General features: G+C 59.0%; 51 protein-coding genes (2 of these 51 cut by a window edge). 39 read left to right on the plus strand and 12 right to left on the minus strand.

Annotated elements, in window-relative coordinates; genetic code table 11:
• The 3 genes from glyS to AB4N47_RS22975 form a co-directional block, all read left to right on the plus strand.
• A protein-coding gene (gene glyS, locus AB4N47_RS22965; protein ID WP_341638244.1) for a glycine--tRNA ligase subunit beta crosses the window boundary here: on the plus strand, window positions 1-96 show its 3' portion. Its footprint begins 1,959 nt before the window's first position; only the last 96 of its 2,055 coding nucleotides appear in the window; its start codon lies beyond the left edge, outside the window; it ends in the stop codon at window positions 94-96.
• 4 nt (window positions 97-100) lie between these two features.
• Window positions 101-640 (plus strand): D-glycero-beta-D-manno-heptose 1,7-bisphosphate 7-phosphatase, encoded by a 540-nt coding sequence (gene gmhB / locus AB4N47_RS22970; RefSeq protein WP_164488352.1) that lies wholly within the window; start codon window positions 101-103, stop codon window positions 638-640.
• Between the two features lie 84 nt (window positions 641-724).
• Window positions 725-1,504, plus strand: coding sequence for a lysophospholipid acyltransferase family protein (locus AB4N47_RS22975; RefSeq protein ID WP_341638243.1), 780 nt, complete (start codon window positions 725-727; stop codon window positions 1,502-1,504).
• A gap of 167 nt (window positions 1,505-1,671) precedes the next feature.
• Here AB4N47_RS22975 and AB4N47_RS22980 read toward each other — a convergent pair whose 3' ends face one another.
• Window positions 1,672-3,207 carry a sensor histidine kinase gene (locus AB4N47_RS22980; protein WP_341638242.1) on the minus strand — a complete coding sequence of 512 codons (1,536 nt, stop codon included), beginning with the start codon at window positions 3,205-3,207 and terminating at the stop codon, window positions 1,672-1,674.
• Window positions 3,208-3,371: 164 nt separating this feature from the next.
• On the opposite strand from AB4N47_RS22980, the gene AB4N47_RS22985 reads away from it, so the two are divergent.
• Window positions 3,372-4,091 (plus strand): response regulator transcription factor, encoded by a 720-nt coding sequence (locus AB4N47_RS22985; RefSeq protein WP_024014949.1) that lies wholly within the window; start codon window positions 3,372-3,374, stop codon window positions 4,089-4,091.
• 55 nt (window positions 4,092-4,146) lie between these two features.
• On the opposite strand, the gene gyrB is transcribed toward AB4N47_RS22985, so the two are convergent.
• From gyrB to dnaA, 4 genes are read right to left on the minus strand one after another with little or no spacing between them, the layout of a single operon-like run.
• Window positions 4,147-6,564 (minus strand): DNA topoisomerase (ATP-hydrolyzing) subunit B, encoded by a 2,418-nt coding sequence (gene gyrB, locus AB4N47_RS22990; protein ID WP_024014948.1) that lies wholly within the window; start codon window positions 6,562-6,564, stop codon window positions 4,147-4,149.
• A 5-nt stretch (window positions 6,565-6,569) separates the two neighbouring features.
• Window positions 6,570-7,673: a DNA replication/repair protein RecF gene (gene recF, locus AB4N47_RS22995; protein WP_016772389.1), complete on the minus strand. Its 1,104-nt coding sequence runs from the start codon at window positions 7,671-7,673 to the stop codon at window positions 6,570-6,572.
• Window positions 7,674-7,687: 14 nt separating this feature from the next.
• A complete protein-coding gene (gene dnaN, locus AB4N47_RS23000) occupies window positions 7,688-8,791 on the minus strand; it encodes a DNA polymerase III subunit beta (protein WP_016772390.1) in 1,104 nt (367 codons plus the stop codon).
• Between the two features lie 39 nt (window positions 8,792-8,830).
• A complete protein-coding gene (dnaA, locus tag AB4N47_RS23005; protein ID WP_341638241.1) occupies window positions 8,831-10,354 on the minus strand; it encodes a chromosomal replication initiator protein DnaA in 1,524 nt (507 codons plus the stop codon).
• Window positions 10,355-10,920: 566 nt separating this feature from the next.
• Between dnaA and rpmH the strand changes: the two genes are divergently transcribed.
• From rpmH to mnmE, 5 genes are all read left to right on the plus strand, one after another.
• On the plus strand, window positions 10,921-11,055 hold the full coding sequence (gene rpmH, locus AB4N47_RS23010; protein ID WP_003213577.1) for a 50S ribosomal protein L34: 135 nt from the start codon (window positions 10,921-10,923) through the stop codon (window positions 11,053-11,055).
• A gap of 16 nt (window positions 11,056-11,071) precedes the next feature.
• A complete protein-coding gene (rnpA, locus tag AB4N47_RS23015; RefSeq protein WP_024014946.1) occupies window positions 11,072-11,473 on the plus strand; it encodes a ribonuclease P protein component in 402 nt (133 codons plus the stop codon).
• The gene (gene yidD, locus AB4N47_RS23020; RefSeq protein ID WP_027901580.1) at window positions 11,466-11,711 is read left to right on the plus strand and encodes a membrane protein insertion efficiency factor YidD; all 246 of its coding nucleotides are present in this window, start codon (window positions 11,466-11,468) and stop codon (window positions 11,709-11,711) included. The genes rnpA and yidD overlap by 8 nt, the downstream gene beginning before the upstream one ends.
• A 2-nt stretch (window positions 11,712-11,713) precedes the next feature.
• Window positions 11,714-13,393 carry a membrane protein insertase YidC gene (yidC, locus tag AB4N47_RS23025; protein ID WP_071173916.1) on the plus strand — a complete coding sequence of 560 codons (1,680 nt, stop codon included), beginning with the start codon at window positions 11,714-11,716 and terminating at the stop codon, window positions 13,391-13,393.
• Window positions 13,394-13,474: 81 nt separating this feature from the next.
• Window positions 13,475-14,842: a tRNA uridine-5-carboxymethylaminomethyl(34) synthesis GTPase MnmE gene (gene mnmE, locus AB4N47_RS23030; RefSeq protein WP_341638240.1), complete on the plus strand. Its 1,368-nt coding sequence runs from the start codon at window positions 13,475-13,477 to the stop codon at window positions 14,840-14,842.
• 41 nt (window positions 14,843-14,883) lie between these two features.
• Here mnmE and AB4N47_RS23035 read toward each other — a convergent pair whose 3' ends face one another.
• From AB4N47_RS23035 to AB4N47_RS23045, 3 genes are all read right to left on the minus strand, one after another.
• Window positions 14,884-17,319: a TonB-dependent siderophore receptor gene (locus AB4N47_RS23035; RefSeq protein WP_341638239.1), complete on the minus strand. Its 2,436-nt coding sequence runs from the start codon at window positions 17,317-17,319 to the stop codon at window positions 14,884-14,886.
• A gap of 118 nt (window positions 17,320-17,437) precedes the next feature.
• Window positions 17,438-18,385 (minus strand): FecR domain-containing protein, encoded by a 948-nt coding sequence (locus tag AB4N47_RS23040; protein ID WP_341638238.1) that lies wholly within the window; start codon window positions 18,383-18,385, stop codon window positions 17,438-17,440.
• Window positions 18,385-18,891: a sigma-70 family RNA polymerase sigma factor gene (locus tag AB4N47_RS23045; protein WP_341638237.1), complete on the minus strand. Its 507-nt coding sequence runs from the start codon at window positions 18,889-18,891 to the stop codon at window positions 18,385-18,387. The genes AB4N47_RS23040 and AB4N47_RS23045 overlap by 1 nt, the downstream gene beginning before the upstream one ends.
• Before the next feature lie 571 nt (window positions 18,892-19,462).
• Here AB4N47_RS23045 and mnmG point away from each other — a divergent pair.
• The 18 genes from mnmG to AB4N47_RS23135 all read left to right on the plus strand — a co-directional run bounded on the left by mnmG (window position 19,463) and on the right by AB4N47_RS23135 (window position 37,003).
• Window positions 19,463-21,361, plus strand: a complete 1,899-nt coding sequence (mnmG, locus tag AB4N47_RS23050) for a tRNA uridine-5-carboxymethylaminomethyl(34) synthesis enzyme MnmG (protein ID WP_341638236.1) — start codon at window positions 19,463-19,465, stop codon at window positions 21,359-21,361.
• Complete coding sequence (gene rsmG / locus AB4N47_RS23055; RefSeq protein ID WP_016772399.1) at window positions 21,358-22,002, plus strand: 16S rRNA (guanine(527)-N(7))-methyltransferase RsmG; 645 nt, start codon at window positions 21,358-21,360, stop codon at window positions 22,000-22,002. Before mnmG ends, rsmG begins: the two co-directional genes overlap by 4 nt.
• An 18-nt stretch (window positions 22,003-22,020) precedes the next feature.
• Window positions 22,021-22,818, plus strand: coding sequence for a ParA family protein (locus tag AB4N47_RS23060; protein ID WP_016772400.1), 798 nt, complete (start codon window positions 22,021-22,023; stop codon window positions 22,816-22,818).
• Between the two features lie 9 nt (window positions 22,819-22,827).
• Entirely contained in the window at window positions 22,828-23,700 is an 873-nt protein-coding gene (locus AB4N47_RS23065; protein ID WP_253149178.1) for a ParB/RepB/Spo0J family partition protein, read from the plus strand.
• A gap of 148 nt (window positions 23,701-23,848) precedes the next feature.
• Window positions 23,849-24,256 (plus strand): F0F1 ATP synthase subunit I, encoded by a 408-nt coding sequence (locus tag AB4N47_RS23070; protein WP_016772401.1) that lies wholly within the window; start codon window positions 23,849-23,851, stop codon window positions 24,254-24,256.
• Between the two features lie 16 nt (window positions 24,257-24,272).
• Window positions 24,273-25,142, plus strand: coding sequence for a F0F1 ATP synthase subunit A (atpB, locus tag AB4N47_RS23075; RefSeq protein ID WP_016772402.1), 870 nt, complete (start codon window positions 24,273-24,275; stop codon window positions 25,140-25,142).
• A gap of 133 nt (window positions 25,143-25,275) precedes the next feature.
• Window positions 25,276-25,533, plus strand: coding sequence for a F0F1 ATP synthase subunit C (gene atpE / locus AB4N47_RS23080; RefSeq protein WP_003097235.1), 258 nt, complete (start codon window positions 25,276-25,278; stop codon window positions 25,531-25,533).
• A gap of 58 nt (window positions 25,534-25,591) precedes the next feature.
• The gene (locus AB4N47_RS23085) at window positions 25,592-26,062 is read left to right on the plus strand and encodes a F0F1 ATP synthase subunit B (RefSeq protein WP_016772403.1); all 471 of its coding nucleotides are present in this window, start codon (window positions 25,592-25,594) and stop codon (window positions 26,060-26,062) included.
• A 12-nt stretch (window positions 26,063-26,074) separates the two neighbouring features.
• Window positions 26,075-26,611 carry a F0F1 ATP synthase subunit delta gene (locus tag AB4N47_RS23090; protein WP_016772404.1) on the plus strand — a complete coding sequence of 179 codons (537 nt, stop codon included), beginning with the start codon at window positions 26,075-26,077 and terminating at the stop codon, window positions 26,609-26,611.
• Between the two features lie 21 nt (window positions 26,612-26,632).
• Window positions 26,633-28,177, plus strand: coding sequence for a F0F1 ATP synthase subunit alpha (gene atpA / locus AB4N47_RS23095; RefSeq protein WP_016772405.1), 1,545 nt, complete (start codon window positions 26,633-26,635; stop codon window positions 28,175-28,177).
• 50 nt (window positions 28,178-28,227) lie between these two features.
• On the plus strand, window positions 28,228-29,088 hold the full coding sequence (atpG, locus tag AB4N47_RS23100) for a F0F1 ATP synthase subunit gamma (RefSeq protein WP_007911960.1): 861 nt from the start codon (window positions 28,228-28,230) through the stop codon (window positions 29,086-29,088).
• A 27-nt stretch (window positions 29,089-29,115) separates the two neighbouring features.
• Window positions 29,116-30,495, plus strand: a complete 1,380-nt coding sequence (gene atpD / locus AB4N47_RS23105) for a F0F1 ATP synthase subunit beta (RefSeq protein ID WP_016772406.1) — start codon at window positions 29,116-29,118, stop codon at window positions 30,493-30,495.
• A 45-nt stretch (window positions 30,496-30,540) separates the two neighbouring features.
• The gene (locus AB4N47_RS23110; RefSeq protein ID WP_016772407.1) at window positions 30,541-30,966 is read left to right on the plus strand and encodes a F0F1 ATP synthase subunit epsilon; all 426 of its coding nucleotides are present in this window, start codon (window positions 30,541-30,543) and stop codon (window positions 30,964-30,966) included.
• 118 nt (window positions 30,967-31,084) lie between these two features.
• On the plus strand, window positions 31,085-32,452 hold the full coding sequence (gene glmU / locus AB4N47_RS23115) for a bifunctional UDP-N-acetylglucosamine diphosphorylase/glucosamine-1-phosphate N-acetyltransferase GlmU (RefSeq protein ID WP_341638235.1): 1,368 nt from the start codon (window positions 31,085-31,087) through the stop codon (window positions 32,450-32,452).
• A gap of 206 nt (window positions 32,453-32,658) precedes the next feature.
• A complete protein-coding gene (locus AB4N47_RS23120; protein WP_041476528.1) occupies window positions 32,659-33,435 on the plus strand; it encodes a DeoR/GlpR family DNA-binding transcription regulator in 777 nt (258 codons plus the stop codon).
• Between the two features lie 2 nt (window positions 33,436-33,437).
• Window positions 33,438-35,270, plus strand: coding sequence for a glutamine--fructose-6-phosphate transaminase (isomerizing) (gene glmS, locus AB4N47_RS23125; protein WP_341638234.1), 1,833 nt, complete (start codon window positions 33,438-33,440; stop codon window positions 35,268-35,270).
• 75 nt (window positions 35,271-35,345) lie between these two features.
• Window positions 35,346-36,272 carry a LysR family transcriptional regulator gene (locus AB4N47_RS23130; protein ID WP_341638233.1) on the plus strand — a complete coding sequence of 309 codons (927 nt, stop codon included), beginning with the start codon at window positions 35,346-35,348 and terminating at the stop codon, window positions 36,270-36,272.
• A gap of 104 nt (window positions 36,273-36,376) precedes the next feature.
• Window positions 36,377-37,003, plus strand: coding sequence for a glutathione S-transferase family protein (locus tag AB4N47_RS23135; RefSeq protein ID WP_341638232.1), 627 nt, complete (start codon window positions 36,377-36,379; stop codon window positions 37,001-37,003).
• Here the strand turns inward: AB4N47_RS23135 and AB4N47_RS23140 are convergent.
• Window positions 36,986-38,422 (minus strand): glycosyltransferase family 4 protein, encoded by a 1,437-nt coding sequence (locus AB4N47_RS23140; protein ID WP_341638231.1) that lies wholly within the window; start codon window positions 38,420-38,422, stop codon window positions 36,986-36,988. The genes AB4N47_RS23135 and AB4N47_RS23140 overlap by 18 nt on opposite strands.
• 524 nt (window positions 38,423-38,946) lie before the next feature.
• On the opposite strand from AB4N47_RS23140, the gene AB4N47_RS23145 reads away from it, so the two are divergent.
• From AB4N47_RS23145 to AB4N47_RS23170, 6 genes are all read left to right on the plus strand, one after another.
• Window positions 38,947-40,524, plus strand: a complete 1,578-nt coding sequence (locus AB4N47_RS23145) for a glycosyltransferase (RefSeq protein ID WP_341638230.1) — start codon at window positions 38,947-38,949, stop codon at window positions 40,522-40,524.
• Window positions 40,518-41,819, plus strand: a complete 1,302-nt coding sequence (locus AB4N47_RS23150) for a glycosyltransferase (protein WP_341638229.1) — start codon at window positions 40,518-40,520, stop codon at window positions 41,817-41,819. Before AB4N47_RS23145 ends, AB4N47_RS23150 begins: the two co-directional genes overlap by 7 nt.
• Window positions 41,816-42,970, plus strand: coding sequence for an acyltransferase family protein (locus AB4N47_RS23155; RefSeq protein WP_341638228.1), 1,155 nt, complete (start codon window positions 41,816-41,818; stop codon window positions 42,968-42,970). Before AB4N47_RS23150 ends, AB4N47_RS23155 begins: the two co-directional genes overlap by 4 nt.
• Entirely contained in the window at window positions 42,964-43,782 is an 819-nt protein-coding gene (locus AB4N47_RS23160; protein WP_341638227.1) for a class I SAM-dependent methyltransferase, read from the plus strand. The genes AB4N47_RS23155 and AB4N47_RS23160 overlap by 7 nt, the downstream gene beginning before the upstream one ends.
• A 135-nt stretch (window positions 43,783-43,917) precedes the next feature.
• The gene (locus AB4N47_RS23165; protein WP_341638226.1) at window positions 43,918-45,102 is read left to right on the plus strand and encodes a DUF3142 domain-containing protein; all 1,185 of its coding nucleotides are present in this window, start codon (window positions 43,918-43,920) and stop codon (window positions 45,100-45,102) included.
• A complete protein-coding gene (locus AB4N47_RS23170) occupies window positions 45,089-47,224 on the plus strand; it encodes a hypothetical protein (protein WP_341638225.1) in 2,136 nt (711 codons plus the stop codon). Before AB4N47_RS23165 ends, AB4N47_RS23170 begins: the two co-directional genes overlap by 14 nt.
• On the opposite strand, the gene AB4N47_RS23175 is transcribed toward AB4N47_RS23170, so the two are convergent.
• The gene (locus AB4N47_RS23175; RefSeq protein ID WP_341638224.1) at window positions 47,221-47,850 is read right to left on the minus strand and encodes a LysE family translocator; all 630 of its coding nucleotides are present in this window, start codon (window positions 47,848-47,850) and stop codon (window positions 47,221-47,223) included. The genes AB4N47_RS23170 and AB4N47_RS23175 overlap by 4 nt on opposite strands.
• A 146-nt stretch (window positions 47,851-47,996) precedes the next feature.
• On the opposite strand from AB4N47_RS23175, the gene AB4N47_RS23180 reads away from it, so the two are divergent.
• A complete protein-coding gene (locus tag AB4N47_RS23180; protein WP_252875339.1) occupies window positions 47,997-48,470 on the plus strand; it encodes an Lrp/AsnC family transcriptional regulator in 474 nt (157 codons plus the stop codon).
• A gap of 100 nt (window positions 48,471-48,570) precedes the next feature.
• Here the strand turns inward: AB4N47_RS23180 and lpdA are convergent, their stop codons facing one another.
• Window positions 48,571-49,971 carry a dihydrolipoyl dehydrogenase gene (lpdA, locus tag AB4N47_RS23185; RefSeq protein ID WP_016772429.1) on the minus strand — a complete coding sequence of 467 codons (1,401 nt, stop codon included), beginning with the start codon at window positions 49,969-49,971 and terminating at the stop codon, window positions 48,571-48,573.
• Between the two features lie 210 nt (window positions 49,972-50,181).
• Here lpdA and hflK (AB4N47_RS23190) point away from each other — a divergent pair, with 210 nt between their 5' ends.
• From hflK (AB4N47_RS23190) to cfaB, 5 genes are all read left to right on the plus strand, one after another.
• Window positions 50,182-52,143, plus strand: a complete 1,962-nt coding sequence (hflK, locus tag AB4N47_RS23190; protein ID WP_341638223.1) for a protease modulator HflK — start codon at window positions 50,182-50,184, stop codon at window positions 52,141-52,143.
• Window positions 52,140-53,183 carry a protease modulator HflC gene (gene hflC / locus AB4N47_RS23195; protein WP_341638222.1) on the plus strand — a complete coding sequence of 348 codons (1,044 nt, stop codon included), beginning with the start codon at window positions 52,140-52,142 and terminating at the stop codon, window positions 53,181-53,183. Before hflK (AB4N47_RS23190) ends, hflC begins: the two co-directional genes overlap by 4 nt.
• The gene (gene hflK / locus AB4N47_RS23200; RefSeq protein WP_341638221.1) at window positions 53,180-54,229 is read left to right on the plus strand and encodes a protease modulator HflK; all 1,050 of its coding nucleotides are present in this window, start codon (window positions 53,180-53,182) and stop codon (window positions 54,227-54,229) included. The genes hflC and hflK (AB4N47_RS23200) overlap by 4 nt, the downstream gene beginning before the upstream one ends.
• On the plus strand, window positions 54,226-56,136 hold the full coding sequence (locus AB4N47_RS23205; RefSeq protein WP_460154354.1) for a cation-translocating P-type ATPase: 1,911 nt from the start codon (window positions 54,226-54,228) through the stop codon (window positions 56,134-56,136). Before hflK (AB4N47_RS23200) ends, AB4N47_RS23205 begins: the two co-directional genes overlap by 4 nt.
• Window positions 56,137-56,313: 177 nt before the next feature.
• On the plus strand, window positions 56,314-57,501 hold the full coding sequence (gene cfaB, locus AB4N47_RS23210; RefSeq protein WP_122612801.1) for a C17 cyclopropane fatty acid synthase CfaB: 1,188 nt from the start codon (window positions 56,314-56,316) through the stop codon (window positions 57,499-57,501).
• Between the two features lie 10 nt (window positions 57,502-57,511).
• Here cfaB and cls read toward each other — a convergent pair whose 3' ends face one another.
• Window positions 57,512-57,532 carry the final stretch of a cardiolipin synthase gene (gene cls / locus AB4N47_RS23215; RefSeq protein WP_460154355.1) on the minus strand. 1,419 nt of this gene lie beyond the right edge of the window, so the window shows 21 of its 1,440 coding nt (coding positions 1,420-1,440); the start codon falls outside the window, past its right edge — the gene reads right to left on this strand; it ends in the stop codon at window positions 57,512-57,514.

Consider the following 57,532-nt stretch of genomic DNA (forward strand, 5'->3'; position numbering starts at 1 on the left):
GCCGACGATGCCAATGTGCGGGCCAACCGTTACGCGCTGCTGGCGCGTCTGCGTGGGCTGTTCCTCGGTGTTGCCGACATTTCGCTGCTGGGTTGAGGGATTGCTGTTGAAACTGCTGATTCTCGATCGTGACGGCGTGATCAATTATGACTCCGATGCCTACATCAAGTCGGTGGAGGAGTGGATTCCGCTGCCCGGCTCGATCGAAGCGATTGCGCAGTTGAGCAAGGCCGGCTGGACGGTGGCGGTGGCCACCAACCAGTCGGGCATTGCTCGCGGCTATTACGACCTCGCCACCCTCGAGGCCATGCACGCGCGCCTGCGCGAGCTGGTCGCGGAGCAGGGCGGTGAAGTTGGCTTGATCGTGTATTGCCCGCATGGCCCGGATGAGGGTTGCGATTGCCGCAAACCGAAACCAGGAATGTTGAAAACCATTGCCGAGCATTACACGGTGCCGTTGACCAACGTCTGGTTCGTCGGCGACAGCCTTGGTGACCTGGAGGCCGCCAAAGCCGTCGATTCACAGCCAGTTTTGGTGAAGACCGGGAAAGGCGAGAAGACTCAGGGCAAAACCCTGCCGGTTGGCACTCTGATTTTTGACGATCTGGCGGCGATTGCCGCAGAACTTATCCACAACTAGAGTACTTCTGAATTTCCTGGCCAAGGATTGCTCGGGAGTGCGCTTGAACAGTCGGGGCATTGCCCCGTAACGGTAACCGTCGCCATGTCGATACTGCGGGCCTTCAGAATCTTTGTTTTTTATCTGCTGCTGGGCACAACAGCGTTGCTGTGGTGCAGCCTGAGCTTTTTCATCGCGCCGTTTCTGTCCTTCAAGGCGCGCTATCGTTTCATCAACGTGTACTGGTGCCGTTGCGCCCTGTGGCTGACCAAGGTTTTCCTCGGCATCCGCTACGAAATCAAAGGCGCGGAAAACGTGCCGGACCGGCCCTGCGTGATTCAATCGAACCACCAGAGCACATGGGAGACGTTCTTTCTCTCCGCTTATTTCTCGCCATTGAGCCAAGTGCTCAAGCGCGAACTGCTGTACGTGCCGTTCTTCGGCTGGGCCATGGCCATGCTGCGCCCGATCGCCATTGATCGCGACAACCCGAAAGCCGCGCTCAAACAGGTCGCGGCCAAAGGGGACGAGCTGCTCAAGGACAACGTCTGGGTGCTGATCTTTCCCGAAGGGACACGAGTCCCGTACGGCACCGTTGGGAAGTTCTCCCGCAGTGGCAGCGCGTTGGCTGTGAATGCGGCGCTTCCGGTGCTGCCGATTGCACACAATGCCGGCAAATTCTGGCCAAAAATCGGCTGGGGCAAACAGGCCGGAGTGATCACCGTGGTCATCGGCGAACCGATGTATGCCGAAGGCAGCGGGCCGCGCGCCATCGCTGATCTGAATGACCGTGTGCAGGCGTGGAACGAGAAAACCCAGCGCGATATGGGCTCGCTGCCACCGACGCCACCGGCACCGGCCGCGCGTGATCAACTTGCTGTCTGAATTTTGTGGATAACCTGTGTACGCTTTTGCTTCGAAAGTCCGTAATCGTTTTCTAACTTATTGATTTTAATAGATATTTATAAATCAATAAGTTGAACGAAATCCGTGCATAAGTTTTATTCGGATGTAAAAAAATCGGCTGTTATAGCCGGTTTTTTTGTGCCCGTTCATTCAGCAATCAGCGGCAACTCGATGCGGAATGTGGTTCCCGCATCGACCACGCTGCGACATTCGATCGTACCGCCATGATGATCAATCACGGCTTTGACCATCGACAGACCCAGGCCCACACCGTCGATGCCCTGGGCGGAGGAGAAACGCCGATACTGACTGAACAGGTCAGGCAGTTCATCGGCAGCAATCCCCTTGCCCTGATCCGTCAACTCGCAACGCAGCCACGGCCCGTGACAACTGACCTCCAGTTGCACAGTGGTGTCTGCCGGGCTGTACTTGATCGCGTTCTCCAGCAGGTTGAACAGGGCGCGCGTCAGCAATCCCTGATCGGCCAGAAGCAGCCGCTCCTGACATTCTTCATCGACTTGATTCAGCAGTTCGATATGTTTCTGCTGCGCGATAGGCAAGGCCTGATCCAGCACGTCCAAAACCAGCATCGCGAATAACGTCGGGCGGAACTGGTACGTCTCGGACTCAGCTCGCGCCAACAGGACGAAACCATCGGTCAGATCCAGCGCGCGGCGCACTTGACGCTCGATCTGCTCGAACAATGGCGCATCAGCGCCCGCCTGATGGCGATGCACATCGAGCAAGGCGAGGATGGCCGAATGTGGCGCGCGCAGATCATGGGAGAGAAAGCGCAGCAGAACGCCGCGCTGCTCCTCGGCCGCACGCTCGGCACTCAAGTCAGTCAGGCTGAGCAACCAGCCGATTGGCGTATCGCCATCGACCGGCAGCAGCGCCGCTCTTTCCAGGCGCAGGCTGCGTTCCTTGTGATCGCGAAATTCCAGCAGCGGCAGGGTGGCCAGCGGCGGTCGCGGCGCTGTGGATAATTCCGGATAGCCGAGCCGCGCCAGTTGCTCGAGTACTTCAACGCCCACCAGCGGATCCTCGAACAACTCGCGCGCCTTGCGATTGCCCAGCAGGATCTTGCCCTGCGGATCACTGATCAGCGTCGCTACCGGCAGGTATTCCAGGCCATCGGCAATGAACCGCCGGGTGTCGCGGGTGCGGCTCATGGCTTGTTCGAGCGCCATGATCTGGCCTTGCAACTGATCGGCACCGGTGAAGCGGGTCCGGCGTCGTTCCGGGAAGACTTTCGGCTCACTGTCCAGGCGCGCCAGCTCCCAACCGAAGTAGGTCAGCACCACGCTCAGGCGTCGCCAGTTCCAGATCAGGTAACCGAACAACATCCCCAAGGCTGCTAGCGTTGGCGACCACCAATAGCGGACTTCGGCCAGCAGGGCGCTGGCGATCAGCGCACAGGCCATACCGACCAAGGTTACCCACAGCGCCCAACGCGGGCGCCACAGCAATAATCCCAGCACACCCGCGACCATCGCCACGGACAACAGCGCGCCGGGCGCTGGCGACGGATTGTGCAGATTGATCTGGGCGCGATAAGACAACAAGGCAGTCAGGGGCAACAGCACTAGACTTATCCACAACCACTCGCGCACCAGCCGGCGGAACAAACGCTGGACCTGACTCGGCTCACGACTTTCACGTCGGCGTTGAGTGTTATGCATGAGGCACAGGGCAGGGCAGTGGGAATGGTTTCATAGGTCTCAGGTCTGAGGCGTAGACCCGAAGAATCATAGCGGACGTCGACCACCGACGGGCTGCTTCTTTCATCGCGGCCGGGGAGTCGCTATTGTCGACATCCCAGCCCCAGCGACAAGGAACACCGCCGATGCGCGTTGCCATTCTGGACGACGAACCCGCCGAACTGCGCCGGGTCGAGCAAACCCTGGAGCAAATGGCCGAAGCTGGCGAACAGCCGTGGTCGCTGCACAGCTTCGAGCGCGGCGAAGACTTGTTGCGCCAGTTGCGTCGGGAGACTTTTGACCTGCTGATCCTCGACTGGCAACTGCCGGACCTCACAGGCCTGGCACTGCTGCGCTGGACCCGCGAACACATGGACGCGCCACCCGCTGCAATCATGCTCACCAGCCGCGACGGCGAAAGCGATATCGTTCAAGCCTTGAATGCCGGGGCTGACGATTATGTCAGCAAGCCGTTTCGCCCGAATGAGTTGAAGGCGAGGGTGGCAGCGGTATTGCGTCGGCATAGCCAACCGCGCAGCGCGGCGGGCGAAGTACAGACGTTCCACGATCTGACTTTCGACGACGCCGAACTGACCGTCACCCGTGAAGGCAAACCGATCCTGATGACCGAACGCGAATACCGCCTGGCGCGCTGCCTGTTCAGCAACCTGGGGCGGCCATTGTCGCGGGATTACCTGTACGAGCGCTTCTGGCCAAACGAGGAGACAACTTCCTCGCGGCCGCTGGATACGCATATATACCGATTGCGTAACAAGCTCGGGCTGACAGCGGATCGGGGTTGGCAGCTGCTGACGATTTATGGGTATGGGTATCGGTTGGAAAGTGTCGGCACTGGGAATGAGTGAGGCAAAAAAACCCCGGCATTGGCCGGGGTTTTTCATGAGCGGGCAGCAATCAGGATCAGAAATCCAGGTTGGAAACCGCCAATGCGTTGCTCTCGATGAAGTCTCGGCGAGGTTCGACCGCATCACCCATCAGGGTGTTGAAGATCTGGTCTGCACCGATGGCGTCTTCGATGGTGACTTTCAGCATGCGTCGCACGCTTGGGTCCATGGTAGTTTCCCAGAGCTGATCAGGGTTCATTTCGCCCAGACCTTTGTAGCGCTGGATGGTGTGGCGCTTGGTGCTTTCGGCCATCAGCCAGTCGAGGGCTTCCTTGAACTCGGTAACGGCTTTCTTGCGTTCGCCACGCTGGATGTACGCGCCTTCGTCGAGCAGGGTGCTCAGTTGCGCGCCCAGGGTGACCACGGTTTTGTAGTCGTTGCTGCCGAAGAAGTCGCGGTTGAAGGTGACATAGTTCGACAGGCCGTGGGAGATCAGTTCGACTTCTGGCAGCCAGACGCCACGTTCACGGTCTTCGCGCAGGCTGGCCTTGTAGACCAGGCCAGACTTCTCGTTGGTGCGCAGGCGAACTTCGTACTGGGCCAGCCACTCTTGCATCGCTGCGTGGTCGCCCAGGGTTTCCAGACTGACGGCCGGCAGATAGATGAAGTGCTCGGTCAGCTCCTGAGGGTATAGGCGCGACAGACGCTTGAGCGTCTTCATGACCATGCGGAAGTCGTTGACCAGACGTTCCAGCGCTTCACCGGAAATGCCCGGGGCTTCTTCGTTCAGGTGCAGGCTTGCATCTTCCAGGGCCGACTGCGTCATGTACTCTTCCATGGCGTCGTCGTCTTTGATGTATTGCTCTTGCTTGCCTTTCTTGACCTTGTACAGCGGTGGCTGGGCGATGTAGATGTAGCCACGCTCGATCAGCTCCGGCAGCTGACGGAAGAAGAAGGTCAGCAGCAGGGTGCGGATGTGCGAACCGTCGACGTCAGCATCGGTCATGATGATAATGTTGTGATAGCGCAACTTGTCGATGTTGTACTCTTCGCGACCGATGCCGCAGCCCAGCGCGGTGATCAGCGTGCCCACTTCCTGGGACGAGATCATCTTGTCGAAACGGGCTTTTTCGACGTTGAGGATCTTACCCTTCAACGGCAGGATCGCCTGGGTCTTGCGGTTACGTCCCTGCTTGGCAGAACCGCCCGCGGAGTCACCCTCCACCAGGTACAGTTCGGACAGCGCCGGGTCTTTTTCCTGGCAATCAGCGAGTTTGCCCGGCAGTCCGGCGATGTCCAGCGCGCCTTTGCGGCGGGTCATCTCACGTGCCTTGCGCGCGGCTTCACGGGCGCGGGCGGCGTCGATCATCTTGCCGACCACCAGCTTGGCTTCGTTCGGATTTTCCAGAAGGAAGTCAGAGAAGTATTTGCCCATCTCCTGCTCGACCGCAGTCTTCACTTCGGAAGACACCAGCTTGTCTTTGGTCTGCGAGCTGAACTTCGGATCCGGCACCTTCACCGAGATGATTGCGGTCAGGCCTTCACGGGCGTCGTCGCCGGTGGTGGCGACTTTGTGCTTCTTCGCCAGACCTTCCTGCTCGATGTAGTTGTTCAGGTTACGCGTCAGTGCCGAACGGAAGCCCACCAGGTGGGTGCCGCCGTCGCGCTGCGGAATGTTGTTGGTGAAGCACAACAGGTTCTCGTTGAAGCTGTCGTTCCACTGCAGGGCGATTTCCACGCCGATGCCGTCTTCACGCTGAATGTTGAAGTGGAACACCTGATTGACCGCAGTCTTGTTGGTGTTCAGGTATTCAACGAACGCACGCAGGCCGCCTTCGTACTTGAACAGCTCTTCCTTGCCGCTGCGCTCGTCCTTGAGGACGATGCCGACGCCGGAGTTGAGGAAGGACAGTTCACGAATGCGCTTGGCGAGGATGTCCCAGCTGAAGTGAATGTTCTTGAAGGTTTCGCTGGAAGCCTTGAAGTGGATCTGGGTGCCGGTGGTTTCGCTGTCGCCAACGATGGCCATCGGTGCCTGAGGCACACCGTGGACGTAGGTCTGTTCCCAGATCTTGCCACTGCGGCGAACAGTCAGGACCAGTTCTTCGGACAGTGCGTTCACTACCGAAACACCTACACCGTGCAGACCGCCGGAAACCTTGTAGGAGTTGTCGTCGAACTTACCGCCGGCGTGGAGGACGGTCATGATGACCTCGGCGGCGGAAACGCCTTCCTCTTTATGCACGTCTACCGGGATGCCACGACCGTTGTCTTTAACGGTGATGGACTCGTCCGGGTGGATGATGATGCTGATGTCGTCGCAATGGCCGGCGAGGGCTTCGTCGATCGAGTTGTCGACCACCTCGAACACCATGTGGTGCAGACCGCTGCCATCGTCGGTGTCACCAATGTACATACCGGGACGTTTGCGTACGGCATCCAGGCCTTTCAGCACTTTAATGCTCGTTGAGTCGTACGTATTTTCTTCGCTCAATGCCTTCACTCCCGATGGTCGTGGGTCTGGGTGATACGGCCCTGTTCCACGTGGAACAAAGCGACTGGCGTTTCCGTCTGCCAGCCTTCCCTCAGTAATTCGTGATCTACACAGGTGATGAACACCTGGCAGCGTAAGTCTTCCAGCAAGCGGCACAGCGCGCGACGGTGGCTCTCGTCCAGCTCGGACGGCAAGTCATCCACCAGATAAATACACTGTCCGCGACGGGCCTGACTGACCAGGTGCCCTTGGGCAATCCGTAGTGCACAGACCACAAGCTTCTGCTGACCCCGGGACAGTATGTCCGCGGCATTGTGTGCGCCCAATCTGAGACGCAAATCAGCTCGTTGCGGTCCGGCCTGGGTGTGCCCCATCTGCTGGTCCCGTTGCACGGAACCGGCGAGTACGGCGCTCAATTCGCGGTCCTTGTCCCAGCCTCGGTAATAGCTGAGCGTCAAACCCTCGAGCTCAACCAGTTCGCTCAAGGTCTGTTCGAAGACCGGTTTCAAGGCTGTGATGTAAGCGCGGCGGTATTCATCGATTTCAGCGCTGGCCTGGCACAGTTCCCTGTCCCAAACCGCTTGCGAAACGGCGTCAAGTGTACCATGCCGCAGCCAGGAGTTTCTCTGGCGCAGCGCCTTCTGCAAACGCTGCCAAGTGGCCATGAAACGCGGTTCGACGTGGAACACACCCCAGTCGAGAAACTGCCGGCGAATCTTCGGCGCGCCTTCCAGCAGACGGAAGCTGTCCGGGTTGATCAACTGCAACGGCAGAATTTCCGCCAGCTGCGCAGCGCTACGGGCGTTCTGGCCATCGATGCGAATCTGGAACTCGCCCTGACGGTCGCGAGAAATCCCCAGCGCACTGTGTCCGCCTTCAGCCAGTTCAACCTGACCAAATACAGTACAGGCGAGCTGTTCGTACTGAATGACTGGCAACAGCCGCGTGCTGCGAAACGAACGGGCAAGCCCCAGCAGATGAATGGCTTCCAGAACACTGGTTTTGCCGCTGCCGTTGGCGCCGTAAAGAATGTTGATGCGGGGGGAGGGGGAGAAGGTCACCGGGTGCAGATTGCGCACCGCGGTGACCGAAACACGACTTAACGACATTCAGGATCAGCTGATTACAGACGCATCGGCATGACAACGTAAGCCGAATCGTCATTGTCGGACTCTTGCACCAGCGCACTGCTGTTGGAGTCGGACAGGATCAGGCGAACCTGCTCGGTGGTCATCACGCCCAGCACGTCGAGCAGGTAGCTGACGTTGAAACCGATCTCCAGCGAGCCGCCGTTGTACTCAACGCCCACTTCTTCTTCAGCTTCTTCCTGCTCCGGGTTGTTGGCCTGGATCTTCAACTGACCGCTGGCCAGTTGCAGACGGATACCGCGGTACTTCTCGTTGGACAGAATCGCGGTACGGCTGAACGCTTCACGCAATGCCTGACGATCGCCAAGTACCAGTTTGTCGCCACCTTTCGGCAGTACGCGCTCGTAATCCGGGAATTTACCGTCGACCAGTTTCGAGGTGAAAGTGAACTCGCCCGTGGTGGCGCGGATGTGGTGCTGGCCGAGGACGATGCTGACATTGCCGTCTGGCTCAGTGAGCAGACGCGCCAGTTCGAGGATACCTTTGCGCGGCACGATCACCTGATGACGATCCGGCTGACCGATATCGGCCTGCATCGAGCACATTGCCAGACGGTGACCGTCGGTGGCCACGGCGCGGATCACACCAGCGGAAACTTCCAGCAGCATGCCGTTGAGGTAGTAACGCACGTCCTGCTGGGCCATGGCGAAGCTGGTGCGTTCGATCAAGCGACGCAGTTTGCTTTGCTCCAGGCTGCAGGTCAGCGAGCCCGGGCCTTCTTCAACAGTCGGGAAGTCGTTGGCCGGCAGGGTCGACAGGGTGAAGCGGCTGCGGCCGGCCTTCACCACCAGTTTCTGCTCGTCGACCTTGATATCGATCAGCGCGTCGTTGGGCAGGCTTTTGCAGATGTCCATCAGCTTGCGCGCCGGCACGGTGATCGAGCCCGTTTCGGCCGGCTCTTCGAGTTGCACACGACCGACCAGCTCGACTTCCAGGTCGGTACCGGTCAGCGACAGTTGCTGGCCTTCGACGACCAACAGCACGTTGGACAGTACCGGCAAGGTCTGTCGGCGCTCGACGACGCCTGCGACCAGTTGCAGGGGTTTCAACAGGGCTTCGCGTTGAATGGTGAAATGCATGGTCTAGTCCCTTGCCTTAATAAGCTGCGCTGGTGTTCATCAAGTGGTCAGTGTACGCAGCAGGTTCTTGTAGTCCTCGCGGATGTCCGCGTCGGATTCCTTAAGTTCGTTGATCTTGCGGCAGGCGTGCAGCACGGTGGTGTGGTCGCGGCCGCCAAACACATCGCCGATTTCCGGCAGGCTGTGGTTGGTAAGTTCCTTGGACAACGCCATGGCCACCTGACGCGGACGAGCCACCGAGCGCGAACGGCGCTTGGACAGCAGGTCGGAAATCTTGATCTTGTAATACTCGGCGACGGTGCGCTGGATGTTATCCACAGAGACCAGTTTGTCCTGCAACGCCAGCAAGTCTTTCAGGGATTCGCGGATCAGCTCGATGGTGATGTCGCGGCCCATGAAGTGCGAGTGGGCGATTACGCGTTTCAGCGCACCTTCCAGCTCACGGACGTTGGAGCGAATGCGCTGGGCAATGAAGAATGCGGCATCGTGAGGCAACTCGACTTTGGCCTGATCGGCCTTCTTCATCAGGATCGCCACGCGGGTTTCCAGTTCCGGCGGCTCGACGGCAACCGTCAGGCCCCAACCGAAGCGGGATTTCAGGCGTTCTTCAAGGCCTTCGATTTCTTTCGGGTAGCGGTCACTGGTGAGAATGACCTGCTGACCACCTTCAAGCAACGCGTTGAAGGTGTGGAAAAACTCTTCCTGGGAACGCTCCTTGCGAGCGAAGAACTGAATATCGTCGATCAGCAAGGCGTCCACCGACCGGTAGAAACGCTTGAATTCGTTGATGGCGTTCAGTTGCAACGCCTTGACCATGTCGGCCACAAAGCGCTCGGAATGCAGGTACACGACCTTGGCATTCGGATTCTTCTTTAATAGATGGTTGCCCACCGCGTGCATCAAGTGGGTTTTACCCAAGCCGACGCCACCATAAAGGAACAGCGGGTTGTAACCGTGCTTGGGATTGTCCGCCACCTGCCAGGCCGCCGCACGGGCGAGCTGGTTGGATTTACCTTCAACGAAGTTTTCGAAGGTGAACGTGCGATTCAGGTAACTGGTGTGCTTGAGCGCACCTTCTACCTGCACGGTGCGCTGCTCCGCGCGAACCGGGGCCTGCTGCGAAGCGGCGCCGGCCATCGGGTCGAAGCTGTCGCGGGAAGGTTCTTCGCTGACTTCAGCGGCCTTCTGTGTGGAACGTTTGGCCGGAGCAGGGGCTGGCGTCGGTGCCGGATCGCTCGCTGGCACATTATTGGCCTGCGCCTGAGCAACCTGCGCGGCTGCCAGTGGCGCATTGGGTGCGGCACGAGGTGCCGAGCTGCGTTTGCTGCCTATTAACAAGGACAGCGCCGGCGTCGAGCCATTGCCGTGCTCATCCAGCAGTTCAAGGACGCGGCCCAGGTACTTTTCGTTGACCCAGTCCAACACGAAACGATTCGGTGCGTAGACGCGCAACTCGTCGCCTTCGGCTTCGACCTGTAGTGGACGGATCCAGGTGTTGAATTGTTGGGCAGGCAGCTCTTCGCGCAAAAGCTCCACGCACTGCTGCCAAAGTTCCACTGACACGGATATCCCCTAAGTTGAAAGCCGGTGAGGCAAAAACAAGCGGCCATTGTAGCGGCGAGCGATTCACTTATCCACATGCAGGTAGGTTCGTCACCATCATTTATCAACGCGTTAACGCATTAAAAGGCGACCAACGGCATGTGAATAAGCCCTGTGGATAAACGCCTCTGAGGGCACTGGACAACTGGGGGCCAAACCCGGTGGATAACCAGCCTGTGGATAACCAGCCATTTCACGCACAGCTTATCCGATAGCGCAGCACAGGCTGAACACGGTTTTCCACTGTAGTTGTCATTCTCTGTACATCCCGTGGAATAAGGCTTCATGGCAGTTATCCACAGAAGATGGCGTGTCTAGCTTTTATAAGCTTTACAGAAAAGCTTTAAATAATTCCCTTCTTTATTTCTATATCTGGCTGACAGGCGTTCAAGCTAAAAACCTGCCCGGATCTATTTATAAGGAAACGCTGGTTGGAAATTGACCTGAAGGCTTGCTTTCTCTAGAATCCCCGGTCTCTTAAAACGGGGGCCATTCCGGCCCGTTGTGGACGAACCAGGTAACACGACATGAAACGTACTTTCCAACCAAGCACTATCAAACGCGCTCGTACCCACGGTTTCCGTGCTCGCATGGCTACCAAGAACGGCCGCGCAGTCCTGTCGCGTCGTCGCGCCAAAGGTCGTGCGCGTCTGGCAGTTTGATAATCCGGTACTGGAGGTGAGTCAGGACTTCAGTCGGGAAAAGCGTCTGCTTACCCCCCGGCATTTCAAGGCAGTCTTTGACTCCCCTACCGGCAAGGTTCCGGGGAAAAATCTCCTGCTCCTTGCACGCAACAACGATCTTGATCACCCCCGTCTCGGGCTGGTTATCGGGAAAAAGAGCGTAAAGCTCTCCGTTGAGCGCAATCGCCTCAAACGTCTGATGCGCGAATCGTTCCGTCTGCACCAGGATTCACTGGTCGGCTGGGACATCGTTATCGTCGCGCGCAAAGGTTTGGGTGATGTAGAAAACCCCGAATTGATTCAGCATTTCGGCAAACTCTGGAAGCGTCTGGCACGCAACAAGCCCGTTCCGGCAGTCAAAACCGAAACTGTAGGGGTAGACAGTACCGATGCGTAAACTGGCCCTCGTTCCGATCCAGTTTTATCGCTATGCCATTAGTCCTTTAATGGCCAGCCACTGTCGCTTCTACCCCAGTTGTTCCTGCTACGCGTATGAAGCCATTGAAAATCATGGCCTTCTGCGCGGTGGCTGGCTGACCTTTCGTCGTTTAGGTCGCTGTCATCCGTGGAATCCCGGTGGTTATGACCCGGTTCCACCTGTCCCTACCTCCCGTTCTTCTTCGATGGCCGAGTAATCATGGATATCAAACGCACGATCCTGATCGTCGCCCTGGCAATCGTGTCCTACGTCATGGTTCTTAAATGGAACCAGGATTATGGCCAGGCTGCCCTGCCGACTCAGAATGTTGCTTCCAGTACGACTACATCCGGTTTGCCGGACACCGCCACTGGCACAAATGCTGCCAGTGACGATATTCCGCGCGCCGCCAGCGATACCAGCGCACCTGCCGAAACGCCGGTCGCCGCCAGCAAGGATCTGATTCAGGTCAAGACCGATGTGCTCGATCTGGCGATCGATCCACAGGGTGGCGACGTTGCGCAACTGACTCTGCCTTTGTATCCACGTCGTCAGGATCGTCCTGACGTTCCGTTCCAGCTGTTCGATAACGGCGGCGAACGTGTATATCTGGCGCAAAGCGGTCTGATCGGTACCAACGGCCCGGATGCAAACCCGGCCGGTCGTCCGGTTTATTCCTCGGAGAAGAAGGTTTACCAACTGGCTGACGGTCAGGATCAACTCGTTGTTGACCTGAAATTCAGCAAGGACGGCGTCAACTACATCAAGCGTTTCACCCTGAAACGTGGCTTGTATGACGTCGCTGTCTCCTACATTGTGGATAACCAGAGCGCTCAGCCCTGGAACGGCGCAATGTTTGCCCAGTTGAAGCGCGATGCCAGCGCTGATCCTTCGTCGACCACTGCTACTGGCACCGCGACTTACCTGGGCGCTGCCCTGTGGACAAGTTCCGAGCCGTACAAGAAAGTGTCGATGAAGGACATGGACAAGGCACAGCTCAAGGAAACCGTCACCGGTGGTTGGGTAGCCTGGCTGCAGCACTACTTCGTGACCGCGTGGATTCCGGCCAAGGGCGAAAACAACATCGTCCAGACCCGTAAAGACAGCAAAGGCAACTACATCATCGGTTACACCGGTCCTACTCTGACCGCTGCTCCAGGTGCAAAAGTTGAAACCAGCGCTGTGCTGTACGCAGGTCCGAAAAGCCAGGCTGTGCTGAAAGAGTTGTCCCCAGGTCTGGAACTGACCGTCGACTACGGCATTCTGTGGTTCATTGCCCAGCCGATCTTCTGGCTGCTGCAACACATCCACGCCATTGTCGGTAACTGGGGCTGGTCGATCATCTTCCTGACCATGCTGATCAAAGGGATTTTCTTCCCGCTGTCGGCTGCCAGCTACAAATCGATGGCGCGCATGCGTGCCGTGGCTCCGAAACTGGCTGCGCTGAAAGAGCAACATGGCGATGACCGGCAGAAAATGTCGCAAGCCATGATGGAGCTGTACAAGAAAGAGAAGATCAATCCACTGGGCGGCTGCTTGCCGATCCTCGTGCAGATGCCGGTCTTCCTGTCGCTGTACTGGGTTCTGCTTGAAAGCGTGGAAATGCGCCAGGCGCCGTTCATGCTGTGGATCACTGACCTGTCGATCAAGGATCCGTTCTTCATTCTGCCGATCATCATGGGCGCAACCATGTTCATCCAGCAGCAGTTGAACCCGACTCCTCCGGATCCGATGCAGGCGAAAGTGATGAAAATGATGCCAATCATCTTCACCTTCTTCTTCCTGTGGTTCCCTGCTGGTCTGGTGCTGTACTGGGTTGTGAACAACTGCCTGTCGATTGCACAACAGTGGTACATCACGCGTAAGATCGAAGCGGCGACGAAAAAAGCCGAGGCGTAACTTGCACTGTGGATAACACCACTCAAAACGCCCCCTAGTGGGGCGTTTTGCTATCTGCCACTTTTGTCTGGATGCCGCTTTATGAGCACACCCCGTGAAACCATCGCTGCTGTCGCCACTGCTCAAGGGCGCAGCGGTGTGGGCATCGTCCGTATTTCCGGGCCGTTGGCCAGCGTCGCGGCAAAAGCCATCAGCGGCCGAGAACTGAAACCGCGTTACGCCCATTACGGGCCGTTTTTCAGTGACGATCAGCAAGTGCTGGATGAAGGTCTGGCTTTGTATTTCCCGGGGCCGAACTCGTTTACCGGCGAAGACGTCCTGGAATTGCAGGGCCACGGTGGCCCGATCGTGCTGGACATGTTGCTCAAGCGTTGCCTGGAATTGGGTTGTCGTCTGGCCCGTCCCGGGGAATTCAGCGAGCGCGCTTTCCTCAATGACAAACTCGATCTGGCCCAGGCCGAGGCAATCGCCGATTTGATCGAAGCCAGTTCTGCCCAGGCTGCACGCAATGCGCTGCGTTCATTGCAGGGTGCGTTTTCTCAGCGTGTGCATAACCTGACCGAGCAACTGATCGGTTTGCGTATCTACGTTGAAGCCGCCATCGACTTCCCGGAAGAGGAAATCGACTTTCTCGCCGACGGCCATGTGCTGAGCATGCTCGACAAAGTACGCGATGAGTTATCCACAGTGCTGCGCGAAGCAGGGCAGGGCGCGTTATTGCGTGATGGCATGACGGTGGTGATTGCCGGCCGTCCCAACGCGGGCAAATCCAGCCTGTTGAATGCCTTGGCCGGTCGCGAGGCTGCCATCGTTACCGAGATTGCCGGCACCACGCGGGATATCCTGCGCGAGCATATCCACATCGACGGCATGCCGTTACACGTTGTCGATACCGCAGGCCTGCGTGACACCGATGATCATGTGGAAAAGATCGGTGTTGAACGGGCCTTGAAAGCCATTGGTGAAGCGGATCGGGTTTTACTGGTGGTCGATGCGACCGCACCAGAAGCACTGGATCCTTTTGCCTTATGGCCAGAATTCCTCGAGTCTCGACCGGATCCGGCGAAAGTGACGCTGATTCGTAACAAGTCCGATCTGACCGGTGAAGCGGTTTCTCTGGAAACCAGTGACGACGGCCACGTGACCATCAGTCTCAGCGCCAAATCCGCCGAAGGCCTCGATCTGCTGCGGGACCACCTCAAGGCGTGCATGGGTTACGAGCAGACTTCGGAAAGCAGCTTCAGCGCACGTCGCCGGCATCTGGAAGCACTGCGTCACGCCAGCGCGGCACTGGAACATGGCCGCGCGCAACTGACCCTGGCCGGGGCAGGCGAATTGCTCGCCGAAGATCTGCGCCAGGCTCAGCATTCCCTGGGTGAAATTACCGGGGCGTTCAGCTCTGATGATTTGCTCGGAAGGATTTTCTCCAGCTTCTGCATCGGCAAATAAAAGAAGGGGCTGTGGATAATTCACCCACAGCCCCTTTTTGTTCACCAGTTATAGGACACCGTACCGAGCAGCGTGCGGTCTTCGCCCCAATAGCAACGGCCGGCATCGTTGCATCCCGACACATATTCCTTGTCGAACAGATTCTTCGCGTTCAGATCGACACTCCAGTGTGTGTCGATCTGATATCCAACAGCCGCGTCGACCAATGTAACGTCTCCGGCATCCAGCTTTCCGTATAGAGAAGGCGAAGTGTAGGCAAACGCACTGTCGAAATAGCGCACGCCACCGGCGACATACAAGCCTTTCAAATCACTGTCGAGGAAGCGATATTTCGCCCAGACCGAGGCCTGATTACGCGGCACACCGGTCATTTGATGGCCTTTGACCAGCGATGTCGCTGCATCCTTGGTGATTTTGGCGTCGGTGTAGGTATAAGCCGCCGTGACATTGAGGTTCTGCGTCAGATTGCTGTTGAGTTCCAGTTCCACACCCTTGGCGCGACTTTCGCCCACCTGGCGATAGGTCGAAGTCGTTGCATCGAAATAGGTGTCGTCCTTCTTGCGCAGGTCATACACCGAAGCGGTGAAAGCGGTGTCCCAGCCGATCGGTTCGTACTTCAAGCCCACTTCGTACTGGCTGCTGGTGATCGGATCCAGCGGCGCACCGGCGTTGGAAATTTGCTGCACCGGCACGAACGCCGTGGAATAGCTGACATATGGCGTCATGCCGTTGTCGAACTGATACATCACGCCGCCCTGATAGGTGAACTTCTTGTCCTCGGAGCTGATGTTGCTGCCTCGGGCCACCTTGTCGCGGAAGTCACTGTCGACCCAGTCCTGGCGACCGCCGAGCAGAAACAGCCAGTTGTCGTACTTGCTCTGGATCTGTGCATAAACACCTTTCATCTGCTGCTCAAGCAAAGTGTTCTGCACAGCGATCGGGGTGGTCGGATCACGCAGGTAGACCGGGTTATACACATTGATCGGCCCGACAACGCCGGCATTCCAGTCCTGATTGAACGAGGTGCGATCGTAGCTGGCGCCGAACAGCACGGTGTTTTCCAGCTCGCCCGCGTGGAATTTGCCTTCCAGCTGATTATCCAGCGAATACACCATGGATTTGTTGAAGCGATCATAGGCGGTCACGTTCAACCGCGTGCCGAAACCGGCGTTGTTCAGATTGCCCGGCCAGGTTTCGTGGCGGGTGATACGCGACTGCATGTAGCGCGAGTTCTGGCGGAACTGCCAGTCATCGTTGAACGAGTGGCTGAACTCGTAACCGGTGCTCCAGGTTTCCCGTTCGAAGGTATTCCAGTCCGGGTCACCTAGCATGGTGTCTTTGGATAACTGGCCGTTGGGATTGCTCAGCAATGTGCCGGCGGCCGGCAGGCCAAGCTCCATGTTGGTGTGGTCTTTCTGATAGTTGGCCAGCAGCGTCAGCGTATTGAAATCGTCGAAATTCAGGGTCAGCGAAGGGGCGATATAAATACGGTCGTCAGGCACGTGATCTGTCTGGGTATCGGATTTGCGCCCCAGCATCACCACGCGTCCGAGAACGTTGCCGCTGTCATTGAGCGGGCCGGAGACATCTACGCCGATTTGCCGGCGATTGTTCGAGCCATAGCCCAGTTGCACTTCGCCCTGAGGCGCGGCGGTCGGGCGTTTGCTGACCAGGTTGACCAGACCGCCTGGCGCATTTTCGCCATACAGCAGCGAAGACGGGCCACGGAACACCTCGACCCGCTCAAGTCCGTACGGCTCGGTGCTGGTGTCATAGCGATTGCCCTGCACGCGCAGTCCATCGCGCAACAAACCGTAGCCGTAATCGGTGGCGTTGAAACCACGGATATAGAACAGGTCGCCAGCCAAGCTGTCGCCGGCGGCAAAAGGTGGGGCGAAGATCCCCGGCACGTAGCCGAGTACGTCGGTGAGTGTCTGGGATTTCTGATCCTTGATCCGCTGACCGGTCACCACTGACACCGAACGCGGTGTTTCCGACAGCGGCGTACTGGTTTTCGTACCGATCCGGCTGTTTTGCGCCTTGTAGCCGACGTCGGCGGCGTAATCGAGATTCATTGGATTGCCCAACTGCGCATTGATGTTGGTCGGCGCCAGTTCCAGGGAGTCACCGTTGGGCACGTTCTGCAGAATGTAACTGCCGGGTGCTTGTGGCACTGCCTGTAAACCCGAGCCTTGCAGCAGTTGAGCGAATCCTTGTTCGACGCTGTAGTCACCGTTCAACCCGGCACTGCGCAGGCGGCTGGTCTGTTGCGGCGAGAACGACAGAATCACATTGGCGGCAGCGGCGAACTCGCTCAAGGCACTATCCAGCGGGCCGGCGGCAATGGCGTAGCGCTGGGATGCCGACGCCGCGAAGGCGCTGTTGCTGATCACCAGACAAGACGCAGCGCTGGCCATCAATAAGCTGCATGCAATGCAATGTGGAGAAAAGCGCTGACGGAACGTGGGAAGACGCATGTGTGGATTAGCCCTGAAGGTGGCGAAGAGCCGCGTTTATCGCGATTACCTGTAGGGCCGGGTCAGGGCGAAAAAAGATAACCCTGCTTGAAATTATTTTTCCCCAGGCATTTTTTGATCAAGCGCTATGGCTGATCGAGACCCAGTAACGGCTGAAATAACGCACGTTGATTGGCAACGAGGCCTGAAGGTTGGCCAGCACTGCGTCGGTCGAATCGAGCCGGAAAGTCCCGGAGACCCGCAGATCCCGGGCGCGGCGATCACAATGCAATACACCACTGCGATAGCGTCCCAACTCCGCGATTACGTCGCCCAGGCGCGCGTCGATAACGATTAACTGGCCGTTGATCCAGCCGACGTCTGATGGTTGGAAGGGATGACTGAGGCCGATATGTCGACTATCGAAATCCGCGCCTTCGCCTGCTTTCAGAATGAGCGCAGCAGTGGATGACTGCGCGGGTTGAACGCTGACTCGATCCTCCAGCACGCCGACCCGGGTTGAGTCCGGCATCTGATGCACCGAGAACCGGGTGCCCAAAGCTTGAATCCGCCCGTCGCGGGTTTGCACATAAAACGGCCGCTGATCGCCAAGCTTGCCGGTTTGGATGAGCATTTCACCGGCACGCAGTTGAATCAGGCGTTGCGCTGCGTCGAAAGAAACATCGATGGCCGAGTCGGTGTTGAGCTGGATCTGGCTGCCATCGGCCAGGCTGATGGTGCGACGCTGACCCACACCGGTTTTATAGTCGGCCCAGACGTTGCCCAGGGATGTGTGTCGTTGAACGTTCCAGCCAACGAAACCTGTTCCCGCTGCAAGCAACAGCAGTTTGAGTACCTGGCGTCTTTGTTGGCCGCTATTGAGCGCACGTCGTTTCAGATCCTGCGGCAGCGTACCGAGGTGGCGCTGCAATTGTTCCATCTGGTTCCACGCCGCCAGATGCGCTGGATCGCTGTCTATCCACAGCTGCCAGGCCTTTTGTTCGGCAAGGCTCGGTGGCTGGGTTTGAAACTGCACATACCAGCTGGCGGCAGTTTCGAATACCTGACGATCTGCAGCGGCGGCCATCATGGTTGCGCCATGATGAGGGCGCATTCAGTCAGGGCGCGGATCATGTGTTTTTTTACTGTGGTCAGCGAGACCCTCAATTGCATGGCGATCTGTTGATAAGTCAGTCCGTCGACTTGCGAAAGCATGAAGATCTGCCGTGTGCGCGTGCCCAGGCCGGTCAATGCTTTATCCACAGCAACCAGGGTTTCAATGATCAGCGCTCTGTCTTCTTCGCTGACCATCGTCGGCTCCGGCCGAGCTGCGAGGGCCTGCAGATAAGCGCTTTCAATGGCCCTGCGTCTATAACGATCAATGACCAGCCCGCGTGCAATGGTCGTCAGGTAATCCCTCGGCTCGCGAATATGAGCTGCATTGCGCGCGGCCAGAACTCGCAAAAACGTGTCATGCGCCACATCGGCTGCATCGCAGCCGTTGTGCAGTCTGCCCTTGAGCCAACCATACAGCCACGAATGATGTTGCTCGTAGATTCGCTCGATCGCAGCGGTGTGGGCGGGTAGGGACATGGGGGAAAACTGACGAGTTAATGATAATGGCTATTATTAGCCTCTGTTACGTCCTCTCACAATAGCCTTTTCATTTTCCTGCCCTTGGCTTGCCAAGCGTCACCAATCCTTCGCTGGCGCTTTTATGCGTCCGGAAAAAGCCTTGTTGGCGATTTTCTGTGGATTAAGCCCTGTGAATAACTGCCACTGAGGGCAGTTGATAAATGGGGTTTAAAACTGGATATAGCCTGACCTGTGGATAACAACCCCATTCATCCACAGGCTTAAACCGGTTATCCAATGGCCTCATTGCCACATGAGCACAGAGTTTTGAATCTCTGTACACTTTGAAAAATAAGGCCTGTAGCGATCTATCCACAGAAAGGTGGTTCAGTAAGAATAAACATAAAAACAAAGGTTTTATAAATTTCTCTCTTTTTTATTCTTTTAACCTCGAGTTCTCCACAGCTGGTTAAATTTTGTGCAAAGGGTTCTTTAGAAAGGGCGAAGTCCCTATACTTGCCGACCAGGTCCAGAAACCTGAGCTCAACTATTTCCTGAATGACCTACTTAAGCAGGCACGAGGTGCGTGGTGGATTTCCCTTCCCGTTTTGAAGTGATCGTCATCGGCGGCGGTCATGCCGGTACCGAGGCAGCACTGGCGTCAGCACGCATGGGGGCAAAAACCCTGTTGCTTACGCATAACGTGGAAACCCTCGGTGCCATGAGCTGTAACCCGGCCATCGGTGGCATCGGCAAAAGCCACCTGGTCAAGGAAATCGACGCCCTCGGCGGCGCGATGGCCATGGCTACCGATAAGGGCGGCATCCAGTTTCGCGTGTTGAACAGCCGCAAGGGTCCGGCCGTACGGGCGACCCGTGCGCAAGCCGACCGGATTCTTTACAAAGCCGCTGTCCGCGAAATCCTGGAAAACCAGCCGAACCTGTGGATATTTCAACAAGCTGCTGACGACCTGATCGTCGAGCATGAACAAGTCCGGGGTGTCGTCACGCAAATGGGTCTGCGCTTCTTCGCCGATTCCGTGGTGTTGACCACCGGCACCTTCCTCGGCGGACTTATCCACATCGGTTTGCAGAATTTCTCCGGCGGTCGCGCCGGTGATCCACCGTCTATTGCTCTGGCCGACCGTCTGCGTGAGTTGCCATTGCGTGTCGGGCGCCTGAAAACCGGTACACCGCCGCGTATTGATGGCAAGTCGGTGGATTTCTCGGTGATGACCGAGCAGCCGGGTGACACTCCGATCCCGGTGATGTCGTTCATGGGCAACAAGGAACAGCATCCGCGCCAGGTCAGTTGCTGGATTACCCATACCAATGCGCGTACCCACGAAATCATCGCGGCGAACCTCGATCGTTCGCCGATGTATTCCGCTGCCGGGGAGATCGAAGGCGTCGGCCCGCGTTATTGCCCGTCGATCGAAGACAAGATTCATCGCTTTGCCGACAAGGAAAGCCATCAGGTGTTCATCGAACCGGAAGGTTTGACCACCCATGAGCTGTATCCGAACGGGATATCCACAAGCCTGCCGTTCGACGTGCAATTGCAGATCGTGCAATCGATCCGCGGCATGGAAAACGCACACATCGTGCGTCCGGGTTATGCGATCGAGTACGACTACTTCGATCCGCGCGACCTGAAGTACAGCCTGGAAACCAAAGTCATCGGCGGTCTGTTTTTCGCCGGGCAGATCAACGGCACCACCGGTTACGAAGAAGCTGGCGCTCAAGGGCTGCTCGCCGGGGCCAACGCTGCACTGCGCGCGAAGGGCAAAGAAGCCTGGTGTCCGCGCCGCGATGAAGCGTACATCGGCGTTCTGGTCGACGACCTGATCACCCTCGGCACCCAAGAGCCGTACCGCATGTTCACGTCCCGAGCCGAGTACCGCCTGATTCTGCGCGAAGACAACGCCGACCTGCGTCTTACCGAAAAAGGTCGCGAGCTCGGTCTGGTCGATGACGCGCGCTGGGCGGCCTTCTGCAAGAAACGCGAAAGCATCGAGCTTGAAGAACAGCGCCTGAAAAGCACCTGGGTGCGGCCGAACACCCCGCAGGGCGATGCGATTGCCGAGAAATTTGGCACGCCGCTGACTCACGAGTACAACCTGCTCAACCTGTTGAGCCGTCCGGAAATCGATTACGCCGGTCTGGTCGAAGTGACCGGGCAGGGCGCGGAAGATCCACAGGTCGCCGAGCAGGTCGAGATCAAGACCAAGTACGCCGGTTACATCGACCGCCAACAGGACGAAATCGCCCGTCTGCGCGCCAGCGAAGACACGAAATTGCCTGTGGATATCGATTACACCAACATCTCGGGTCTGTCCAAGGAGATCCAGAGCAAGCTCGGCGCCATACGTCCCGAGACTCTGGGCCAGGCTTCGCGGATCCCGGGCGTGACCCCGGCAGCGATTTCGCTGTTGATGATTCATTTGAAAAAACGCGGCGCGGGCCGTCAGTTGGAGCAAAGCGCTTGAGTGCCAAGGTCACTTCGCAACATGCCGAAGAGTTATCCACAGGAGCCCGCGAGCTCGGTGTCAATCTCACAGAAACCCAGCACGAATTGCTGCTGGGTTATCTGGCCCTGTTGATCAAATGGAACCAGGCCTACAACCTGACCGCCGTGCGAGATCCAGACGAAATGGTTTCGCGGCACTTGCTCGATAGTCTCAGCGTGATGTCGTTTATCGAAAACGGTCGCTGGCTCGATGTCGGCAGTGGCGGTGGCATGCCTGGTATCCCGCTGGCGATCCTGTATCCGGACTCGCAGGTGACCTGTCTGGACAGCAACGGCAAGAAAACCCGCTTCCTGACTCAGGTCAAACTGGAGCTGAAGCTGGATAACCTGCAAGTTATCCACAGTCGCGTCGAAGCCTTCCAGCCTGCGCAGCCATTCAACGGGATCATTTCCCGGGCATTCAGCAGCATGGAAAACTTCACCAACTGGACTCGCCACTTGGGCGATGCCGATACACGCTGGCTGGCAATGAAGGGCGTTCATCCGGCCGATGAGCTGGTAGCATTGCCGGCAGATTTCAAACTCGATAGCGAACACGCCCTGGCCGTCCCCGGTTGCCAAGGCCAACGCCATCTGCTGATACTGCGCCGCACGGCATGATTGGGAACACAAGCAAGAATGGCTAAGGTATTCGCGATAGCGAACCAGAAGGGTGGTGTGGGCAAAACCACCACCTGCATAAACCTAGCAGCATCCCTGGTCGCGACCAAGCGCCGGGTGCTGTTGATCGATCTCGATCCACAGGGCAACGCCACCATGGGTAGCGGTGTGGATAAACATGGTCTGGAAAACTCGGTCTACGATCTGCTGATCGGTGAATGCGATCTGGGCCAGGCCATGCACTTCTCCGAGCACGGCGGTTATCAACTGCTGCCGGCCAACCGCGATCTGACCGCGGCCGAGGTGGTGCTGCTGGAAATGCAGATGAAGGAAAGCCGTCTGCGCAGTGCGCTGGCGCCGATCCGTGACAACTACGACTACATTCTGATCGACTGCCCACCGTCGCTGTCGATGCTCACGCTCAACGCACTGGTCGCCGCTGACGGGGTGATTATCCCCATGCAATGCGAATATTTCGCTCTGGAAGGTTTGAGCGACCTTGTGGATAACATCAAGCGCATCGCCGAGCTGCTCAATCCGAACCTGAAAGTCGAAGGCCTGCTGCGGACCATGTACGACCCGCGCCTGAGCCTGATGAACGATGTTTCGGCGCAGCTCAAGGAACACTTCGGCGATCAGTTGTACGACACGGTGATCCCGCGCAACATTCGCCTGGCCGAAGCACCAAGCTACGGCATGCCGGCGCTGGCTTACGACAAGCAATCGCGTGGCGCCCTGGCCTATCTGGCTCTGGCGGGCGAGATGGTTCGTCGTCAGCGCAAAAATTCACGCATTGCTGCTGCTCAGCCAACTTAAGGAATCCCCATGGCCGTCAAGAAACGAGGTCTCGGACGTGGACTGGATGCACTGCTGAGTGGTCCGACGGTCAGCGCGCTGGAAGAACAAGCCGCGCAGGCCGACACCCGCGAACTGCAACACCTGCCGCTGGACCTGCTGCAGCGCGGCAAATATCAGCCGCGCCGCGACATGGACCCGCAGGCCCTGGAAGAGCTGGCACAGTCGATCAAGGCCCAAGGCGTGATGCAGCCGATCGTGGTGCGCCCGATTGGCGGCGGTCGCTTTGAGATCATTGCCGGTGAACGCCGCTGGCGCGCCAGTCAGCAGGCCGGGCAGGAAACCATCCCGGCGATGGTTCGCGATGTGCCGGATGAAACCGCCATTGCGATTGCGCTGATCGAGAACATCCAGCGTGAAGACCTCAATCCGATCGAAGAAGCCGTCGCCTTGCAGCGCTTGCAGCAGGAATTCCAGCTGACTCAGCAGCAGGTTGCCGAGGCTGTGGGTAAGTCGCGGGTGACTGTGGCTAACCTGTTGCGACTTATTGCACTGCCCGAAGTGATCAAGACCATGCTGTCGCACGGTGACCTGGAAATGGGTCACGCGCGTGCTTTGCTCGGTCTGCCGGACAATCAGCAGGTCGAAGGGGCGCGACATGTTGTCGCACGAGGGCTGACCGTGCGCCAAACCGAGGCACTGGTTCGCCAGTGGTTGAGTGGCAAACCGGAGCCTGTGGAAGCGGCAAAAACCGACCCGGACATCGCTCGCCTCGAGCAGCGTCTGGCCGAGCGCCTAGGCTCTGCGGTGCAGATTCGCCATGGCAAGAAGGGCAAGGGCCAATTGGTGATTGGTTATAACTCGCTCGACGAGCTTCAAGGTGTGCTCGCACACATCCGCTGAAACATTTCCTCATGTAGCGCGCAGTCGGAAATCACTACCTGACAGTTGAATAGGGGCAGAACCGCCCCTATACTCTGCGCGCATTTTGTCGGCACAAATTATGCCAAGTTATTGAATTTCGGCAGCCGACCATTGGAGAGCAACTGTGATGGAAACCCGCACGCCAAACCGCTTGCCTTTCCATCGCCTGGCGGTTTTTCCGGTGTTGATGGCTCAATTTGTCATTCTGCTCATTGCCGCTTTGGCGCTCTGGCAATGGCATGGAGTCGTTGCCGGATACTCGGGACTTTGCGGAGGCCTGATAGCCTTGCTGCCCAATGTTTATTTCGCTCACAGGGCATTTCGGTTTTCCGGCGCCCGAGCAGCCCAGTCCATCGTCCGGTCTTTTTATGCCGGCGAGGCAGGCAAACTTATTTTGACGGCAGTGCTGTTTGCACTGGTGTTCGCAGGTGTGAAGCCACTGGCGCCGATCGCAGTATTCGGCGTGTTCGTGCTGACGCAGTCGGTCAGCTGGTTCGCTCCCCTGCTGATGAGAACAAGACTTTCGAGACCTTAGGGCGTTTGAGGCAACCATGGCAGAGACAACCGCTTCGGGCTATATCCAGCACCACTTGCAGAACCTGACTTTCGGTCAGCTACCCAACGGCGGCTGGGGCTTTGCCCACACCGCAGCAGAGGCCAAGGAAATGGGCTTCTGGGCTTTCCACGTCGATACCCTCGGCTGGTCGGTCGCGCTGGGTCTGATCTTCGTTCTTCTTTTCCGCATGGCGGCGAAGAAAGCGACGTCGGGTCAGCCGGGTGCCTTGCAGAACTTCGTTGAAGTATTGGTCGAATTCGTCGATGGCAGCGTGAAAGACAGCTTCCATGGCCGTAGCCCGGTGATTGCACCGCTGGCGCTGACCATCTTCGTCTGGGTGTTCCTGATGAACGCCGTCGACCTGGTACCGGTCGACTGGATTCCTCAGCTGGCCATCCTGATCTCCGGCGATGCCCACATCCCGTTCCGCGCCGTGTCGACTACCGACCCGAACGCGACTCTGGGCATGGCGTTCTCGGTGTTCGCACTGATCATTTTCTACAGCATCAAGGTCAAGGGCATCGGCGGCTTCATCGGCGAACTGACCCTGCACCCGTTCGGCAGCAAGAACATCTTCGTTCAGGCCCTGCTGATCCCGGTGAACTTCCTGCTGGAATTCGTCACCCTGATCGCCAAGCCGATCTCTCTGGCTCTGCGTCTGTTCGGCAACATGTATGCCGGCGAGCTGGTGTTCATTCTGATCGCTGTGATGTTCGGCAGCGGCCTGCTCTGGCTCAGCGGCCTGGGCGTTGTTCTGCAGTGGGCGTGGGCAGTGTTCCACATCCTGATCATCACCCTGCAGGCGTTCATCTTCATGATGCTGACCATCGTCTACCTGTCGATGGCGCACGAAGAAAACCATTAAGACCAGTCTCGACTAGTCTGATGTTCCTCCCGGTCAAACGGGAGGGAGCTCCTTGCGGGGCAGCTGAAACGATTTGTTTTACCGCTTTAATCTAAAAAACCTAAACCATACGACGTAAAAGTCGGGAGGAAAGATGGAAACTGTAGTTGGTCTAACCGCTATCGCTGTTGCACTGTTGATCGGCCTGGGCGCACTGGGTACCGCAATTGGTTTCGGCCTGCTGGGCGGCAAGTTCCTGGAAGGCGCAGCGCGTCAGCCAGAAATGGTTCCAATGCTGCAAGTGAAAATGTTCATCGTTGCCGGTCTGCTCGACGCCGTAACCATGATCGGTGTTGGTATCGCTCTGTTCTTCACCTTTGCGAACCCGTTCGTTGGTCAGATCGCTGGCTGATTACTCGGATCTTCCGGGTAATTTGGTGTGATGGACAACGTAACTGCGAGGTGTTGGCGTGAACATTAATGCGACCCTGATTGGCCAGTCCGTTGCGTTCCTGATTTTTGTACTGTTCTGCATGAAGTATGTATGGCCTCCGGTCATCGCTGCTCTGCACGAACGTCAAAAGAAGATCGCTGATGGTCTGGACGCTGCCAGCCGTGCAGCTCGCGACCTGGAGTTGGCCCAAGAGAAAGCGGGTCAGCAACTGCGCGAAGCGAAAGCTCAGGCAGCTGAAATCATCGAGCAAGCCAAGAAACGCGGTAACCAGATCGTCGAAGAGGCTGTTGAAAAAGCCCGTATCGACGCTGACCGTGTGAAGGTTCAGGCTCAAGCCGAGATCGAACAGGAACTGAACAGCGTCAAAGACAAGCTGCGTGCCCAAGTGGGCTTGCTGGCTGTTGGCGGCGCCGAGAAGATCCTGGGTGCCACAATCGATCAAAACGCGCACGCAGAGCTGGTTAACCAACTGGCTGCTGAAATCTAAGCGAGGGCGATCATGGCAGAACTGACCACGTTGGCCCGACCTTACGCTAAGGCGGCCTTCGAGCACGCTCAGGCCCACCAGCAACTGGCCAATTGGTCAGCCATGCTCGGCCTGGCAGCAGCGGTGTCGCAAGACGACACCCTGCAGCGCGTGCTCAAGGCCCCGCGACTGACGAGCGCAGAAAAGGCCGCCACGTTCATTGACGTGTGCGGCGACAAGTTTGATGAAAAGGCACGCAATTTCATCAACGTCGTTGCCGAGAACGACCGTCTCCTGCTTCTGCCGGAGATCGCCGCTCTGTTCGACCTGTACAAGGCCGAACAAGAGAAATCGGTAGACGTTGAAGTAACCAGTGCATTTGCATTGAACCAAGAACAGCAAGACAAACTCGCCAAGGTTCTCAGTGCACGACTCAACCGGGAAGTGCGCCTGCAAGTTGCGGAGGACGCTGCCTTGATTGGTGGTGTCGTGATCCGCGCCGGCGACCTGGTTATCGATGGCTCGATTCGCGGCAAAATCGCGAAACTTGCCGAAGCATTGAAATCTTGAGTTTGAAGGGGCAGCAGAGCAATGCAGCAACTCAATCCTTCCGAAATAAGTGAAATTATCAAGGGCCGCATCGACAAGCTCGATGTGACCTCCCAAGCCCGTAACGAAGGCACTGTCGTCAGCGTATCTGACGGCATCGTGCGGATTCACGGTCTGGCCGACGTCATGTACGGCGAGATGATCGAGTTTCCGGGCGGCGTCTACGGTATGGCCCTCAACCTGGAGCAGGACTCCGTAGGTGCCGTGGTATTGGGCTCCTACCAGTCGCTGGCTGAAGGCATGAGCGCCAAGTGCACCGGCCGCATCCTCGAAGTTCCTGTTGGTAAGGAATTGCTGGGCCGCGTAGTCGATGCTCTGGGTAACCCTGTTGACGGCAAAGGTCCACTGGGCAACACCGAGACCGACGCGGTCGAGAAAGTTGCTCCAGGCGTGATCTGGCGTAAGTCGGTAGACCAGCCTGTACAGACTGGCTACAAGGCTGTCGATGCCATGATCCCTGTCGGCCGTGGCCAGCGTGAGCTGATCATCGGTGACCGTCAGATCGGTAAAACCGCTCTGGCGATCGACGCGATCATCAACCAGAAAGACAGCGGCATTTTCTGCGTCTACGTTGCAATCGGTCAGAAGCAATCGACCATCGCCAACGTGGTTCGCAAGCTGGAAGAAAACGGCGCCCTGGCCAACACGATCATCGTGGCTGCCAGTGCTTCGGAATCTCCTGCGCTGCAATTCCTGGCACCGTACTCCGGTTGCACCATGGGTGAATTCTTCCGCGACCGCGGTGAAGACGCGCTGATCGTTTATGACGATCTGTCCAAGCAGGCAGTGGCTTACCGCCAGATTTCCCTGCTGCTGCGCCGTCCACCAGGCCGTGAAGCTTACCCAGGCGACGTGTTCTATCTCCACTCCCGTCTGCTGGAGCGCGCATCCCGCGTTTCGGAAGAATACGTAGAGAAGTTCACCAACGGCGCAGTGACCGGCAAAACCGGTTCCCTGACTGCACTGCCGATCATCGAAACCCAGGCTGGCGACGTTTCCGCGTTCGTTCCGACCAACGTGATTTCCATCACCGACGGTCAGATCTTCCTGGAATCGGCCATGTTCAACTCGGGCATCCGCCCTGCAGTGAACGCCGGTGTTTCGGTATCCCGTGTGGGTGGTGCCGCTCAGACCAAGATCATCAAGAAGCTCTCCGGTGGTATCCGTACCGCTCTGGCTCAGTACCGTGAACTGGCGGCATTCGCCCAGTTCGCTTCTGACCTGGACGAAGCGACCCGCAAGCAACTTGAGCATGGTCAGCGCGTTACCGAGCTGATGAAGCAGAAGCAATACGCACCAATGTCGATCGCTGACATGGCGCTGTCGCTGTATGCCGCTGAGCGTGGGTTCCTGACTGACATTGAAATCGCCAAGGTCGGCAGCTTCGAACAAGCGCTGATCGCTTTCTTCAACCGCGATCACGCCGATTTGATGGCCAAGATCAACGTTAAAGGTGACTTCAATGACGAAATCGACGCTGGCATGAAAGCCGGTATCGAGAAGTTCAAGGCCACCCAAACCTGGTAAGCCGCAGCGGGAGCCGCGAGGCTCCCGCTTGCTAACCTGATAGGTGTTACATGGCAGGCGCAAAAGAGATTCGCAGTAAGATTGCGAGCATCAAAAGCACGCAAAAGATTACCAGCGCCATGGAAAAAGTGGCGGTCAGCAAAATGCGCAAGGCACAAATGCGCATGGCTGCTAGCCGTCCTTATGCGGAGCGTATCCGCCAGGTAATTGGGCATCTGGCCAACGCCAACCCGGAATACCGCCACCCGTTCATGATCGACCGCGAAATCAAGCGCGTCGGTTATGTCGTCGTGAGCAGTGACCGTGGTCTGTGCGGCGGCTTGAACACCAACCTGTTCAAGGCCCTGGTCAAGGACATGGCGGTAAACCGCGAAAACGGCGTCGAGATTGATCTGTGTGTAGTCGGTAGCAAGGGTGCGGCCTTTTTCCGCAACTTCGGCGGTAACGTCGTTGCAGCTATCAGCCACCTGGGTGAAGAGCCGTCGATCAATGACCTGATCGGCAGCGTCAAGGTGATGCTGGATGCCTACCTGGACGGCCGTATCGACCGCCTGTCCGTGGTGTCCAACAAGTTCATCAACACCATGACGCAACAGCCTACTGTGGAGCAGTTGATTCCACTGGTGGCAACCCCGGATCAGGATCTCAAGCACCACTGGGACTATCTCTACGAACCGGACGCCAAAGAGCTGCTTGACGGCTTGATGGTCCGTTACGTCGAGTCGCAGGTCTACCAGGCGGTGGTCGAGAACAACGCGGCTGAACAGGCTGCGCGGATGATCGCGATGAAGAACGCTACCGACAACGCCGGTGATTTGATCAGCGATTTGCAGCTGATCTACAACAAGGCGCGTCAGGCTGCGATCACCCAAGAGATCTCGGAAATCGTCGGCGGCGCTGCCGCGGTTTAACGGTTCAAATATTCAGAGGATCCAGCTATGAGTAGCGGACGTATCGTTCAAATCATCGGCGCCGTTATCGACGTGGAATTTCCACGCGACAGCGTACCGAGCATCTACAACGCGCTGACTGTACAAAGCGCGGCCGCAACCACCCTGGAAGTTCAGCAGCAGCTGGGCGACGGCGTGGTGCGTACCATTGCGATGGGTTCCACCGAGGGCTTGAAGCGCGGTCTGGAAGTCACCGACTCTGGCGCAGCCATCTCCGTACCGGTCGGTAAAGCGACCCTGGGCCGGATCATGGACGTCCTCGGTAACCCGATCGACGAAGCTGGCCCGATCGACACCGAAGAGCGCTGGGGCATTCACCGCGCAGCACCTTCGTTCGCCGAGCAAGCAGGCGGCAACGACCTGCTGGAAACCGGCATCAAGGTTATCGACCTGGTCTGCCCGTTCGCCAAGGGCGGTAAAGTCGGTCTGTTCGGTGGTGCCGGTGTAGGCAAAACCGTAAACATGATGGAACTGATCCGTAACATCGCCATCGAGCACAGCGGTTATTCCGTGTTCGCCGGTGTGGGTGAGCGTACTCGTGAGGGTAACGACTTCTACCACGAGATGAAGGACTCCAACGTTCTGGACAAAGTGGCACTGGTTTACGGTCAGATGAACGAGCCGCCGGGAAACCGTCTGCGCGTAGCACTGACTGGCCTGACCATGGCCGAGAAGTTCCGTGACGAAGGTAACGACGTTCTGCTGTTCGTCGACAACATCTATCGTTACACCCTGGCCGGTACTGAAGTATCCGCACTGCTGGGCCGTATGCCTTCGGCAGTAGGTTACCAGCCGACCCTGGCTGAAGAGATGGGCGTTCTGCAGGAACGTATCACTTCGACCAAGGAAGGTTCGATCACCTCGATCCAAGCGGTATACGTACCTGCGGACGACTTGACCGACCCGTCGCCAGCGACCACCTTCGCCCACTTGGACGCCACCGTCGTTCTGTCCCGTGACATCGCTTCCCTGGGTATCTACCCAGCGGTAGATCCACTGGATTCGACTTCGCGCCAGCTGGACCCGAACGTGATCGGTCAGGACCACTACGACACCGCTCGCGGCGTTCAGTATGTTCTGCAGCGTTACAAAGAGCTGAAAGACATCATCGCGATCCTGGGTATGGACGAGCTGTCGGAAGCCGACAAACAGTTGGTTAACCGTGCTCGTAAGATCCAGCGCTTCTTGTCGCAGCCGTTCTTCGTGGCTGAAGTCTTCACCGGTGCTTCGGGTAAATACGTTTCCCTGAAAGACACCATTGCTGGCTTCAAAGGCATCCTCAACGGTGACTACGACCACCTGCCAGAACAAGCGTTCTACATGGTTGGCGGCATCGAAGAAGCGATCGAGAAAGCCAAGAAACTGTAATCCCGGCGCCCGGCAACGGGCGCTAATTTAGGTTGAGGCAATCAGATGGCTATGACAGTCCATTGCGATATCGTCAGCGCGGAAGGGGAAATCTTTTCCGGCCTGGTCGAGATGGTGATTGCGCACGGTGCACTGGGTGATCTTGGTATCGCTCTGGGTCACGCGCCGCTGATCACTAATCTCAAGCCGGGTCCGATCCGCCTGATCAAGCAAGGCGGGGAAGCCGAGGTGTTCTACATCTCCGGTGGTTTCCTCGAGGTTCAGCCGAACATGGTCAAGGTACTTGCCGATACCGTGCAACGTGCCGCCGACCTGGATGAAGCTCAGGCTCAGGCAGCTCTCAAGGCTGCCGAGAATGCCCTGAACGAAAAAGGCGCGGACTTCGATTACGGCGCCGCTGCCACACGTCTGGCCGAGGCTGCAGCCCAGCTGCGCACCGTCCAGCAGATCCGCAAGAAGTTTGGCGGTTAATCCGTCAGCCGCTTGTTGTGCGATTGATAAAAAAGGGTAGCCTCGGCTACCCTTTTTTCTTTTCCGAATTCCCACAAACCGGTCGCAGTTGCTGACCACCCAGGATTGGTAGCCAGTCATGTCTCTCGAAATCGTTATCCTCGCGGCCGGTCAAGGCACTCGCATGCGTTCGGCGCTGCCCAAAGTGCTGCACCCGATTGCCGGCAACTCCATGCTCGGCCATGTTATCCACAGCGCTCGGCAACTTGATCCACAGCGCATCCATGTGGTGATCGGTCACGGTGCCGATGTGGTGCGTGAGCGTCTGGCAGCTGATGATCTGAATTTCGTGTTGCAGGACAAGCAACTGGGCACTGGCCATGCCACCGCCCAGGCGGTGCCGTTCATTGACGCCGACACTGTGCTGATTCTTTACGGCGATGTGCCGCTGATTGAAGTCGAAACCCTGCAACGTCTGCTCAAGCATGTCGTGCCGGGCCAGATGGGTTTGCTCACTGTCGAGCTGGATGACCCGACCGGTTACGGCCGCATCGTGCGTGATGCTGACGGCAAGGTCGCGGCAATCGTCGAGCACAAAGACGCCAGCGAAGCGCAACGTGCGATCACCGAAGGCAACACCGGCATCCTCGCTGTGCCGGCCGATCGTCTGGCGGACTGGATGAGTCGCCTGTCGAACAACAATGCGCAGGGCGAGTACTACCTCACCGACGTGATCGAAATGGCGGTCAGCGATGGTTTGGTCGTGGCGACCGAACAACCGCAAGACCCGATGGAAGTGCAGGGCGCCAATGATCGCAAGCAGCTCTCTGAACTGGAGCGTCATTACCAGTTGCGCGCCGGCCGTCGCTTGATGGCTCAGGGCGTGACCCTGCGTGACCCGGCCCGTTTCGATGTGCGCGGCGAAGTGACTGTGGGCCGCGATGTGCTGATCGACATCAACGTGATCCTTGAAGGCAAGGTGATCATTGAAGACGACGTACAGATCGGCCCGAACTGCGTGATCAAGGACAGCACCCTGCGCAAAGGCGTGGTGATCAAGGCCAGCAGTCATATCGAAGGCGCCATTCTCGGTGAATGCAGCGACGCCGGTCCCTTCGCGCGTTTGCGCCCGGGCACTGTGCTCGAAGCGCGCGCGCATGTGGGTAATTTCGTCGAGCTCAAAAACGCCCACATGGGCGAGGGTGCCAAGGCTGGCCATCTGACCTATCTGGGCGATGCCGAAATCGGCGCACGAACCAACATCGGCGCCGGCACCATCACTTGCAACTACGATGGCGCCAACAAGTGGAAAACCGTGTTGGGCGCTGACGTATTCATCGGTTCCAACAACTCGCTGGTTGCGCCTGTGGATATCTCCAACGGTGCAACTACCGCTGCCGGCTCGACCATCACGCAAAATGTGGATAACGCTCAGCTTGCGGTGGGCCGAGCTCGTCAGAAGAACATTGACGGCTGGAAGCGGCCGGAAAAAATCAAAAAAACCTGATTTATCCACAACCACCTGTGGGAGCGAGCCTGCTCGCGAATGCGGTTTGTCAGTAACGTCTTCAGTGGCTGAGACTCCCTTTCGCGAGCGGGCTCGCTCCCACAATCATTCCAATCTTTCTGAATTTTTCTCCCCGCGTCTTGACGGCAACCTTTCGATAGAGTTTCATTGCTTGCGTTATCTTTCGAATCGAAACTTAAGCCGCCATGTCCAAACGCAACACTCCTCAGCGTCGTCATAACATCCTCGCCTTGCTCAACGAGCAGGGCGAAGTCAGTGTGGATGAGCTGGCCAAGCGCTTCGAAACTTCCGAAGTTACGATTCGCAAGGATCTTGCTGCGCTGGAAACCCATGGTCTTTTACTGCGTCGTTACGGCGGTGCGATCACCATGCCGCAAGAGCTGGTCGCGGAAACGGCGCAGAGTATTTCCAAGTACAAGCAGGCGATCGCCCGCGCGGCGGTCAAACGCATCCGCGAGCACGCGCGCATCATCATCGACAGCGGCAGCACCACCGCCGCGATGATTCCCGAACTGGGCCAGCAACCGGGTCTGGTGGTGATGACCAACTCGCTGCATGTCGCCAACGCCTTGAGCGAACTGGAACACGAGCCGGTGCTGCTGATGACCGGCGGCACTTGGGATCCGCACTCGGAATCCTTTCAGGGCCAGGTCGCCGAGCAAGTACTACGCTCCTACGACTTCGACCAACTGTTCATCGGCGCCGACGGCATCGATCTGGTGCGCGGCACCACCACCTTCAACGAACTGCTCGGACTCAGCCGGGTGATGGCCGACGTTGCGCGAGAAGTGATCGTCATGGTCGAGGCCGACAAGATCGGTCGCAAGATTCCCAACCTGGAGCTGCCCTGGAGCAGCATCCATACCCTCATTACCGATGATCGCCTGCCCGTCGAGGCACGCGATCAGCTTCAGGCCCGTGGGATCACTTTGATCTGTGCGGCTGTCAGTCAGGAGAAATAACCATGTGTGGCATTGTCGGCGCAGTAGCTGAACGTAATATCACCGCCATCCTTCTTGAAGGCCTGAAGCGCCTCGAATATCGCGGCTATGACAGCGCCGGTGTGGCGGTTTATACCAACGACCAGACCCTGGAGCGCATGCGCCGTCCGGGCAAGGTCAGTGAACTGGAAACCGCGCTGGCCGAACAGCCGCTGGCCGGGCGCCTCGGTATCGCCCACACCCGTTGGGCGACCCATGGCGCGCCGTGCGAGCGCAATGCCCACCCGCATTTTTCCGGTGACATTGCGGTGGTGCACAACGGCATCATCGAGAACCACGAAGCCCTGCGCGAACAGCTGAAAGCGCTGGGCTATGCGTTCAGCTCGGACACCGACACCGAAGTCATCGCGCACCTGCTGACCCACAAGCTCAAGGAACAACCGGACCTGACTGCCGCGCTCAAAGCGACCGTCAAGGAGCTGCATGGCGCCTACGGTCTGGCAGTGATCAACGCACAGCAACCGGATCGTCTGGTCGCCGCGCGCAGTGGCAGCCCATTGGTGATCGGCCTGGGCCTGGGCGAGAATTTCCTCGCTTCCGACCAGTTGGCTCTGCGTCAGGTCACTGACCGCTTCATGTATTTGGAAGAAGGCGATATCGCTGAAATCCGTCGCGACAGCGTGCAGATCTGGGACGTAAACGGCAACGCTGTCGAGCGTCAGACCGTGCAGTACACCGACGGTGCCGAAGCCGCCGACAAGGCCGAGTTCCGCCACTACATGCTCAAGGAAATCCACGAACAACCGGCCGTGGTCCAGCGCACCCTCGAAGGTCGCCTGGGCAACAATCAAGTGCTGGTTGAGGCCTTCGGTCCGCAAGCTGCCGAGCTGTTTGCCAAAGTGCGCAATGTGCAGATCGTCGCCTGCGGCACCAGTTATCACGCCGGCATGGTCGCGCGCTACTGGCTTGAGGAACTGGCCGGCATCCCGTGCCAGGTCGAAGTCGCCAGCGAATTCCGTTATCGCAAAGTGGTGGTGCAGCCAGACACGCTATTCGTGACCATCTCCCAGTCCGGTGAAACCGCTGACACCCTCGCGGCGCTGCGCAATGCCAAGGAACTGGGCTTTCTCGCCAGCCTGGCGATCTGCAACGTCGGCATCAGCTCGCTGGTGCGTGAATCCGATCTGACCCTGTTGACCCAGGCCGGTCGCGAAATCGGCGTGGCTTCGACCAAAGCCTTCACTACGCAACTGGTCGGCCTGTTGCTGCTGACTTTGTCGCTGGGTCAGGTGCGCGGGACTTTGGCCGACGGTGTTGAGGCCACGCTGGTCGAAGAGCTGCGTCGTCTGCCTACCCGCCTCGGCGAAGCATTGGCGATGGACAGCACGGTGGAAAAAATCGCCGAGCTGTTCGCCGAGAAAAACCACACTCTGTTCCTCGGCCGTGGCGCGCAATTCCCGGTCGCGATGGAAGGTGCCTTGAAACTCAAGGAAATCTCCTACATCCACGCCGAGGCCTACCCGGCCGGCGAGCTCAAGCACGGCCCGCTGGCACTTGTGGATAACGACATGCCGGTGGTCACTGTCGCGCCGAACAACGAACTGCTGGAGAAGCTCAAGTCCAACCTGCAGGAAGTCCGCGCCCGTGGCGGCGAGTTGATCGTGTTCGCGGATGAGAAGGCTGCGATGACCAACGGCGAAGGTACCCACGTGGTGCAAATGCCGCACATCCACGACATTCTTTCGCCGATCCTTTATACGATCCCGCTGCAACTGTTGTCGTACTACGTCGCCGTGCTCAAGGGCACCGACGTCGATCAACCGCGCAACCTGGCGAAATCGGTGACCGTGGAATAAGTTATCCACAGATGATCTACGCTTCCCCAATCGCAGCCTCGGCTGCGATTGTCGTATCCGCCGCCGAGGAATCCCATGGACCGCTTTCAGGAAATGCAGATCTTCGTTGTCGTCGCCCAAGAGCAAGGCTTTTCGGCGGCGTCGCGGCGTCTGGGTTTGTCGGCGGCGAGCGTCACCCGGGCGGTGGCGGCGCTGGAGCAGCATATCGGTACGCAGTTGCTGGTGCGTACCACGCGCACTGTGCATCTGACTGAAGCCGGGCAACGTTACTGCGATGACTGCCGGCGGATTCTTGCCGAGGTGCAGGAGGCCGAGGATTCGGCGGCAGGCAGCCATGCCTTGCCGCGCGGGCAGTTGACGATTACTGCGCCGGTGCTGTTCGGCGATCTGTTCGTCACGCCGGTGATGGCCGATTACCTCTGTCGTTACCCGGATGTGTCGATCAACGCGCTGTTGCTGGACCGGGTCGTCAACATGGTCGAGGAGGGCATTGATGTCGCGGTGCGCATCGGTGAGCTGCCGGACAGCAATCAGCATGCGATTCGCGTCGGGGAAGTGCGGCGGGTGATCTGCGCTTCGCCGGGGTTTCTGGCTCAACACGGCCGCCCGGAGCATCCGCAGGCTTTGGCCGGGTTGCCGGTGGTGGCGACATCGGCGATCGGTCAGCAACGCAACTGGCCGTTTCTCGACGGCGGTGAAGCACTCAGTGTGCGCACCGAACCGCGCCTGACCGTCACGGCCAATCAGTCGGCGATCACCGCCGCGCGAAAAGGCCTGGGCCTGACGCGAGTGCTGTCCTATCAAGTAGCGGACAAGGTCGCAGCGGGGGAGCTGGAAATCGTCCTCGCCGAGTTTGAACTGCCGCCGTTGCCGATCCATGTGGTGTATCAGGGCGGGCGCAAGGCACCGGCGCGGATCCGCAGTTTTGTCGACTTCGCCGTGAAGGCGCTGCGTGAGCATCCGGCCTTGAGCGCAGCGGCGTTATTGCACGAGATGAAATAATCGATTGCAGTGGCTGGTTATTCTGTAATTCCGGCAACCCATAGATGATGACTCCATCGGCGCGCTCATCCCCGTAGCGACGTCACTTTTCAGCGGAGTCGTCCATGCAAGCGATCAAACTCTACAACTTCCCCCGTTCCGGCCATGCCCATCGCGTCGAGTTGATGCTGTCGCTGCTGCAACTGCCGACCGAGCTGATCTTCGTCGATCTGGCCAAAGGTGAGCACAAGCAGCCACAGTACCTGGCGATCAACAGCTTTGGCCAAGTGCCGGCGATTGATGACAACGGCGTGGTGCTGGCCGATTCCAATGCGATTCTGGTTTATCTGGCGCAGAAATATGGCAACGGACGCTGGCTGCCGACCGACCCGGTGGGCGCAGCGCGTGTGCAGCGCTGGCTGTCGGCAGCGGCGGGACCGATTGCGTTTGGCCCGGCGGCGGCACGCCTGATCACGGTGTTTGGTGCGCAACTGAATGCCGAGGAAGTCATTGGCCGTGCGCACAACCTGCTCAAGGTCATGGAACTGGAGTTGGGCAAAACTGCATATCTGGCGGGCGAAGAGCCGACCATCGCTGACGTGTCTGCCTACAGCTACATCGCACATGCGCCGGAGGGCAATGTCTCGCTGGATGACTACGCCAACGTTCGCGCCTGGCTGACACGGATCGAAGCCTTGCCGGGTTTTGTCGCGATGCCGCGTACGGTGGCCGGGCTACAGAAAACTGCCTGACGGACGCAGTCGCGGATATTCGCCAAGCCCCGCCGGCTCATCTACCGCTTCACTTGCGCTCTCGCGGGTAACGCCGGCTTGCGTGGCCTGTCCCGCAAGGACACGTCGCGCAATGCGCTCGACCAGTTGCTGACTTGCTTCGCGCCAGTCAATCCAGCGCCATTCGTTGACATCCTTGCTGGCGGGGAACTGGCCGCTGGCCTCGAAGGCCTTGATCAGGTCGGTCAGGCTTTGCGGCTCCTGCAGATCGAAATAGGCCATGAACTCGCCGCCTATTTCACGAAAGGCCGCGATGTCACTTCCCATGGCCGGCAAGCCTCGTTGCATGGCTTCCACCAGAGGCAGGCCGAAGCCTTCGACAAATGATGGAAAGACCAATGAGCTGGCTCGCGTATAAGCATGCTCGAGGCTGGTGTCGCTCAGGTTGTTGAACATGAACAGGCGTCGGTTGAGCTCGGGATGATGCCGTATTCGCGATAGCAACTCGTCGCACTTCCAGCCGATGCGCCCTGCGATGCATAGCCTGGCGCCGGAACCGCCCGCCCAGGCACGCTCGAAAGCATCGAGCAGATACGCATGGTTCTTGCGCGGCTCGATCGTGCTGACCATCAGGAAAACCGGGCCGGGTGCCTCGAACATTTGGTGCAAAGCGGGTTCCACTGCTGCTGCCGAATTGTGCAAGTCCAGCTCGGAGCCCAAATGAAAGTAGTCGAACCAGCGCTTTTCAGCCTGCGCGGGGCCTAGTCGGCGCTGCAGTTCATGGCGCACCTCGTCGCGCACAGTGGCGGAAATGGCCATGTAACCGTCGGCAGTGCGGCACACCCAGTCAAACCACTCACTGAACACTTGCGCGGGCCGGGCTTCGTAGAAATGGGGATGCGTCAGGGGAATGAGGTCATAGATCACCGCAATGATTGCGACGCCTTCGCGCTTGAGCCGTTCGACATGGGGAAAGAAATCCGAATGCCACGACGAGTCCAGCAACACCAGTTGATCATCAGGCTGGTGCTGCAACGGTGAACAGCGCTTGAGTAACTGGAAATGCCGCAGGCGGGTGAACAATCGCAGCGGCACACCAAATACGGCGAATGAGGTCAGGCGATACGCCACATACAGCGCCCTCCGTGTCAGCTTCGACGGGCATTTGGCGTCGCGGCGCTGATGCCATTGCCAGAAGCGATGAGCAAGGCGTTCCAAGCGATCAGCGAATGTCGCGAGGGCGTTGAACACCGGCGTGTTCAGGGGCGCCAGGCGCAAGACCCGATAGAGCTGGCCATTGAGCAATACCACCGGTATGCACTCGCTATCACCAGCACTGGAGGGCAGTTTGTTAATGACATTGCGCACCACCCGCTGAATCCCCGAATTGAGTTTCGGGTGGTTGAATACGTGTGTGCACTCCACCAACAGTCGAGTCATAGCGCGCGCTCCGTGTTCGCCGCTCCTGCGGACACCAAACTCAGGCGCGGAGAGTGATGTGCGAAACTGGCGAGACCCGTGACAAGCAGGCAATTTTTCAAAACCACGACCCCTTGGGCTGATCTTTCGCCATTTCCTACACGCGGTGTAGAAGGGGCTGTCAGACCGAGAGAAAGACCCGGTAGGACAACAGGCGAAACAGTTGTTGTATTTGTTCTGCGATCAATCTGTGCCAATTGCACGACAATTTCAACAGGCCAAACCGTGACCGGTCAGTTCTGGATAGCGTAGACCGATTTATTCACGCGGGACGGTTCCCGAACCCTCGATGGATGTGTTTAGAATGCCCCTTGTCGCGATAATCCGAACGGTGTTTCGGGGTTGCGGCGCAGAGTGAAACTGACCACTAAAACAAGAACTAAGACGTGCCTGATGAAGGACGCGTGCCGGTACTACCGGGCCGATCCAGTGTCTGCTCGTCACAGCATGAAGTTGCCGGTATGGCTGCTTTATCGTGGGATGCCATGAATTTCATTCTTTACTCAGACGTCAACGACAACTCCATCAGCCAGAGTCTTGGTCGTCCCGAATACAGTTATTACTTTGTGCTCAAGGCTTATCGTCCATTGCTGGAAAGCCTCGGTCGTGTGCACGTCGTATCCACGGTGGCAGAAGTCGACCCGCTCTATCGGCGACTGCTCGCCGCTGGCGAAGACAGCGTATTCCTGTCGTTCGCCCCACCGCAGAAAACCCCGGCCGATCTTCATTGCCCGACGATGTGCGTCGTGGCGTGGGAGTTCGATTCGATTCCCGACGAACAGTGGGACAACGACCCACGACAGGACTGGAGGCAAATGCTTGCGCGCCAGGGTCGGGTCATCACGCTGTCGAGCCACACGGCCCGGTCAATCTGGAGAGCCATGGGTGAGGATTTTCCGGTGCTGGTGTTGCCGACAGCGCTATGGGAAAAGTTTTCTGATATTCGTCAGGCGCATGTCCCGACATCGATCAACGCGGGCGCAACCTTGGCGATCAAAGGCTGTATTTTCGATAGCCGCGAACTCGACTTGTCGGCCGATGCGCTGATCCCCGTTCCGTTGACGCCTGAAGAAGAGGCTGCGCTAGCGGCTGAAATAGAAGCCGCGCGTCCACCTCCGCTGACACTGAAGCGCCGTTACGTCATCGCCCGGCACTATCTGCGCCTGTGGGCGCTGGATCTCGGGCGTGACATGGCAGAGCCAGTACCGCGGGTGAAATTCCTGCAGAACTGGTACTGGGAAGGCATCCGGGATCGGATCCCGGACACCCTTCACGTCTGGCTCGAACAGCGCCTGCCGGCTATTTGCGGTGCGCAACCGATCCCGGCCAACGAACCACTACCGCTGAATCTGCCGCCCACCGATGCGATCGTCGAAACGCGCGTCGACGGTGTGGTTTACGTCTCGGTGTTCAATCCCAAGGATGGTCGCAAGAACTGGCATCAATTGATCACAGCGTTTTGCTGGGCATTTCGCGAAACGCCGGACGCGACGTTGGTGGTGAAAATCACCCAGAACGACCTGGCCTCTTACTACAATGAACTGATGACATTGCTCGCGCAGTTGAGTCCGTTCGCTTGCCGCGTTGTGGTGATGCACGGGTATCTTGACGATGCGCAGTATGCCGAGCTCTACAAGGCAGCCACTTTTTACGTCAATGCTTCCAGGTGCGAAGGTTTGTGCCTGCCGTTGATGGAATTCATGTCGAGCGGCAAACCGGTGATCGCGCCTGCCCATACGGCCATGGAAGATTACATCGATGAGTCGGTCGCATTCGTGGTCAAGTCCAGTGAAGAGTTGACGATCTGGCCTCAGGACACGCGCATCGTCTACCGCACTCTGCGATACCGGCCGGACTGGGGCTCGCTGAAAAACGCCTACGAAGACAGCTACCGCATGGCGACCACGCAACCGCAGGACTATCAGAAGATGTCGGCCGCCGCGATCGCGCGCATGCACGATTACTGCGCATTCGGCCTGCTGCAAAAGCGCATGGCGGATTTCCTTACCCTGACAACCAATGCCGCTGAAAACGCGCATGTCCTGGATAACGCCTCATGCTGATCATCATTCACTCCGAAACCAATCAGCACACCATTACGCAAAATCTGGGGCGGTCGGAGTACAGCTATTACTTCGTGCTCAAGGAATATCGACCGGTTCTCGAACGAATCGGGCGCGTTATCGAAGTGGCTGACCCATTGACCGAAGTCGATGCGTTGTATGGCGAATGCCTGGCTCGGGGCGAGCCTTGTGTATTCCTCTCGTTTTCCCCACCGCACCGCACTCCAGTCGATCTGGCATGTCCGACGGTGCCAGTGTTCGCCTGGGAATTCAGCACGATCCCGAACGAGCCGTTTGCCGGCGAACCGCTCAATGACTGGCGCAGCGTTTTGCAAGCCTGCGGCGCGGCCATCACGCATTCCAGCTATACAGTCCAGGCGGTCCGCGAAGCCATGTCGGCGGACTACCCGATCTGCGCCATAGCGGCGCCAGTGTGGGATCGCTTCGCCGCGCGAGGCGCGCAGGCGCAAGGTCAATCGCTCGACGAGCCGCTGCGCTTGACTATCAAGGGACTGGTCGCCGACAGCCGCAAGCTCGAGCTTGATGCTTTTGGCCCGCCGCATTTGCGCAGCGGCGAGGGCATTGACTTCGCTGCACCGGTAACCGAGAAGACGTTATGGCTCGACGGCGTGGTTTACACCTCGGTGTTCAATCCCGGCGACGGGCGCAAGAATTGGGAGGACATGCTCAGCGCTTTCTGCGTGAGCTTTCGCGATGTCGAGGACGCCACCCTGGTGCTGAAACTCACGCACTTCGATGCTGAGCAGGCCCTGACCGACATTCTTCATCATTTGTACAAAAACCAGCCCTATCGTTGCCGCATCGTGTTGATTCATGGCTACCTCGCCGATCCTGACTACGAGCGGCTCGTGCAGGCGACCAGTTACGTGGTCAATACTTCCTACGGTGAAGGCCAGTGTTTGCCGCTGATGGAGTTCATGTCTTGCGGCAAGCCTGCAGTGGCGCCTCGAACCACGGCCATGATCGATTACCTGAGCGCTGAAAATGCTTTTCTGATCGAGTCCACCGACGAACTTACAGCCTGGCCACATGACCCGCGCAAAGCGTTTCGCACGCTGCGTTACGTGACCAACTGGGCATCGTTATGCGAGGCCTATCAAGCCAGTTATGGGGTTGCGAAAAATCAGCCGCAACACTATGTGGCAATGTCTGCGCAAGCCGTCGCCAGCCTCCGGGCATTTTGCAGTCAGGCTGTGGCTGAGCAACGTCTGCGGGCATTTCTTGCGCAGTTGTTCGAACACCGTGCCGCTGCTGGAGAAGCCTGCCAAGCATGAACGGCAAGCGCATCATGGACATCGAAGTGCTACGCGCGATCGCAGTGCTTGGGGTGTTGTTCCATCATTTGCAGGGCAGTCTGTTTACCGATCCGGTGCCTTTGCTGAACGCGATCCCTGCCAGCGTACAAACGTGGTGGGGAGTGGACCTGTTTTTCGCCATCTCCGGATTCGTCATCGCTCGCAGCCTGATTCCGCTGCTGCAAGGTTGTACCAATCGCCAGCAACGCTGGCAGCAGACGCGCTATTTCTCGCTGCGACGGGCGTTTCGCCTGTTGTCTTCAGCCTGGCTATGGCTGGCGCTAATGCTGCTGAGCTGCCTGTTTTTCAATCGCTCCGGCGCCTTCGGCACGCTCTCCGCCAACCTCCAGGCCACCCTGGCCGGTGTGTTGCACTATGCCAATTTCCTTTTCGCCGACAGTTTCTTCCATTACGAGTACGGCAGCAGTTTCGTCTACTGGAGCCTGGCGCTGGAGGAACAGTTTTATCTGCTGTTTCCGCTGCTGATTTTGCTGTTTCGCCAGCGGCTGGTCTGGGCATTGCTGGCCTTGGTCGCCGTGCAGATTCTGACGGTGCGCACGCCGTTGCTGATGATGGTGCGCACTGTCGCTCTGGCGCTTGGCGTGCTGTTAGCGATCTGGAGTTCGCAGCCAGGTTATGAACGCTGGCAGCCGACGTTCCTGCGGCGGCCATGGGCAGGGATCACTGCGCTGATTGCCATCGCTTCGGTGCTGAGCTTCATGGCTACCGACCGTTTCACCTTCGCTCCCCATCGCATCGGCTCGATCGCTGTACTCAGTGCGGTGCTGGTCTGGATCGCTTCATACAATCGCGATTACCTGATGCCTGCCGGTGCTGTGCAAAGTTTGCTGGTATGGGTCGGCAGTCGGTCGTATGGCATTTACCTGATTCATATTCCGGCTTATCAACTGGTGCGCGAACTGATTTTCCGTCTGCAGAGCAGCGGTTTGCCGGGTCCTTCCGGGCATTCGGTGCTCACGCTGTTGCTGGCGTGCGCACTTATCGTGCTGCTCAGTGAACTGAACTACCGCTTGATCGAAATGCCGATGCGCAACCGCGGCGCCGTGCTGGTCAAACGCCTCGGCACGTCCCGATCCGCCATCCCTTCCTCTGGAGCCATCTCATGCTGAGTCTTTTGAAAAAACTCACGGCGGCGACGCCGGTTACGCCGGTTGCCGAAAAGACCGATCCGTTCATTCTGGGGCTGCATGATGCGATGCTCAGTGGCTGGTTCAATCAGCAGACCGGCGAGCTGTTCAAAGGCTTCCCGGTGAGTGCCGAGGATACGCTGCTCGACGTTGGCTGCGGTGACGGCGGCAACGTGCATTTCTGCGGCATGCGCGGGGCGAAGATCATCATTGCCGACATTGATGCCGCCAAGGTCGAAGCCACCCGCCAGCGTCTGAGCGACACGCCGGCCCGGGACATCGAATGCCACATTACCGACTGCAACCCGCTACCGATCGCCGACGCAACGGCGACGCGTGTGGTCTCCACCGAGGTGATCGAGCATGTTGATGATCCCGCGCAGTTTCTCGCCGAACTGGTGCGTGTCGGCAAGCCGGGCGCTTTGTATCTGCTGAGCGTGCCGCATCCCAGCTCCGAGGACCTGCAAAAGGATATCGCCGCGCCGGAGTATTTCCAGAAACCCAATCACATACGCATTATCAGCGAAGACCAGTTCAAGGCCATGGTCAGCGACGCCGGGCTGGAGATCATCAGCCACAGTAAATATGGCTTCTACTGGTCGATGTGGATGATGTTGTTCTGGGAAGCCAGGGTCGATCTCAGCAACCCCGATCACCCGATGCTCGAGCACTGGGCCAATACTTGGCAAGCGGTGCTGGATTCCCCGCGCGGTGCACAGATCAAGCAGGCGCTGGATGCGGTGGTGGCCAAGAGTCAGGTGATTATCGCGCGCAAGCCAGCGGCATCCCTGTAGGCGCTGCGGCACGCTGCGATCTTTTGATCTGGAGCCTTGAAGCAAGATCAAAAGATCGCAGCCTCGTTTCACTCGTCAGCTCCTACACGGTTTTTGTGTAACCTTGCGGCCTGTGGTTTCGGGGATTTTCAAGGTATGCGGTTTATTGTGGGTCTGTTTCTCGGCGTCTTGCTTGCGGGTTGCGAGCAACACGTCGCGCCGCCTCTCGACCAACAACTTTACGTCTGGCAACGGCAATGGACACCTGCCCATGAACCGGCACTGCGTAACAGCCACGACGATTTCTCGACGCTGCGTGTGCTGGCATTGCAGGCCCTTCCTGGCGAGCGCTGGAGCCGGGCGCGGGTTGATCCGGCATTGTTGAAAGCCGATGGTCGCCCTCTGATCGCAGTGATTCGCCTCGATGGTCAGCTGCAGCCACTGGACCAGCAGCAGGTCACCACGCAGATTTTGCAGATCATTGCCGATTGGCAAGCGCAAGGCCTTACGCTGAACGGTATCGAAATCGACCACGATGCCGGCACCGCGCGGCTGCCGGCGTACGCTGAATTCCTCAAACATTTGCGTGCGGTCTTGCCGCCATCGTTGCCTTTGAGCATCACCGCGCTACCGGCCTGGCTCGATAGCGCGCAGTTGCCGGCGCTGTTGCGAAGCGTCGACAGCAGCGTGCTGCAAGTCCACGCCGTGATCGATCCGCGACTGGGTCTTTTCGACGCCAGGCAGGCGTTGAAGTGGGCCAAGGCCTGGGCACATGCCAGCGACAAACCGTTCTATCTGGCGCTGCCGGCCTACGGCGTTGCGCTGTTGAGCGATGACGGAGGCGCGCCGGTAGTGGAAAGCGAAGTGCAACTGGAGCGCGGCGGGCAGCGCCGGGAGTTGCTCGCCGATCCGCAGCAACTCAGCCAATTGGCCAAGACTTTGCGCGAGGATCCGCCTGAGCATCTGACCGGTTTGATCTGGTTTCGCCTGCCGCTTGCCAACGATCGTCGCGCCTGGAGCCTGACTACTTTGCGCGCCGTGGCGCGTGGCAATGTGCTGAACAGTCAGTTGCGCCTGTCATTCAAGGAGCAGGGCGGTCTCTATGACATCCAGCTCGATAACCGCGGCAATCTCGACAGCCCGTGGCCCGCGAAAATTACATTGAAGGCGCAGGATTGTGCAGGCGCCGATGCGCTCGCCGGTTACTCGTTGCAACAAAGTGCCAATCTGCTTACCTTCACCCGCCTGCGTGACGGCCGCTTGCCGGCGGGCGGACAGCGCGCTGTCGGTTGGGCGCGTTGTGCACATATTGATCAAGGAGGTTCGCATGTTGACCCGTAACTGGCCCCGCCATCTGCTCTGCCTGAGCCTCAGTCTGCCGCTGGGGTCGGCGCTGGCCTGCGGCCCGGACTTCCCGATGCGCCTGCTCGACAACCGCGCGCAGACCCTGGCGGATTTGCCCGAAGGCAGTTTCAGCTTCGAAATCAGTCGCCTGGGTAAAACCATTGCCGGGCTGAAAAATGTCACCGCAGCGACCCATAACCCCAACGATTATGCCGAAGACAACACGTCAGAGCTGGCGCGCGAACAGGCTGAGCAGGTGGGCCTGAGCGCCGAGCAATACGTCGTGGTCAAGCGCCTGCGCGGGCTCAGCGATGCCCATCAGGCCGAGGAGCAGGGCGCCAGTCTGCCGGTGGAAATCCGCTTGTACGTCGCCGGCGCGGTGGCCTTTGCCACCGGTGAGCATCAAATGGCCAGTGAGTATTTCAACAAGGTGCTGGCCCTGCCGGCAGACCAGCGTCGGTTGCGCAGCACCTGGGCGGCGTATTCCCTCGGGCGCATCGCCTTTGCCATGAGCAACGAGGCGCACGATCGCATCGAAGCGCTGGAGCAGGCGCGCGATGCCTTTCGCCAGGCACGGCAACTGAGCATCGACGGCTTCAGCGATCCACTGGAACTGGGCGTTGCCAGCCTTGGTGAAGAGGCCCGGGTGTTGCGCAGCGCGGGCGACTGGAGCGGCGCCATCGAACTGTACGAAGCACAGAACCTGCACGGTTCGGCCGTCGGTTACACCTCGCTCAAGCAACTGATGAACGAACTGGCCGAATTGCCGGAATCTCAACTGGCCAAACTGCTCCAGCAGCCAGCAGTGCAGCAACTGGTCACGGCGTCGCTGGTCAGCCGTCAGGGCTGGTCTTTCGGTGAGCAGCCGCCGAATGAAAAGAAACTCGTCACGCTCCTGCAAAACAGCACCCGTGGCAGCCTCGACAATGCCGATCGACTGGCGGCGATGAGTTATCAACAGGGCGACTATGCGTCTGCCAAGGCCTTTCTGGTAAACGCTGGGGACGGCGGGCTGGCCTGGTGGCTGCGGGCAAAACTGGCAGTGCGTGACGGCGACACGCCTGCCGCTGCCGCCGCCTACGCCAAAGCCGCCCAGGCCTTTCCACAGAATGAAGACTGGGGTTATCGCCGCACGCCGGACTGGGCGTTTGAAACGGTGCAGCCAAAATGCCGGGTCGAGGGCGAAAGCGCGATCCTGGCGCTGCAACGCGGCGAATACCTGCAAGCGTTCGTGCAGCTGTATCGCAGCAACAGCCTTTACTGGTTCGATGCCGCCACCGTTGCCGAGCGGGTGCTGACGGTCGATGAGCTCAAGCAGTACGTCGATGAGAATGTGCCGGCGCCGCCGCCATTGACGCAGCAGGAGCGCGACAACTATGTGCCGCTGTCGGTGGCCGCCAATCTGCGCAATCTGCTCGGTCGACGCTTGCTGCGTGAGGGGCGATACGAGGAAGCGGTCGGTTATTTCGCCAGTGACGATCTGCAGCACAAGGCCCGGCTCTATGGCGAGCAACGGCTCAAGGCCGAGTCGGCGTGGTGGCCGAGCAAACGCGCCAGTGCGTTGTACAACGCCGCATGGACGGCCCGGGAGTGGGGCATGGACATCCTCGGTTATGAGATGGCCCCTGATTACGCCACCTTCGGCGGCAATTACACGCTGGAGAGCACGAAGCTGGATGTCGGCCCGCTGATTTCCACGGCGGAAGTGCAGCGCCAGCAGGCCAGCGCCGCGCAACCGGATCTGCGTTATCACTATCGTTTTGTCGCCACGGCACTGGCCAGTCGCGCCGCCGATAACCTGCCGCACACCAGTCAGGCGTTTGCTGCGGTGTTGTGCAATGCCGCCGGCTGGAACAGCGGCCTTGAGGACCAGAGCGCGCTGTATCAGCGCTACGTCAAGGAAGGCCCTTATGTGCCGTGGGCGCAAGACTTCGGCAATCAATGCCCGTATCCGGACTTCGAAAATGCCGACAAGCGCTACGTCACCCAAGTGACCGACGCGGTGCGTGCGACGCTGCGGCCGTACAAGTGGCCGGTGCAGATCGGCGCGGTGCTGCTGGTCGCTGTTGCTGCGTTAATGCTGATTACCCGTCGTCAGCGCAAGGTGCGCAAAGGCTAGGCCTGTTGAATAAAGCCCAGGCGTACGGCGAAGCCAATCAACAGGCTGCCGAACAGCCATTGCTGAATGCGCTGGGCGGTCGGACTGTGTTGCAGCCAACGGCCTAGGGCCGCGCCGGTCATGGCGACAACACTGTCGAACAGCAGGCCGACGCTGACCAGCACCAGCCCGAGCACGGCGAACTGTGTCAGCACCGGCGCGCCGCCGCTGACGATAAACTGTGGCAACAGTACCGAGCAGAACAGCAACGCCTTGGGATTGAGCAGGTTGGTCAGCAAACCGCGACGGATCGCACCGCGCCACTGGTCTTGGGCAGGTGCCTGCTCTTGGGCTTGCAGGCTCGGCACCAGCGAGCTGCGGAAACACTGAATGCCGATCCACAGCAGATAGGCCGCGCCAGCGATGCGCACCACGTCAAACGTCCACGGTGCCGTTTTAAACAGCGCCGCCAGCCCCAATGCTGCCAGTGCCACGTGGCAGGCGCGGGCGATGGCCAGGCCCAACGCCGTGGCCAGTGCCGCCGCTCGACCTTGCCGCGCACCGGTTTGCAACAGCAGGATCATGTCCGGTCCCGGCAGTAGCAGAACCACAGCCAGCGTCAGAATAAAAAGCCAAAGACTTGCCACATCACACCCCGTTTTCGATGTCGATTTTCTCGCGCCAGTCTAGAGCGAGACGGCAGGGCAGGTGCTTGCGTAGTCGGCTTCAATTGTTCACGACTTTGGCATAACCTGCTGGTTTTACAGCCTGTAACTATCGGGATCTGCCAAAGATGAAACTCGACGCCTATGACCGCAAGATTCTCGCCGCGCTGCAACGCAACGGGCGCTTGAGCAATGTCGAGCTCGCGGAAGAAATCGGCCTGTCGGCTTCACCGTGCCTGCGCCGGGTGCGCATGCTGGAAGACGCGGGGGTGATTCGTGGCTACCAGGCCAATCTGGATCGCGATGAAGTCGGGCTGGGGCTGACGGTGTTTGTCGGGGTCAAGGTCGAGCGGCACAACGAAGAACGCGCCGAGGCTTTTTATGCGGCCGTCACTGCGTTGCCTGAGGTGGTCTCAGCGTTTCTGGTGTCCGGCGAATCGGACTTTTTGTTGCAGGTAGTGGTGCCTGACTTGCGCGCTTATGACCGCTTTGTCAGCGCGCACCTGCTGAAACTGCCGGGTGTGAGCGATATTCGCAGCAACTTCGCCATCCACACGGTGAAAGCGCCGGGGGCGTTGCCGTTAGGCCATCTGCCGCTGTAGACCGGGTGGCACCATTCGCGAGCAGGCTCGCTCCCACATGGGGAACGCATTCCAAAGTGGGAGCGAGCCTGCTCGCGAAGACGGCGGAAAGGTTTGGAACCTACATCTGCGTCGCCATCCCCTCGACATTCATCGCTGCCTGACGCAATGCTTCCGAACGCGTCGGGTGCGGATGGCAGGTCAGGGCAATGTCCTCGGCCGAGGCGCTGAACTCCATCGCCACACAGAACTCGCCGATCATCTCGCTCACGCTCGGCCCGACCAGATGCACGCCGAGCACTTCGTCCGTGCGCTCGTCGGCGAGGACTTTGGCAAAGCCTTCTGTTTCGTGATTGATCTTCGCCCGGCTGTTGGCAGTGAAGGGAAACTTGCCGACCTTGTAGGCACGGCCCTCGGCCTTGAGCTGTTCTTCGGTCTGGCCGACGCTGGCCAGTTCCGGTTGGGTGTAGATGACGTTAGGGATCAGCGCGTAATTGACCTCGCCGGCCTTGCCGTGGATCTGCTCGACGCAGGCCATGGCTTCGTCTTCAGCCTTGTGCGCAAGCATCGGCCCGGACGTGACGTCGCCGATCACCCAGACCCCGGCGGCTTCGGTGCGATGTTGCTTGTTGGCGAGCATGCCGCGTTTGTCGGTACTCAGGCCGACGTTCTCCAGCCCCAGGCCTTGGGTGTACGGACGGCGCCCGATGGCCACCAGCACATAGTCGGCTTCGATCAGCTCAGCCGTGCCACCGGCGGCAGGCTCGACGCTAAGCTGCACGCCTGTGGCGGAGCTGGTGGCACTGGTGACCTTCGAGCTCAGTTTGAAGGCGATGCCTTGCTTGCTCAGCGCGCGCTGCAAGGTTTTGCCGGCCTCGCCATCGACGCCGGGGCAGATACGATCAAGGTATTCGACCACGGTGACCTGCGCGCCGAGTCGGCGCCATACCGAACCCAGCTCCAGGCCGATTACCCCGGCACCAATCACTACCAGATGTTTGGGCACTTCACTCAACGACAGCGCGCCGGTGGAATCGAGGATGCGCTGGTTGTCGATCTCGACGCCGGGCAGGGGAGTGGGCTCGGAACCGGTGGCGATGATGATGTCCTTGGCGCTGAGCTCGCTCTTGTTGCCTTGAGCGTCGGTCACCGTCACTTTGCCCGGGCCGTCGATATGGCCCCAACCCTTGATCCAGTCGACTTTATTCTTGCGAAACAGAAACTCGATGCCCTTGGTCAGGCCGGCGACGCTCTCGTCTTTCTGTTTCATCATCTGCGCAAGGTTCAGCGTCGGTTTGACCTCGATGCCGAGATTGGCGAACTCCGTGCCCACCGCAGCGGCGTACAGCTCTGACGCATGCAACAAGGCTTTGGACGGCATGCAGCCGACATTCAGGCAGGTGCCGCCGAGGGTTGCACGTCCTTCGACGCAAGCGGCCTTGAGCCCGAGCTGGCCGGCGCGGATCGCCGCGTTATAACCGCCGGGGCCACCGCCCAGAATCACTACGTCATAGTTGCTCATGCGCTTGCTCCAGATTGCTCGAAGGGGATAGCCAAGATTAGTCGCGATAAAAATTATGTGCGTAATATGAGCTTCGCCGAACATTTCGGTCAAGGCTTCAGGCAAGCGACAGCTGCGGGATTTTTGAATAAGCACAATTGTGTACGAATATTTCACAGTTTGCGTTATATCGTAACGCTATGAACGCGGGGCCTACATTTTCGGGGTGTTATGCAAGTCGATCTTGAGTTGGACGCCACGCCAGTCACCGGGCTGCCGCGCTTTCAGCAGGCAGCCGTGCAGTCACGCAAATTGCGTCGGTTGGCGTATGGACTCGGCGCAGTGGCGGGGTCGGGCTGGGTGCTGGCGTTTTTCGTCTGCCTGTTTGCGCCGCAGTCCCTGTGGTTGCCGTTGTTGGTCAATCAGGGCGCAGCGTTGCTGGTGCTGGTCGCCGGTCTGCAATCGGCGTGGTGGGTGACGCGCTGGCGCGCGCGGGTGATGCATCCGCCCGCTTCGCAATCGACCGTCGTGGAGGAGGGCGCTGCAGCCGAAGGCTGGTACGAAAGGCTGCTGGAGCGATTGAGTCAGCAGAGCCGCCATCTGCTTGGACAAATCGGTGCGCCGACGTTGTGGCTCGGCGGCTGGGCGTTGCTGGTTCTGCTTGGTATTGAGCAGGTGTGGAATCTCACGTTGCCTGCGGCGGCCTTGGGGCTGGCGGCGAGCATCGGTGCGGCATTGGCGTTGTTGCTGGCGTTTGCCCTGCTGGTGCTGGAACGGCAACTGGCGCAGGAACCGCCGGCGCAATGGCCGGAAGCGGCTGCCCTGGCGCAACTGACCCGGGTGGTGATCATCATTCTGTTGATTGGTGCGCTGTGTCTGTTGTTTGCCAGCGAAAACGCAGTCTGGCCGGTACGCGTGGCGGTGCTCAGCGCAGTCCTGCCAATATTGGTTGCCGGCGAACTGCTGTTGCGCGCGTTACTGTCTGTCTTCAGCCCGCGGCGTGAACAACTGGAACCGACCCTGCTGGCGCGCAGTTTTATCGCCGATATGCTGCGCTGGCCGCCGCAGCCCTGGCTGGCGTTGCAGCATGAAATGCACAATCGGTTCGGCATCGATCTGCGCCAGATCTGGGCCTTCAGTTACATGCGCCGGGCCTTGTTGCCGGTGTTGGCGGTGGTCGCCCTGAGCGGTTGGCTGCTGAGCGGCGTACATGAGATTCCCCTGCAAGGTCGCGGCATCTACGAGCGCTTCGGTAAACCGGTACAGGTTTTCGGCCCGGGTTTGCATGCCGGTTTGCCTTGGCCATTGGGGCGTGTGATTTCCGTTGAAAACGGTGTGGTTCATGAACTGGCAACCAGTGTCGGCGACAAGCCAATCGCCGTGCAGTCCGATTCCGCTGAAGGCCCGGCGCCGCTGACCGCCAACCGTTTGTGGGACGCCAGCCACGTCAACGACAAATCCCAGGTCATCGCCAGCAGCCGCGGCGCGCAACAGGGCCTGCAAATCGTCAACATGGACGTGCGCTTTGTTTATCGCATCGGTTTGAACGACGAGGCGGCACTCGCCGCGACTTATAACAGCGCAGATGTACCGACACTGATTCGCAGCACCGCCAGCCGCATCCTGGTTCACGATTTTGCCTCGCGCACCCTCGACGGTCTGCTCGGCGACGACAGGGCAGGGCTGGCCGAGGAAATCGGTCGCGCAGTACAAAGTGATCTGAACAGATTGAACAGTGGTGTGGAAATCCTCGCCACAGTCGTCGAAGCGATTCATCCACCGGCCGGCGCGGCGAATGCCTATCACAGTGTGCAAGCGGCGCAGATCGGCGCGCAGGCGTTGATCGCTCGCGAACGCGGGGCGGCTGCGCAGGCCACTAACGAGGCGCAGTTGCAGGCGAGCACGGCGCGGGATCAGGCAATGGCCAATGCGCGGGAGATCAACGCCGCTGCGCAAACCGCCGACCTGAAATTCAGCGCCGAACAGAAAGCCTTTGCCAGTGCTGGCCAGGCCTTCGTGCTGGAGCAATATCTCAGCCAGCTCAGTCAGGGCTTGAGTAAAGCCAGGTTGCTGGTGCTCGATCATCGACTCGGCGGCAGCGCAAATGCGCCAACCATTGATCTGCGCACTTTTACGTTGCCGGCTGATCCGTCGCCCGCCCGTACCACCGCTCAACCAGGAGCCACCCATTGAGCCAGTCGCCTGTTCATGACGTTCACGACCACAGCAACCACGACCATGGCCACGGCGGGCATCACCATCATCATGGTCATCACCACCATCACGGCGAGGTGCCAGAAGTCGGACCATTTCCTTGGCGGCGTATGAGCTGGGCTGCGTTGCTGGTGGCGTTTGCCATTGCCGCCGCGAGTCTGGTGCAAGTGCGCTCCGGTGAAGCCACGGTCATCACCCGTTTCGGTAATCCTTCGCGGGTATTGCTTGATCCCGGTTTGAGCTGGCGCTGGCCGGCACCGTTAGAAGCGGCGATCCCGGTGGACTTGCGTCTACGTACCACCTCAAGTGGTTTGCAGGACGTCGGCACCAAGGATGGTTTGCGCATCATCGTTCAGGCCTACGTGGCGTGGCAGGTGCAGGGTGATCCTGAACATGTGCAGCGTTTCATGCGTGCCGTGCAGAATCAGCCGGACGAAGCGGCGCGGCAGATTCGCACCTTTGTCGGCTCAGCGCTGGAGACCACGGCCAGCAGCTTTGACCTGGCCAATCTGGTCAACACTGATGCCAAACAAGTGCGCATCGGCGATTTTGAAACGCAGTTGCGTCAGCAGATCGACCAACAGTTGCTCGCTACATATGGCGTGCGCGTGGTGCAGGTGGGTGTCGAGCGTTTGACTTTGCCATCGGTCACGCTCAGCGCCACGGTCGACCGCATGCGTGCCGAGCGTGAAACCATTGCTACCGAACGCACGGCTGTTGGCAAACGCGAAGCGGCGCAAATCCGTTCCGCCGCCGAGCGCGATGCGCGGATCGTCCAGGCTGATGCGACGGTGAAAGCCGCTGAAATTGAAGCGCAATCGCGAGTCGAGGCTGCGCAGATTTATGGGCGCGCCTACGCCAGCTCGCCGCAGCTTTACAACCTGCTGCGCTCCCTCGATACCCTCGGCACCATTGTCACACCGGACACCAAATTGATTCTGCGCACCGATGCCGCACCTTTCCGCGTATTGGTCGACGGCCCACCGATGCTCGACAACAAAGCCGGATCGCAGCCATGAGCGAAGAAGTTCCACGTGGAACACATGCGTTGAACAGTCCGTGGATCCAGGCCGGACGTCTGACCTTCATCGCCCTGTATGCGATCACTGTGCTGGCGGCGCTGGCATGGGCGTTCTCGAATGTCCGGCAGATTGATCCGCAAAACCGCGCGGTGGTGCTGCACTTCGGCGCGCTCGATCGCGTTCAGAATGCCGGGCTGTTATGGGCGTGGCCGCAACCCTTTGAGCAGGTTGTTCTGTTGCCGGCGGCTGACCGGGTGATCGAGCGTCGAGTGGAAAATCTGTTGCGCAGTGACGAAGCTCTGAAGGCTGATCGGGTAGCGTCCTTCGCCACGCCATTGAGCGATGCACTCGCCGGGTCTGGTTATTTATTGACCGGTGACGCCGGTGTAGTGCAACTGGACGTGCGAGTGTTTTACCAAGTCTCCGATCCGTACGAATTCGTGTTGCAAGGCGAGCATGTGCTGCCAGCACTCGATCGGCTGGTGACGCGCAGCGCCGTGGCCCTGGCCGCCGCGCGAGATCTCGACACCATCCTGGTCGCTCGCCCGGAATTGATCGGCGCCGACAATCAGGCGGCCGAGCGCCGTGAGCGATTGCGCGGTGATCTGCTGCAAGGCATTAACGCGCGTCTCGCTGAACTGAAGGCGAGCGGCCAGGGCATCGGCATCGAGGTGTCGCGGGTGGATGTGCAATCAAGTCTGCCGGAGCCGGCGGTCAGTGCCTTCAATGCGGTTCTGACCGCCAGTCAGCAAGCCGATAAGGCCGTGGCCAATGCGCGGACCGAGGCGGAAAAACTCACTCAGTCGGCCAACGAACAGGCTGACCGCACACTCCAGGTGGCTCACGCGCAGGCGGGCGAGCGTCTTGCAAAAGCCTCGGCCGATACCGCAACCGTTTCGGGTCTGGCCACATCTACCGACCCGCAAATGCTCCTGCGTCTGTATCGCGAACGCCTGCCGAAAATTTTCGGTCAGGCCGGGTCGGTCACCACCGTCAACCCGAAAGACGATTCCCGGTTGATCATTCAAGGAGCCAGTCAATGACGGCGACCACCGCTGCTCCGAGTCTGTTGTCCTCGGCTGAACAACGTCGCGCCGCGCGTCAGTTGACCCTGGCGATGCTTGCGCTCGGGTTGCTGGGTCTGGGTTTGATCTGGCGCTGGATGCTCCCGGAGCAAACCGGTGTCAGCCAGTTGCTGCTCGGTTTCGCCTCGTTGCTGGTAGCGGTTCCGGTGATGCGTTCGGCTTGGTACAGCCTGCGTTACCCGAGCCTGCACGGCATCACCGATCAGTTGATCGCGCTGGCCATGCTCGGTGCCTGGGCGACCGGTGATCTGCTCACTGCGGCGTTGTTGCCGATCATCATGATCTTCGGCCATGTGCTTGAGGAGCGCAGCGTGATCGGCTCCCAGGAAGCGATCAATGCGCTTGGCCAGTTGACCCGCAGCCATGCGCGCAAGCTGCAAGCAGATGGTTCGATCATTGAAGTGGACAACGGCACGCTCAGCGCTGGCGATGTTGTCGAGGTGCGGGCCGGTGATCGGGTGCCGGCGGACGGTCGGGTCTTATCGGGGCAGGCGAGCCTTGATACCGCGTCGATTACCGGTGAGTCGGTTCCGGTGGAAGCGGGCGTCGGCATGCTGGTGTTCGGCGGCGCGATCAACCTCGATGGATTGCTGCGCGTCGAAGTCACCCGCACCGGCGGCGAATCCACCTTGGGCAAAGTCATCGCCCTGATGCAAAACGCCGAGCGCTCGAAACCGCCGATCACGCGATTGCTCGAACGCTATGCCGGCAGCTACATGGTGCTGGTCTTGTTGCTGGCGGCGGTGACCTGGTTCGTCACCCATGATGCACAGGCGATGCTCGCGGTGTTGGTGGCGGCGTGTCCGTGTGCGTTGGTGCTGTCGGCGCCGGCCACGGCGATTGCCGGTGTCGCCGTCGCCGCGCGTCACGGGATTCTGATTCGCAGCTCGGCGTTCCTCGAAGAACTCGCCGATCTGACCTCGCTGGTGGTCGACAAAACCGGCACGCTGACGTACGGCACCTTGCGTTTGCAGTCGATCGACAGCCTGAATGCGGACACCGCCGAAGTGCAGACACTGGCCGCCAGTCTCGGCGCGGCGAGCAGTCATCCGGTGAGCCGGGCACTCGCCGGGATGGCCGATCAGGAAGCCTATTGGCCTCTGACCAACATCCATGAGCGCCAAGGCTTGGGCGTAGTGGCGACGACAAAGAAGGGCGAAGCCGCGCTCGGTCGTCCAGAGTTGTTCACGCAACTGGGTATCACAACCACCCTTGTTCCTGAGCACGATGGCCCGATCGCCGGGTTGGCCCTGAACGGCGAATTCCTCGCCTGGCTGCTGCTAGCAGACAGCATCAAACCGGAAGCGCGCTTTGCCTTGAGCGAATTGCGTGAACTAGGGCTGGGACGCCAACTTCTGTTGACCGGTGATCGCCAGAGCGTTGCGCGAACGTTGGCGCAGGAAGTCGGGCTGTACGAAGTCCAGGCGCAAGCGCTTCCGGAGGACAAACTCAATCGCGTGCTCAAGGAAATCGATCACGGCTTTCGTCCGATGGTGGTAGGCGACGGTATCAACGATTCACTCGCGCTCAAAGCCGGCGTGGTCGGCGTGGCGATGGGCGCTGGCGGGGCCGACATTGCTCTGGCGTCAGCCGACATCGTGTTGATCGGCAGCGATCTGCGTCGCCTCGGTACTTGCGTGCGCCTGAGTCGTCAGTGCCGGCGTACTTTGCAGGTCAACGTGATTATCGGCCTTGGCTGGACGCTGGCTATCGTGGTCTTCGCGGCGTTCGGTTGGCTTGGTGCGGCCGGGGTGATGATCGCGGCGCTGCTGCATAACCTGAGTACGCTGTTGGTGTTGGGCAACGCCGGACGTTTGCTGCGCTTTCAGGAGCCCTTGCTCAGGCTCGACGCTCAGAATAAATGAAAGAAAATTCATCGAACCGCCGAGTGCGCAGGCAGTCATCTATCGTAAGACGCGTCGTCTGTGGCGTTCAGCCGATGTGCCGATCACGATAGACAAGGCCGATCGAATCGATAGCCTGCTATTTTTCCAGGTTGGTCTACCCTCAGATCAGACGTCTGAAACAAGGGGGGATTTTCCATGCTCGCGCAACTTCCACCGGCCTTACAGAATCTGCAGTTACCGCTTCGCCTGCGACTCTGGGACGGCCACGAGTTCAATCTGGGCCCGACGCCCAGCGTAACCATCGTCGTCAAGGACCCGCAGATGGTTACTCAATTCACCCACCCAAGCCTGGATGCGCTGGGTGCGGCGTTCGTCGAAGGCAAGCTGGAACTGGAGGGCTCGATCAGCGAAGTCATTCGGGTTTGCGACGAGTTGAGCAATGCGCTGCTCGACGAAGACGAAGGCAGTCAGCCGGTGCGTGCGCATCACGACAAAGACACCGATGCCAAAGCCATTTCCTATCACTACGACCTGTCGAATGCGTTCTACCAGCTCTGGCTGGATAGCGACATGGCGTATTCCTGTGCCTATTTCGAAACCGGTAGCGAAACCCTCGAACAGGCGCAGCAAGCCAAATTCCGCCATCTGTGCCGCAAGCTGCGCTTGCAGCCGGGCGAGTATTTGCTGGATGTCGGCTGCGGTTGGGGCGGTCTGGCGCGGTATGCGGCGCGAGAGTTCGGCGTAAAGGTGTTCGGTATTACTTTGAGCAAGGAGCAGTTGGCGCTGGCGCAGGAGCGGGTCAAGGCCGAGGGTCTGGAAGATCAGGTCGAACTGCAATTGCTCGACTATCGCGATCTGCCGCAGGACGGCCGCTTCGACAAGGTTGTCAGCGTCGGCATGTTCGAACACGTTGGTCATGCCAATCTCGCCGAGTATTGCGCAACGCTGTTTGGCGCGGTGAAAGAGGGCGGCCTGGTGATGAACCACGGCATCACCGCCAAACACACCGATGGCCGCCCGGTTGGACGCGGCGCTGGCGACTTTATCGAAAAATACGTGTTCCCCAACGGCGAGTTGCCGCATCTGGCGATGATCTCAGCCGAGATCAGTGAAGCCGGGCTGGAAATCGTCGATGTCGAAAGCTTGCGCCTGCACTACGCGCGCACGCTCGATCACTGGAGTGAGCGACTGGAGGATAACCTCGAAGCTGCGGCGAAACTGGTGCCTGAGCAAGCACTGCGTATCTGGCGTCTGTATCTGGCCGGTTGCGCGTACGCCTTTGCCCGGGGCTGGATCAATCTGCATCAGATCCTCGCCGTGAAAGCGCATCCGGATGGCAGCCACGAACTGCCCTGGACCCGCGACGACATCTACCACCCCTGAAACGGGGCGCTCAGAGTATCGGCGAAATCAG

The organism is Pseudomonas sp. S3_G06, from assembly GCF_054667565.1.

Excerpts from the sequence above, each read along its gene's own strand:
- AB4N47_RS22975 (WP_341638243.1), top strand. The coding sequence starts at position 725 with ATGTCGATACTGCGGGCCTTCAGAATCTTTGTTTTTTATCTGCTGCTG.
- AB4N47_RS22980 (WP_341638242.1), bottom strand. The coding sequence starts at position 3,207 with ATGCATAACACTCAACGCCGACGTGAAAGTCGTGAGCCGAGTCAGGTC.
- AB4N47_RS22985 (WP_024014949.1), top strand. The coding sequence starts at position 3,372 with ATGCGCGTTGCCATTCTGGACGACGAACCCGCCGAACTGCGCCGGGTC.
- recF (WP_016772389.1), bottom strand. The coding sequence starts at position 7,673 with ATGTCGTTAAGTCGTGTTTCGGTCACCGCGGTGCGCAATCTGCACCCG.
- dnaN (WP_016772390.1), bottom strand. The coding sequence starts at position 8,791 with ATGCATTTCACCATTCAACGCGAAGCCCTGTTGAAACCCCTGCAACTG.
- rpmH (WP_003213577.1), top strand. The coding sequence starts at position 10,921 with ATGAAACGTACTTTCCAACCAAGCACTATCAAACGCGCTCGTACCCAC.
- yidD (WP_027901580.1), top strand. The coding sequence starts at position 11,466 with ATGCGTAAACTGGCCCTCGTTCCGATCCAGTTTTATCGCTATGCCATT.
- yidC (WP_071173916.1), top strand. The coding sequence starts at position 11,714 with ATGGATATCAAACGCACGATCCTGATCGTCGCCCTGGCAATCGTGTCC.
- mnmE (WP_341638240.1), top strand. The coding sequence starts at position 13,475 with ATGAGCACACCCCGTGAAACCATCGCTGCTGTCGCCACTGCTCAAGGG.
- AB4N47_RS23035 (WP_341638239.1), bottom strand. The coding sequence starts at position 17,319 with ATGCGTCTTCCCACGTTCCGTCAGCGCTTTTCTCCACATTGCATTGCA.
- AB4N47_RS23040 (WP_341638238.1), bottom strand. The coding sequence starts at position 18,385 with ATGGCCGCCGCTGCAGATCGTCAGGTATTCGAAACTGCCGCCAGCTGG.
- AB4N47_RS23045 (WP_341638237.1), bottom strand. The coding sequence starts at position 18,891 with ATGTCCCTACCCGCCCACACCGCTGCGATCGAGCGAATCTACGAGCAA.
- AB4N47_RS23060 (WP_016772400.1), top strand. The coding sequence starts at position 22,021 with ATGGCTAAGGTATTCGCGATAGCGAACCAGAAGGGTGGTGTGGGCAAA.
- AB4N47_RS23065 (WP_253149178.1), top strand. The coding sequence starts at position 22,828 with ATGGCCGTCAAGAAACGAGGTCTCGGACGTGGACTGGATGCACTGCTG.
- AB4N47_RS23070 (WP_016772401.1), top strand. The coding sequence starts at position 23,849 with ATGGAAACCCGCACGCCAAACCGCTTGCCTTTCCATCGCCTGGCGGTT.
- atpB (WP_016772402.1), top strand. The coding sequence starts at position 24,273 with ATGGCAGAGACAACCGCTTCGGGCTATATCCAGCACCACTTGCAGAAC.
- atpE (WP_003097235.1), top strand. The coding sequence starts at position 25,276 with ATGGAAACTGTAGTTGGTCTAACCGCTATCGCTGTTGCACTGTTGATC.
- AB4N47_RS23090 (WP_016772404.1), top strand. The coding sequence starts at position 26,075 with ATGGCAGAACTGACCACGTTGGCCCGACCTTACGCTAAGGCGGCCTTC.
- atpA (WP_016772405.1), top strand. The coding sequence starts at position 26,633 with ATGCAGCAACTCAATCCTTCCGAAATAAGTGAAATTATCAAGGGCCGC.
- atpG (WP_007911960.1), top strand. The coding sequence starts at position 28,228 with ATGGCAGGCGCAAAAGAGATTCGCAGTAAGATTGCGAGCATCAAAAGC.
- atpD (WP_016772406.1), top strand. The coding sequence starts at position 29,116 with ATGAGTAGCGGACGTATCGTTCAAATCATCGGCGCCGTTATCGACGTG.
- AB4N47_RS23110 (WP_016772407.1), top strand. The coding sequence starts at position 30,541 with ATGGCTATGACAGTCCATTGCGATATCGTCAGCGCGGAAGGGGAAATC.
- glmU (WP_341638235.1), top strand. The coding sequence starts at position 31,085 with ATGTCTCTCGAAATCGTTATCCTCGCGGCCGGTCAAGGCACTCGCATG.
- AB4N47_RS23120 (WP_041476528.1), top strand. The coding sequence starts at position 32,659 with ATGTCCAAACGCAACACTCCTCAGCGTCGTCATAACATCCTCGCCTTG.
- glmS (WP_341638234.1), top strand. The coding sequence starts at position 33,438 with ATGTGTGGCATTGTCGGCGCAGTAGCTGAACGTAATATCACCGCCATC.
- AB4N47_RS23130 (WP_341638233.1), top strand. The coding sequence starts at position 35,346 with ATGGACCGCTTTCAGGAAATGCAGATCTTCGTTGTCGTCGCCCAAGAG.
- AB4N47_RS23135 (WP_341638232.1), top strand. The coding sequence starts at position 36,377 with ATGCAAGCGATCAAACTCTACAACTTCCCCCGTTCCGGCCATGCCCAT.
- AB4N47_RS23140 (WP_341638231.1), bottom strand. The coding sequence starts at position 38,422 with ATGACTCGACTGTTGGTGGAGTGCACACACGTATTCAACCACCCGAAA.
- AB4N47_RS23145 (WP_341638230.1), top strand. The coding sequence starts at position 38,947 with ATGAATTTCATTCTTTACTCAGACGTCAACGACAACTCCATCAGCCAG.
- AB4N47_RS23150 (WP_341638229.1), top strand. The coding sequence starts at position 40,518 with ATGCTGATCATCATTCACTCCGAAACCAATCAGCACACCATTACGCAA.
- AB4N47_RS23155 (WP_341638228.1), top strand. The coding sequence starts at position 41,816 with ATGAACGGCAAGCGCATCATGGACATCGAAGTGCTACGCGCGATCGCA.
- AB4N47_RS23160 (WP_341638227.1), top strand. The coding sequence starts at position 42,964 with ATGCTGAGTCTTTTGAAAAAACTCACGGCGGCGACGCCGGTTACGCCG.
- AB4N47_RS23165 (WP_341638226.1), top strand. The coding sequence starts at position 43,918 with ATGCGGTTTATTGTGGGTCTGTTTCTCGGCGTCTTGCTTGCGGGTTGC.
- AB4N47_RS23170 (WP_341638225.1), top strand. The coding sequence starts at position 45,089 with ATGTTGACCCGTAACTGGCCCCGCCATCTGCTCTGCCTGAGCCTCAGT.
- AB4N47_RS23180 (WP_252875339.1), top strand. The coding sequence starts at position 47,997 with ATGAAACTCGACGCCTATGACCGCAAGATTCTCGCCGCGCTGCAACGC.
- lpdA (WP_016772429.1), bottom strand. The coding sequence starts at position 49,971 with ATGAGCAACTATGACGTAGTGATTCTGGGCGGTGGCCCCGGCGGTTAT.
- hflK (WP_341638223.1), top strand. The coding sequence starts at position 50,182 with ATGCAAGTCGATCTTGAGTTGGACGCCACGCCAGTCACCGGGCTGCCG.
- hflK (WP_341638221.1), top strand. The coding sequence starts at position 53,180 with ATGAGCGAAGAAGTTCCACGTGGAACACATGCGTTGAACAGTCCGTGG.
- AB4N47_RS23205 (WP_460154354.1), top strand. The coding sequence starts at position 54,226 with ATGACGGCGACCACCGCTGCTCCGAGTCTGTTGTCCTCGGCTGAACAA.
- cfaB (WP_122612801.1), top strand. The coding sequence starts at position 56,314 with ATGCTCGCGCAACTTCCACCGGCCTTACAGAATCTGCAGTTACCGCTT.